The sequence below is a fragment of the Hoeflea sp. CAU 1731 genome (assembly GCF_039888615.1).
In the GTDB taxonomy this organism is placed as follows: domain Bacteria; phylum Pseudomonadota; class Alphaproteobacteria; order Rhizobiales; family Rhizobiaceae; genus Flavimaribacter.
Window position 1 is genome coordinate 1 of the sequence record NZ_JBDQQS010000006.1, and the last position, 57671, is coordinate 57671.

The following is a 57671-nucleotide window of genomic DNA, read 5'->3' on the forward strand; positions in this document are numbered from 1 at the left end:
TTCCACCTCGCCGCAACAGCCCAAAATCTTCGCAAGCTCGCAAAGCTGATCCCGCAGCCAGCGTGACAACCGAACCCGATGCTGTTCGGCAAGCCACCAGAAGCTAAATCAACTAAGCCTTTTCCATCAAAATCGGCCGGAAGAGGCGATACACCTCTCGAAGATGCCAAACTGAGCAATAATGCTGAAAGCCTGATCAAGCAGCTTCAGACAAAGTAATCTGGCGTTTTCCGATTTGTTGTGGCGTCACCCAGAAAGACAGACTCGGTGGATTCCTGTCATGCACAAGACAGGAATCCACGAGAATGAGCGTTTTCAATCCCTTCGTTTTTTTGCGCGCCGCAACAGTTCTTCCATCAGAGCGCCTGTCTCAATTGCAGAAAGAGTCTCCTGATCACCGCCTGGTGGCGAGGAAAATTTCGTACCGAACTCTGTGAGAATACGACGTCTCTTTTCCAGGTCCATGGTGGAGTAACCCTCCGTCGTTTTGACGTTCCCGTGGCCGAGGTTGAGGCTCAAGGCCTTGGTCACTGCCATGCTGGACTGTTCGTCATACGCCAGTTTTCCGTGGACATGCCGGAACACATGTGGCGTATACGGCGGCAATCCCACGCGCTCAAAGCACTTGGGTACGAGTCTGGTAACGATCTGGGCATCGGCAAGAAACTCTTTCAAGACCTCGCGTTCTCCGAACGCGGCACCCTCGCCAGCCACGAAATGTGTTCGCGGAAACAGGGGGTCCCGGTTACTGAAGCCCAGATCGCGAAGCTCCTGCACATAGTCACTCAGGTATCCGATCCATTTCGAGTTAAGCGGCAGGATGATACTGGTGATGGACTTCGAGAACTTGGTGTCGACTTCTGCTCCCGGCTGGTAAACCGACGATTCTTCCAGATCGACATGCTCAAGCCTCAATGTCGCGAGGGCACCGACCCTGATGGCCGTGAGCGCCAGCAGTGCCATCATGGCCCGGTTTCGCCGTTCCGTCAGGGACGAGTGAGGCATGGCCGCAAGGGCGCGATCGATTTCCTCAAGGGCCGGTGTCTTGATGAACCGTTCCACCGGCCTGGCCATGCGACACTGCTTTTCCGTCAGATTGAAGTAGGTGGTGTCCTTCCGGCAGACCAACTTCGCATACTCGTCATGATCCGAGAGCCATTCATTCAATCGTCGAACGATCGAGAGATTGGCCTTGATTACGGGCAAGGAAAGTCCGGATCCGAGAAGATATCGTTTGTAGGCAATGGCGATGTCTTTGGTCAAACATCCAAGATTTCGAAACTTCGTGAAGTTCTCGAACAGCAGGATTGCAATTTCGTATTTGCGGATTGAACGTTCAGATTGTCGATGTGCCTCAACCAGATCTTCGAAGAAATCCCGTTTCAACCTTTCATTGAAGGGATTACGCGGAAGGATTGGCTTCCTGACGATGCGCTTTCCGGGCTGGTTTTCTAGCCGGTTTGCAGACTCCTGTGGCGCATCCGATTCGTCGTCATTACTGCTCGAACTACAAGATTCAATGAATCCATGTTTCTTGGACAGGAAGGCGTCCAAACGCTTCGAGAAGTTTCCAGCGTCCTCAGCCGGCAGGGTACGGTTGACAGCCGTTCCGCAGACCGCGCAGCGCGCCTTTGCGTTGAATGTGCCTTCTTTACGGCTTTCAACCAGGAGTGATGCCAGTTCGGGCAACTGCGGTTTCTGGCATCCGCAGCAATAGAACTCGAACGGGCCGCATTTTTGTCTTCTTCCTTCCCACTTTTCGCGAAGGATTTTTTTAAGTTCGTGGCCAAGAATCATGGGTGGCTCCTTGTCGTCCATCAGTGGAAGGCCGGCCGCGATCCACTCTCGGATCGTGTCTTCGGTTCGGTCGAGAGCCTGCGCCGCTTCCGGGATCGTGTAGCTCTTCGTCACTCTGATGCGCCGGTAGTCAAACCGGCGCTTGTTTTTCCTGGTCATCAAAGGACCCTCATTTCTGGATTTCATTTGTATTCGGATGTCGATTGAAAACGATTGGCCGCTAGCCACTCGTCGAGGTCCGGATCCGTGTAGCCGACCCGGCGGCCGAGTTTCACGAAGGGCGGTCCCCGCCCGTAGACACGCATCTTGGCCAATGTGCTCACGCTCAGACCGAGATAATCGGCGGCCTGTCTTGGGCTTCTGATCGAGAGACTGGGTACGTTGCTGGGCCGCTGAGTATTCACTGATACATTCCCTTTCTTTCACCGGACGATTCCGGCAACGGGGGGAATGGTGAGGAATCAACTTGCGAAAGTCGCGGTGAGTATTGGGGTAAAGTTCTGACCTGAAAAAACAGTTGAAAAATATAATTAAAATCAGAGCTTTGTTTGAAAGGCGCGTATGTTCAGCCGTATTGTTTCGAGTGAAGTCCCCTTGATTATTGCCCCCAGAAATTCGATTCGATGCAGGTCGTATTCATCTGCCAGATTGGAGAGCTCGCTGGGGCTGATGGACATAGTATAGCCTTCCGTGTTCTGGTCGCTGTCGTATTTTCCGGCCAGCCGGCAGTAGGTCAGATCTTCGGAGATCTCTGTGTCTTTGCGTAGCTTCTTCTCCCAAGTTTTGAGAGTTTCATCGCTTTTCAGATGCAGCGCATCCGCCACCTCCTCTAGCGCTTCGTATTTTTTCATCCCATTGCCGACCCGGAAAACAACCTGGCGTACTGCCTGGAGTTTCCATTCCTTGAGTGAATACGGCTGTCCCCAGCGACCTTTCCTCTCGGGTTGAAAGATCGGATCAATCTCGCCGTCTTCGAATTTTCTGAGTGCTTGCTGCAATTCATGGCGCCAGAAATTTCTGCTGCCCTGACGCTGACCTAGCATGCTGTTTACCAGAGCACGAAAAGCAACAGTGCTGACGAGATCCGGCTTCTCGACGACGCCTTTCCGTGTCTTCTTAACATGACGTGCTGTATAGGCGTTCAGCGCCTGCTGGTATGAATCGAGCAATTCCAATCCCTTGTCCGCCTTCAATTCTGGGTCATCGCCCGACGAGAACCGGTGTGTGTCCCCGGAATGATACAGTTCAGGTTCCCACTGAAATAGATTGCCGATGTGTTCCAGCGCATGTGAATCCGGTCCGAATTTGATCTTCATCCTCTTTTCGAGAAATTTTGCCAGTTCAGGCATCGTGAAGACCATTGAGTGACCAGTGAGGTGAGCCTCGGCCCAGCCGGTTAACTGATCGGCTAGGGTCCACAGTAGATCAATGGCTTCTCCCGCTTTCTCCAGCTTGCCAGCTTCGGTCTCCGAACCACCATCCGGCCTCGAAGTTTCAAGGAGCTCGATTAATCGTTCGATGATTGGTCGTACATTTTCGCTGAGTTGTTCGTGTGGCATTTTTGTGCACCTATTTTGGAAATTGCCAGACGAGAGTTCTTTGACAACGCTGAAATATTGTTGTCGGTATCCGCAATCAAACACCAGCTTCCATGTTGAGGCATATAGGTGTTGTTCTTCGCGAGTAAGGGTCAATCGTTGGGAGACTGTGGCTGGTCCACGTGTGCCAAGATTGACCTCAAAGTGAGATAGCTTATTCAAGGTAAATCGAGAGATAGAGCATCATTGAGCGAGTATAATTCAATCTTCTAGGAGGGTAAAAACCGGGTCTGAAGTAACTATTTTGAATCTCTGTTTGGCCCGTTTGCTGCCAGCGACGTTATGCTCCGGTTCCGTTCTCTTGTGGACAATGCGTCTCGTGTTCGTGAACACCGGCCAAGATAGCAACTGATGCACTGTTTCATACGGCGGCGTCTCTTTTGGTGCATGCTCGCGCAATTTCGCCTGTTTGCCGGTGGAGCTGTCCCATAAACAGAGGATGCCAGAGCTAAAAGTGAGCAGCAGGTAGGCCGCAATTTCTCCGAACCTCTGTTGCTTACACCGTGGAAAAAAGGCCAAACGCGACTGAAACAGATTGGAAAGGACTGCCTCAAGGCAATCCGATGTTGCCGGCCCCGAGAATTCTCTTGAAGTTTCACTGAATGCACCGTCGGCGGGAGTATAGATTTCGGTGGCACATCACCGTCGAGACGAACAAATTCTGCATTCATGGTTAGCGGCAGAACAAACTCTCGGTTTCCTGAGGGAGCTGGAGACGAGGTAAAGACCGCTGATTTCCGCTGAAAGCGGGGGATCTCGGAAACGTCCTTCTCTACAAGGTCAGTCTGTCGGCAGTGACAGATTGTTGTAATAAAACGATCAATCAGATTTTCAAGAACCGGCGCGCGTTTTCCCCCATCCACAGTTTGCGGATGTCCTCACTCATGGTGAGTTCCGAGAACTCGTCAATTGAGCGCTCAATCGGCATCATCGGATAAGAAGTGCCGACCATGATCTGTTGTTTCAGAACACTCCTGCCGTATCGCAGAATAGACTCGTATCCGTTGTCTGGGACTTTCAGGTATTTGGGCCGAAGAGCAACGATTCCAATCATGACGTTCTTGTGTCGCCAAGCGACAGCCAGCAGTTCCTGCACCCAGGGCCAGCCGACGGGTGAGGCGCAGACCTTCAGTTCGGGGAAATCCACCATCACTTCGTCCAGGAGTGCGGGCCGACCGTATTCCATAAGCGATTTGATTGAAAAATTGGTGCCGGTATGAATGTTGACCGGGATATCGAGCTCGATGCACTTCGCATAAAGAGGGTACATCTTCTTGTCATTGATAGGGAGCCGATGTTCGAAACACTGCAGGTTCAGGCCGATAAGCCCCAGTTCCTTGACTGCATGCTCCAGCTCCCTGAGGGCTGACATTCCCTTGTGTGGGTCCACTCCTGCGAATCCGACAAACCTCGGCCCATGTTGCTGACAGAACGCAGCGACTACCTCATTACTGAGCTTGAAGCCGAATGTCGTTTCGACGTCCCGCGCCTTGATGACGACGCGGTCGATCCCCAGCCGGTCATATGCCGCGAGATAATCGGCCAGGGCATCGTCTCCCTTTTCGCTGGAAACTTGCTTCTCGCTTGCGGAATAGACGCGGCGATAATTGTCGAGATGGCCCAAATTCGGGTTCATCTCGGGTATCGGCGGGCGGCTGGAATAGTCGATCCTCATTGCTCGTTCTCCAATTGTCCCCAGCCGCCACCGCCGCAGGTTTCAATGCCGTATACGTCGCCCGGGATCGCTTCGCGGGTATTGTGTGCGCCGAGATTGACGGTCGATCCCTCGCGTTCCAGCGTGACCGAGGCGGCACGACCGGGGCCGCCACCGTTCATTCCTTGTGGGGGATATGTGCAACGATCTCCGGTAGAGGAAAAGCTGACGCCTTCTCCCGTGACCTCGAAGACCTTCCTGATTCCCATCCCGCCCCGATACAGTCCTTCACCTCCGGAATCCGTTATGAGTTCGTAGGATCGAATTCGCAGAAAGTCGGTTTCGTTCTCGGTGACTTCCACCGGCGTGTTGCCAGTGTTGGAAAGCGGCTGAGCGATCCCGTCGCATCCGTTTCCTTTGACGGAAGCACCGAGACCTCCGCCGATCACTTCCTGAAAAACGTGTCGCTTTCCGCGATGGTTCTGGGTGAATACAACGGAAGTCGTCGCATCATGACCGGCTGCAGCGACCCGGTCGGGGACCACCTCGGCCAGAGCTTTCCGACTGGCGCTGTAGATGCGGTAAGACGTCGTCATGCGGTTGCGAACGGCAATGGGGTATTCGGGATCGCAGACCGAGCCTCGCCGGGTCGTGACCTCTATCGGCCGGTAGCTTCCGTCATTGACCATCGCCTCGACGTCTACCAGGGAAACGAAGAGCGTATAGACCGCCGAGTGAGTTGAAGCAATGGGCGAGTTTATCGGTCCGGCGATCTGGTCGCTGCTGCCGCTGAGATCGATCTCTGCCGCGTCGCCGGCGATAGTGATCCTGACATGGATCCTCGGAGGCGCTGCATTCGGTAAAAGGGGATCGCAGAAGTCCTCGGCATCGTAGACGCCATCCGGGATGTTGCGAATTGCGCTTCTCATGGTCCGTTCCGCGTAATCCTGAAGGTCGGCCATCCACTGGATGACCGTATCGACGCCATAGCGTCCGGTCATGCCCTGGAGCAGGGTCCTGCCACGCCGGCATGCAAAGAACTGGGCCCGGAAATCCCCGATAACCAGAGACGGGACGCGGACATTCGCGGCGATTATCTTCTCGATCGGACCGCCGTCGAAGACCATATCCTGTTTGACGCGCAGCGGCGGCAGTATGAGCCCCTCTTGGTAAAGCTGCGAGGCATGAGCGTTCATCACAGCGCCACCGCCTATGTCGACATGATGCGATATGCTTCCCGAGAAGCCGCAAAGCCGCCCCTCGTGGAAGATCGGCATCAAAAGGATAATGTCATTGAGATGCTGTCCGTAATGGTACGGATGATTCATGACGTAGATGTCGTCTTCAGCACTGTCGGCAAAATCAAAAGATTCCTGCCATCCCCGTACGGCCATTGCCAGAGAGTTCATGTGCATCGGGATCATGATCGATTGAGAGACTACCCGTCCCTGGGGATCGAGGATGCACGTCGACGTATCCTTGGCTTCGCGGGCGATCGACGAGTAGGCGGAGAGGAGCATCACCGTACCCATCTCGTTCGCGACGGATTCAAAAAGGTTGTTGGCAATCGCCAGGGTCGTGCTGTCAGTTGTCATTGCTCATGTCTTCCCGGTTCTGACCGCGTCAGTTCCAACACACCATTCTCGTCGGCAAAAACTTGCCAGTCGGCCGGCACGAATATCGCCGATGCCGGTTCGTGAATGAGCGCCGGTCCCGCCAAACGCACCCCCGAGGGAACGGATGCGCGCTCGTAGGTAGTGAGAACCGGGCCACCTGGAACCGGGGGTTCAGAGGACCTCGATAAAAATTCACCGTGCGTGGTGTATGTTTGCTGCCGCGACCGCTTGATATTCAGGATCGCATCGACGCGGTAGTTTACAAGTTCGATGGCCTGGCTTCTAAACGCGTGTCCGTATCGGTCGGTATGCACTGCGTGGAAGTTTTCGGTCAGGGTTTCCAAAAGATCCGGCGAGGGCGGCAGTTCCACAGTCAGTTCGAACCCTTGGCCGACATAGCGTGCATCGCCAAACCGGGTGAAACTGACATTGGTCAGGTCGATCCCCATCTCATTGTACCGGTGGGACAACTCCTCCTCAAGCACTTCGAATTCCCGGTTCAGTGTTGCGTGATCGAGTGTCTTGAGAGCAGTACCGGGAACGGCTTTGATCGCATCGAGCCGCATGGGTGCCACTGTAAGACCGAAGCTGGAGAAAATCCCCGGCAAACGCGGTATGATGACACGGTTCGTACCGATTTCTTGCGCAACCGGTGCTGCAAACAGGGAGCCCCCGCCTCCATAAGGCATGATTGCGTACTGCATCGGGTCGCGGCCTCTTTCAACCGTGATGCGCCTGATTTGCTGCGCAATATTGGAGACGGTGATCGTGTACACGCTCTGGGCCAGCTGGAGCGGTGTCATCTCGAGCTGGCGGCACAACGGGGCTGCCGCTTCCATCGCCAGATCGGGGTTGATGACCACCTGGCCGCCGCCGAAGCGTTCCGGATCGATGAGACCGTACAGCAAGAGTGCGTCGGTCACAGTAAAATGGTCTCCGCCGCGTCCGTAACAGGCCGGACCCGGATCGGAACCGGCGCTCTGCGGCCCGACACGTAGCATCCGGCCAGCGTCGACGTGAACAATCGATCCGCCGCCTGCGCCGATAGTGGATATGTCGAGCATCCGGATATTGATCGGATTTCCATCGATACGGTATTCGGAGAGCCCCTTCGAGACCATCTCGGGGGATGCTTCGGTAATGATCGATGCATCGCAGGACGTGCCGCCGACGTCCATGGTGATGACGCTCGAGCTGTCGCGTCCGTCTACGACTGAAATCGCCCCCGTAACGCCTGCAGCCGGGCCTGAAAGGATCATCCTTACAGGCTGCAACGCTGCTGCCTCGGCAGGAAGGATGCCGCCATTTGATTGCATGATCATGAGCCGGTGCCGAAATCCGAGGATGCGCAGCTGCTCGACGAGATTGATGATATATCTCCGTACCAGCGGACGGACATAGGCATTAACGACTGTTGTCGCAGTGCGCTCGAACTCGCGAAATTCAGGTGCAGTATCTGAGGAAATGGAAATATCGAGGTCCGGATAGGTCTCGGCGATGATATCGCGCGCGCGGCGCTCGTGTTCTGGACTGCGATAGGAATGAAGGAAAGCAATTGCCAGGGAGGTGATCGCTGCACCGTCCACCAGATCGGCAGTCTTGGCCAGTAGATCGTTTTCGCACAGGGCGATCAATTCCCTGCCGGTCGCGTCGACCCGCTCCTGAACGCCGCGAATGCTATCGCGCGGTACCAGGGACTCCGGTCGCCGGTAGAACGGGTCGTAGATATTGGTTTTGTCCTGCCTCGCGATAAGCAGGACATCCTCGAAGCCGGCGGTGGTGATGAGACCGGTCCGGGCGCCCTTGCGCTCGATAAGGGCATTGGTGGCAACGGTCGATCCGTGGAGTATCTCGGTGACGTCCTCCATCCGGCGATCGGCTTTTTCGAGCAATTGTCTGACGCCGTCGATCGCTCCGACGGAGGGGTCATCGCGCGTCGAGGGCACCTTGATTTCGACGGCATCGCGGCCCGCTTCCGCAAGAATCAAATCAGTAAAGGTGCCGCCGATTTCGATTCCAATCTTCATCAGGTGACCCTTCCAGCCTTATCTCCAGCGACCGTATCGTGAAACGATGCCCGTTCGGCATCGCTCCAAGTTCCCGTCTCGCAGTCATAGGAGGGAATGTTCGAGATCCAATCTGCATCCTTCAGCATCTGCTTTGCTACCTTGCCAGAGGGTGTCAGGGGAAACTCGTCGATAATGGAAATGAATCTGGGCCTCTTGAAGACGGCCAGATTCCGGGAGGTGTGATCGATGATCTTGTCAGCCATCACGTCGCGATCCGACGCTCCCGTCACGGGTACTACACAGATTTTCAGTTCTTCGCCGCGATCCCCCGAAGGCACCGGTATCGCTGCGACTTCGTAGACACAGTCGAGTTCCCGCACGACGGCTTCCACCTCGCGGGCGGATATGTTTTCACCCGACCGCCTGATGGAATCCTTTATCCGGCCAACGATGTAGTAAAAACCATCTTCGTCGCGCCAAAATAAGTCTCCCGTGCGGAACCATTCGTCGTCGAATGCTTCGCGGGTCGCCTCGGGATCTCCGAAATATCCGCGCAGAATGCCCTGGCCACTGATCTGAAGTTCACCGACCTCTCCGGTACCGACCTCCAGACCATCCTTGTCCACGATCCGGGCGCGCCGGAAGGGTGCGGGGCGACCGCAGCTCCCGGCATCGGCCTTGTCGGTCGCCTCAATTGGAAGAAACAATCCGCTGCCAATCTCAGTCATGCCGAACGCTTCGCGCGCCGTTACATTGAACCGCTTCTCGATCTGCTGTCGATTGTAGGGGGTCACGCCGTAGACATTGGCGCGGATCAAGGCGTTGTCCGCATCATGCGGATTTGGCGGCTGCTTGAGTGTGAGCGCAGGAAGGATACAAAACTCAATTCCATATTCGCGGATCCAGCCCATGAACCGGCTCGCGCTCTGTTGCTGAGCAACGAACAGCGTGCCGCAACGGTAGATCGCCATCAGAAGCAACCAGTGCGGATCCATGTACGTAAAGGGCGTCGATGCCCAGATCTTGCGGTACACTCTGCCGTCCCGAGCGGCGTTGACCTTGCCGCTGATCAGCCAGTACCGGTGAGTGAGTTCACATCCCTTAGGGAATCCGGTCGTTCCGGACGTGAACTGTATATTGACGAGATCGTCGGCGGTGACATGGACTGCCGGAGGGTGTTTGCCGCGGCCTGTGTCATAGATGTCGTCCAGTGATTTGAAATCGGCAGAGGACGGTTTTCCGCCCGCAACCGCGACGCCGTTTTTTGGAAGAAGCGCCTGTGTTTCTCCGGTAAGCACCTTTGCGCAGTTGTCATGAACGACAAACCGGCAGGCCTTGCTCTTTCGGATGACGAACGCCACCTCCCGCTGCTCGTATCGAATGTTGACGGGTACGATCGCGGCGCCCAGACGGGCTAGGGCCAACCACAAAACCGGATAGTCGACTGAGTTGGGCAGCATGACCGCAACGGCATCGCCCTTGCGAACGCCCCAGTTATGGAGTGCGGTCGCCATCTGCATGACCATCCTGCGCGCCTCAGCATATGTGTGCGTGACTCCGTCATCCACAAAATTCCAGATCGTCGCGTCAGGGGCTTCTGCAGATGCTCGGTCGAGCAGGTCGTTGAGCGAGGCAGGCAGGGGCTCTGCTTCGATTGTTCGACAGCGTTCTGCTGCCGTCAGCCCGTCGGGGCCCGTCGTTTCGGCTTGTCTGATCATATCACCTTCTTGATCCGGTCGTGGTTACCCAGAGCGAAAGTATGAGCGAATTTACTGTTGATGAATTATCAAATTTAGATAACTTCATAATCTGGATGCATAAACGCTCGCACATTACCATCAGGCAACTGGAGACATTGGCTGCCGTCGTGCACTACGGCACCCTGAGCAAGGCTGCGGAGTCGCTGAACATCTCCCAACCTGCCCTTAGCCGGACGCTGTCCAATCTCGAGGACCAGCTTGGCATCAGCCTGTTCTTGCGGGAGAAAAAGAGGTTGGTGCTGACGGGCGAGGGCCGCATCCTCGCGGATAGGACCCGCAACCTGCTCGAAGGCGTTACCGATCTGGAGAGGCTTGCCGTCGACCTGAAGTCGCTCCGGCGGGGTCGGCTTTGTGTTGTGTCGATCTCGGCATTCTCCAACGGCATCCTGTCCGATTGTGTCGCAGGCCTGCTGGAGCACAGTCCGCAACTCGAGATCGCGGTGCGGGCTCAGAGCGAAGCGATGATCCTCGAGTGGGTTGCCACCCGAGAAGCGGATCTGGGCGTCACAATGCTCGATGTCACGCATTCGCGCGTAGCCTCCGATCTGCTTTTCGACGTCGATGCGGTCTGCGTGCTGCACAGAAGCCATCCGATGGCGGCACAGGACGTCATCCGACCAGAGCATCTCGAAGGATCGCGGTTTATCCGGTTCTGCAGCGATACGCAGACCAGCGGTCGCTTCGAAAGGCAACTTGGCGGTACGACAGGGATCGGCAGTTCTACCCTGGAGGTCTACTCGTCTATGAGCGCGTGTGAGCTCGTTCGGCGCAATCTCGGTGTCGCGTTGACGGATCCCTTCACGGCCATAGCCTACGCCGAATGGAGCGAGATCGTCATGCGTCCTTTTTCGATCCCCATCCCCTACAACTTCTATCTTCTGAGACCGCTGCACCGGCCGCAGTCCGAACTGGCAACCACCATGATCGGCCTGATCCGCGAGAGAGCCGTGCAGATTGCCAATTCAAACTCTCTGAAACTGCGTCTTGCCATATTCTAGTGGCGCAAGATTTTGGTTCTTCATATAACGAACCGCTATCAAAACATCGGAAAATGATAATTTTCGACGACACGTACGCGGCACTACTCTGTTTTCTGGAAAAGCAAAGGGCGTCGACCCGAAATCAAGACAGAGGAGAGCTTTATGAGACGTTTTATCATGACACTGGCGGCAGTGTTCGGATTCAGCATGCTGCATTCAGCCAACGCACAGAGCCAGTCACTGACGATGGGCACCTGCGGTACCGGAGGAGGCTGGTACCAGGCTGGTACCCTCATGTCCAATGTCATCAGCAAGAATGTTGAAGGTCTCGATATCAACGCGGTTCCGACCGAGTGTGCCGCATTCAATCTTGTCGCCCTCAGCCAGGGAAGGCTCGACTTCGCCTTTACCACCAGCAACCTTTCGCGGTCCGCGCTGATGGGAGAGGGAAATTTCTCCGCTGCAGGTACCAAAGACAAGGTACGCGCGTTGTTCAGCTACAGCGTCAGTTATCTTCATATTTTTACGCTCGATCCGGACATCAAGTCGATCAAGGACCTGAAAGGCAAACGCATCGCCGTGGGATCTCCGGCCAGCAGTTCGTACCAACAGGCCGTTGCGATCCTGAAGGCGGCCGGTATCGATCCAGAAACCGACGTGGAACTCGTCCAGGTCAACCTTGCCACCGGAACCGAACAGTTGCGCGGTGGACAGGTGGATGCGGAATTCTGGTCTATGGCTTTGGATGTCCCGGGCATGCTGGAACTGGTGAACAGCCGTGACACGTATTTCATTCCTGTGCCGAATGATCTGTACGACAAAATACCGTCTGAACTGGGGCTAACCCAGGTGGAAATGCCTGCCAATGCCTACCCGACGGTGGAAGACGCATTCCCGACGCTCGGCATCTATTCGATCATCGTCACGACGACCGACCTCGACGACGAGGCGGCCGAAAAGATCGTCGGCGGATATTTCGAGAATCTTGAGGAGTTCAAATCCGGCATGCCGGCGTCGGCCGTGGTCGCGACGAAAGAGACTGCGTTGGACGGCCTCCCGGTGCCATTGCACGACGGCGCTCGTGCATATTACACGGAGAAAGATTTTCCCGGTCTTTCCGACTTTGACGCACGCTTGAAGGCGAGCGGGGTTGCCGACTGACCGGTCTTCTCGGATCATGCAAATATCGGCGACAGGCACACCCGGTGTGCCTGTCAGTTGCCGGACTTCCGGCGCATTATCGCAATCTCTCGCCATGAGTGTCTGTTCTTCCGTAACGCTGACCCCACAATGCCGACCAGTTCTTTTGCAGGCTGCGCCATCCTTTTAGGATAATCTCGCCATGGATTTGACCGTTCCCGTTATACGCAAAGCCTTGGTTGCCGCGCTGGGAACGATCCTGCTCGCGATGATGACCTACACAGTGTTTGCTGGGATATTCGAAATCATCCAGCAAATTTCTATGGTGATCATGCTGCTGTTGCCCTGCGCCTTCCTGCAGAAGCCGGTCTTTGAACTTGCATCCGGAGCCGGCAGCCGCCTTGCATTAGCGATTGATGTCGTAATCGCGTTCGCGGTCATCGTGGCGGCAGGACATATCTTCTTCGGCTTCGAAGCCTATTTCCAGAGAACGCAGTTTTTTCTCGCAAATGGCTACGATATTCTGGCGGGCCTTATAATCGGAGCCGCTTTTCTGGAGGCTGCTCGCCGCCACATCGGCATTCCGATGGTCGTACTCTGCCTGATTGCCCTGGCTTACGCTGCCTTTGGCCAACTCCTGACCGGTACTGTTCAGGGAACGCCGTTCGATGTCAGTTCCTTCACCCAGCTCGTACTGCTCGGAAGCAACGGGGTCTTCGGGCCGGCCCTGCAGGTCACATCTACCACTATCTATGCCTTCATGCTCTATGGCGCTGCACTCGAGGCGCTGGGCGCCGGAACGATATTCATGCAGATCGCCAATGCGCTCACCCGGCGTAGCTACGGAGGACCTGCCAAGGCTGCCGTTGTCGGCAGCTCACTCTTCGGCACCATCAGCGGCAGTTCGATGGCCAATGTTGTGATGACTGGCTCGATCACCATTCCCATGATGAAACGGACCGGTTTCAAGCCGCATGTCGCGGCATCGATCGAAGCCGCAGCGTCTTCCGGCGGCCAGATCGTGCCACCCATCATGGGCGCGACAGTATTCGTCATTGCCGCTTACACCGGCACGACCTACGGCCAGATCGCCTGGCATGCCCTGATACCCGCTTTCCTGTTCTACACCGCCATATTCGCAAACGTTCACCTGACAGCTTTGAAAGAAAATATCCGTCCGCTGGACACCGCAGAAAGGTGGACTAGGCAGGACGGGTACAAGGTGGCGGTCGTCCTGTTACCCACCATTCTTCTAGTCTACCTGCTCGTAACGCATTTTCCGACAATGCTGACCGGGTTCTACGCCACTGCAGCTCTCCTCATCATAACACTCCCTTTCAGAACCCTTCGCATAACGCCGTCACGTTTTCTCCACGGCGTCCTGTCTTTGACACGTGCGATCGTCATCGTCGTGGTCGCCTGTGGGGCAGCGGGCATCATCATGGGAGTCGTGCTGCAGAGCGGACTGGGAGCTGAACTGTCCACCCTCATGCTCGATATTGCGGGAGGCAACATCTACCTTCTTGCCGTTCTTACGGCGCTTGTCAGCATTGTACTTGGGATGGGACTTCCCACCATCGTGGTCTACATCATACTTGCCACATTGATCGCACCGGCGCTTGTCAATGCCGGCTTGTCGGTCATCGGCGCTCATCTTTTCGTTTTCTATTATGGCCTGGCTGCGCTGCTCACCCCGCCGCTTGCGGTGGTGTCCTATACGGCGGCTGGCATAGCCGGGAGTGATCCGAACTACACGGGTTTCTACGCCGCTTGGTTCGCTTTGGCTAAATATGTTGTGCCCTTCATGTTTCTGTTCAATCCGGAATTGGTTGGCGAAGGTCCTTGGATGTTGGTTGCCGCAAAATTCGTGTGCGGAATAGCCGCACTATTCTGCGTTTCACTCGGAACGATAGGATTTTGGCACAACAGGCTTAGTAAGTGGCAACGAGTTTTGTATTTTGTGACTGCGATTCTTCTCGGTGTCGTGCCCTTGTCGGTTAACATGGTAGGAGTCGTACTATTTGCCATTCTCTGTACGATTCACTTCCGAAGTTCGCTTTCGTTTAGCCGAGAACAAGCGAAGGATCCTCCGTAAAATGATAGATACGTCATGGGCTGTCGATTCAAGGCAGTCGTCCAATCAGTTCTGAAATTAACTCGTAATATGCATCAGAGTCAGCTTCGGTAACGTAGAAAGCATTTCGTTCGCGGTCGGTGATTTGCCAATAGTCGACGACTGTCATGCCAAGTGTAAGTTCGCTGCCTGTTTCGACTGTCACGTTTACTTGGCGTCCGCTGAAAATCTCGGGCCGTATCAAATAGGCAGGTACGGTCGGACCGTGTAAAGGTGCGCCTTCCCATCCATATTTGTTCAGATCGAAATCTTCGGAAAATGACAGCATGCCGGCAACGGTTCGGCCGGCCCTGTTTCCGAGTTTTGCGATGCGGTCCAGGCGTTCGGGCGTCGAGAGCAGCTTGTGAGTGACGTCGAGCGGCAACATCACCATTTGGATCCCGGATCGCAGCACAATGTCGGCTGCTTTTGGGTCAACATAGATATTGAACTCCGCGCTCGGCGTAATATTACCCACTTCGAAATAGGCCCCGGCCATCATCACGATCTCGGAAATCTTTTCGGCAATGTCTGGCGCCTTGATGAGGGCCATAGCGAGATTCGTGAGTGGTGATTCCGAAAAGATCGTAACGGAGCCGCCAGGCAATTGACGAAGTGTCCTGATGATGAAATCCACTCCGTGCTCCTCCTGCAGAGGAACAGTCGGTTCCGGAAGGTCCGATCCGTCCAATCCGGTGGGGCCATGTACGTGTTCGGCCGTAACCAGCTTTCGGTGAATCGGACGCGGGCACCCGGCAAAAACCGGGACATCCGTCCTGCCGGCGAGCTCAACCAGTTTCCGGGCATTTTTCTGAGTGAAGTCCAGGCTGATATTACCTGCGGAAGTGACTATCCCCAAAATCTCGAAATGCTCCGGCGCTGCGAGCGCCATTAATATGGCGACCGCCTGATCCTGTCCGGGATCTGTGATGATGATGACCTTGCGTGGCATTGCGTCAGATCCTGTAAGCTTTTTCTGCATTTCGCGAGAACAATGCCTGCCGTTCCTGCGGTGAGAGGCGTTGCGTCAGGTCCAGGAAGGCGAACCACACGGTGGCATAGGACGAATAGAGGCTGTCTACCGGAAAATTGCTGGCAAACATCGTTTTCCCGGTTCCGAATATTTCCAGAATATCGCCGACAATCGGCGCGATGCTGTCCGTCGTCCAATGATGATCGACCATTCCAAGTCCTGAAATCTTGATCCAGACATCGTCTAGCTCTGCAAGCTTGCGCAGTCCTGATCGCCAAAGCTGCAAACCCTCCGGCGTTCTGTCCACCGGCATGCCGCCATGGTTGATAATTAATCTTACCTCGGGGATGGCTTTTCTGAGTTCGATCGCATCATCAAACTGATGCGGATAAATTTGCAGATCAAAAGACAGATTGCGATCTGCAAGTGCCGCAAAACCGCTGCGCCAGGAAGAAGACTGCATAAGATCCCTTGGTGCACCGAAACTCAACACGTCATCGGAGTGCCAGTTAAGGATCTGACGTATGCCGCGAAGCCGGTCGGAAGCTTCCATATGGGCATCGAGTAACTCCGCAGCATTGTCATTTTCAAGGGACACATGGGCGATGATTGCGGACGGCAATCCCGCGGTTTCAGCCTGTCCTTCAAGCCAGACTGTTTCTCCCACGATGTCGTCAGGGTTCCATCCAGTCTCGATGTGAACTGTTTTCGTGACGGGCAAACCGGCGAAATCGCTTTTCAGATGCCTGGGCAGATAGGTATAACGGATCGGACCAATGTCTCCGCATACAAGCGTGGGAGGCGGCTCCTGCTGAAGCCAGGGGTAGCTGTTCTGTTCGAGATCCCAGAAATGATGGTGCGGATCGACGATCTCCAGGTCTTTCGGCCAGGACCTGTTCGGTTCTACCTGATCGGGCATCGCTCAATCCTTGTGACTTCTGATGTCGGTGAAACTGTATCCGAAAAGAGGCACTTCGAACCCCTGTAAGGCCGCTTCGTCGAACCTTACTCCGTGACCAGGTAAACCGTTCGGTGTCGCAATCCCTTTTTCAATCGTAACTGGCTTTTCGGCCACGCCGAGTTCAAACAGCGACCCTCCTGTGACATTCTCCAGCACCAGACCGTTGTCGACGGCGCAAAGGGCGTGCACGGATAACTCCGCAAAAAAGTGGGGTGCGACCGGCCGGTTCCAGGCAGCCGCCAGATCGGCGATCCTGAACCATGGCGTCAATCCGCCCACCCTGACAATGTCCGCCTGGATGATGTCCACGGCTTCAGCGGCGATATATGCTTTGAAACTCTCGATCTCATACAGGCTCTCGCCAACGGCGACAGGAATGATTGTCTTCTGACGGAGCGTCGCGTGACCTTCGATATCTTCGGGTGCCAGCGGTTCCTCGATCCATCGCACGTCGTATTTCTCGAAGGCGCGGCAGCGTCGCATCGCCTCGGCCAGATCCCAACCCTGATTGGCGTCGAGCACAAGCTGGGCATCGCTTCCGATCGCCTCTCTCGCCGCGGCGACCCTTGCGAGGTCATCGGAAAGACGGGGAAGGCCCACTTTTATCTTGAACCAACTGTAACCTTCGTCGTGCTTCTGCTTCTGGACGTTGTGAAGTTCTTCCGGAGACAAATGCAGGTCGATCCCACTCGAATAGGCTGGGATCCCCTGGCAGCCGCCTCCCGCTTCCAGATAGAGCGGGCGTCCTGAGGCAAGAGCGCGAACTTCCCACAAGGCCACGTCAATCGTGGCGAGGGCAAGCGTGGTGATGGCTCCCATTCCGGTCCGGTGAAGATGCTGATGGAAACTTTTCCAGGCTCCAACGACAAAACGAGCATCGCGTCCAATGAGTTCGGATCTGCAGTAGTCTGTGAGCAGTGCGCGAACGGCGGTTCCACCGACACCGACCGTATAGCTGAAGCCGCGTGCTAGTTGACCGTTGACTGTCAATTCGAGAAGAATGATCTCGATTGCCGGAACGCGGTGTGTCGCATCCTCCCATCGAACTCCAGGCGGCATTCGAAGCAATCTGACTTCAGCATTTTCGATGATCAGCGGCTGGTCATCGCGCAGTACAAGGGTAGGGATTGTCATTGCGCGACGTATCCTCCATCGACCATCAGCACATGTCCGTTGACGAAAGACGCGTCATCGCTGGCGAGATAGGCGATGGCCTTTGCGACTTCCTCCGGTTCGGCCCATCGATTCATCGGATGAGCCGCCTTCACGGCTGCCGCAGTGGCGGAAGGATCCGGCTGTGCATCAATGTAGCGATCGAGAAAGGGTGTAGCGATAGCACCGGGACCGACCGCATTGACGCGAATGTTCTGCGCCGCGTATTCGACGGCGAGTTGCTTTACCAATTGGACGATCGCACCCTTTGCTGCGCAATAGGCCGCCTGAGAGGCAAGCCCAACCATTCCTGATATCGAAGCCGTGGCGACGATTGCTCCCGATCCCTTTTCGAGCATTCCGGGAATGACCAGTCTGGAAAGCATGAACAGGGCTTTCGCATTGATCCCCATGACCCGGTCCCACTCCTCGTTCGAGGTCTCGAGAATTGGTTTGGGTACGATGAAGCCCGCATTGCTGATCAGGATGTCCGGGTTGCCGAAATGATCCACCGCTGCAGCAAAGAGTTTTTGAGTCCCCTCGGGATTCGACACGTCTGATACGACTCCCAACGCACCTGCCGCTGAAGATATTTCGACAACGGAAGGCTCGATATCTCCGACGACGACACGTCCACCTTCCTCGATCAGCATTTTCATCAGCACATTTCCGACGCCTGTCGCGCCACCCGTGAGCAATACCTTTCGACCGTCAAAACGCTTTGTCGCCATTATTCAATCCTTTCCGCTACTTCTCGAGCTAGTTGGCTGCACACATGTCGTGGATGTGCCGACGAAATGCCCTGTTATCGATGGACTTGATCACCGTTACGTTGGGTTCGTGTCCGGCAAGTCCGACCCAGTCGAGAAGGGTAACGCCGCGACTGTATTCGCCACCGAGTTCGACACACATGTACATGTCCGCCTGATCCAGGATCTCGTCCGGAAACAGAGGCACGGTAACTCCGATGATGTCAGAGTGTATCGCCCCATCGATGCCTTCCGTTCCCTGGGTATATGAGTAGAGAGTTTCGGTGATGCGGTGGAAAAACGAGCCGACAGGAGTTCCCATCCTGCCGATTTCCTCACGCTCGGCATGCGAACAGATCGCATCCTGCTTGGCTGTCTCCCACGGTGTTATGGTAAGCGGCACGCCGGCGCGCATGACGATGTCGGCGGCTTCCGGATCGACCCAGACGTTGTATTCGGCCCCCATGGTGATGTTACCAACGGCATGAAGAGTGGCGCCCATAAACCAAATGGACTTGATAAACGGTACGATCTCGGGCGCCTTTGTAAGAGCCAGCGCAATATTTGTGAGTGGAGCCAGCGCAATGATCTCCAGTTCGCCCGGCATCGCCCGGGCAGCCTCTATGATGGCATCGACAGCATGCTTGTCGGATGGTTTGGCCTTTGGAGGCGGAAAGTGCGCGTCACTGAAACCATCGGACCCGAAGACTTCCGGCACGGAACGGAATCGCCGCTGCAATGGCATTCTGCATCCGGGGTAAACGGGAACGTCGGTTCGTCCTACCAATTCAAGCGTATAGAGTGCGTTGCGGACCTGCTGATCGAAATCAATGTTGCCGCAATTTACGGTAATGCCGTGAACAGTTGAATCTTTGTGCTGCAGAACCATTATGATGGCGAGCGCATCGTCGGCGGCAACATCGGTATCGATGATGAAGTGTCGCATTGATAGTTCTCCCTTAGCGTGAGCGTCTGGTGGTGCGAAGGTGACCGCGCAATGCAACGAGTATGAGAGCCAAAAGGGTAACGGCATACGGTAGCATTTGCGGAAACTGTGCCGGAACATCAGCCTGTTGCAGCTTTATCCCTATGCCGTCGGTTATTCCGAAGGCGAATGCCGCGAGAACAAGCATCCAAGGCCTTTGACCGACAAGAATGACGATCGCCAGAGCCACGAAACCGCGACCCGCCGACATGCCGGCACTGAAGAGTGTCAAGGCGCCAAGAGCCAGTTGCGCACCGGCAATCCCGCAGAGCATTCCACAGACAATCTGGACTCCCAGGCGCATTCTATCGACGTTCAGTCCCGCGCTCCGTACGGCATCCTGGTTATCTCCGAGAGCACGAATGCGAAGGCCGAGCGGTGTTGAGTGAAGCACATAGCTCCACAGGACAACCACGGGTATCAGAAGCCAGGCGACATAGGTCTGGGAAGAAAAAGCCGATCCCAGAAACGGTATATTCGCAAGGGTGCCGAGCGGAAGTTTCGGTATACCCATCAGTTCAGGGCTGCTGAAGGAACCCCGCACCCCAAATATCATTCCAAGCAGTAGGACCGTCAGGGCTGCCAGCAGGAAATTGTAGGTAATGCCGACGAGAAAGACGTTACCCTTGAGACTTACGATAAGGATGCCGAATAGAAGCCCGAGGGCGGCGCCGACGATGACAGCACAAAGTATGCCAAGCCACGGCGAACCGAGAAAATAAGTAGCCGCAACAGCAACAAAGGCGCCGAACAGCATCTCTCCTTCCAGGGCAATGTTCAGATCGCCTGAAGCCAAGCTGATCTGTCCGCCGATTCCGGCATAGACGATGGGTATCGCATATGCCAGCGCAGCACTTGTAATGAAGACGATCAGATCCATCATCGGCCCTCCCTGTTTGCGCTGAACATGCGCATCGCAGGTAAGGACCCGGTGCCGGAAGACTTGAACCATCTCTGGCGCCAACCGCGCACCCACTGGAGCAATCCAAGTCGAACAGCGACTCCCAGAATAACAATGGCTATGACAACCTGTGCAAATTCGGACGGTATACCGACCTCCTGTTCGATGCCGTCGGCGGCGAGCAGCATCCAGGAGTAGGCAAGTGCCCAGAAGACCACTGCCGGTATTCGGTATCTTGCAATCATACCGATGAGGATGCCGTCGAAACCCAGGCCCAACGCCAGATTAGCGAAGTACCGATGCTGGGTTGCGCTGATCATAAATGCCCCTGCAAGTCCCGCCAGAAATCCGCTCGACGTCATGATCATCATCCCGAATTTTTTGACATCGATACCGGCGCTTCGTGCAACCGTCACACTTCGACCCATCAGCGCCCAATCCTGGCCGAGTTTGGAACGGTGAAAAATCCAGAAGAGAACAAGACTGACAGCAACGACAAAAAGCACGCCCCACGTAAGTTCGGTCCCGGAAATCATCGTAGGCATTCGCGCACTTGGCAGGATGCGATGCATGGCACCGTTGAAGCGGCTCTCGTCGCGGAAGGGATAGGTAGCCAGAAAGATTGCAAACAGAATGACGATGTAGTTCGAAAGCAGACTGCTGACGACCTCATCGACATTGAGATGAACGCGCAACCAGGCAATGACTGCAGCCACAACCGCCCCGGCTAGACCTCCACAGACAAGGACTAGCGTGATGTGAAAGGGCGACCAGAGCGGGCCGGCGTAATATCCAGCAATGGAGCCTGCAGCCGCACCGAGAATCAACTGGCTTTCCAGTCCGAGGTTGTAATATCCACCCTTGAAGCAAATTGAGGCTCCAAAGCCCACGATGATCAGCGGAAGACTGAGTGCGACTACACCGGCAATTTCGTAGGTCCCGTCTAGTGTTCCATGAAACGCCGCCAGGCCGGCCGCCACAGGACTGGCGCCCATGATCGAGAGCGTTATGGCGCCGATCACGGCAATGATACCGAAAGTGGCCAGAACTTCGACCAAACCTGCGGGAAGGCGAAAGGGCACCGGCTTAAAGGACGGCATGGGCTGCTCCCGTCATAAAGCCACTGGCGTCGCGTGGTGCCGCCGATTGCGGATCAAGTTCGCTTACGATACGACCATCGAACATGACGACGATCCGATCAGCCACAGAGAAGAGCTCATCCAGATCAGCTGAAAGGAACAATACGCCGGCGCCCTTGTCACGTGATCGCCAGATACGCTCGAATAGGGCACGGCTGGCGCCAATATCGATGCCGCGGGTCGGCTGCCCGAGAAGGATGCAGTCTGCATTGTCTGCGAGTTCTCGGGCGAATACGAGCTTCTGCTGGTTGCCGCCAGACATTGACCTGCAGAGCACGTCGGGATCGGCTGGCCGTACATCAAAATCCTGCATGAGATCAGCAATTCTTGCCTTGTCAGCTGCCGACATGGCAGGCCGCAACCAGTCGATCCAGTTCTGCGGCCGACGTGTCGAAAGAAAAGTCTCGGCGGCTGTCGAATCAAGTGCAATCGCATCCCGGTGTCGATCTTCGGGGACATAGGCCAGACCGAGAGCACGACGTTGACCGACATGGAGTCTGGTAACATCGTTGCCCCTAAAGAATACTTGGCCTGCCGACGGACTTGCTACTCCGGCAGCGATTTCCATAAGGTCGGATTGCCCATTTCCCTCGATAGCGGCGATTCCAACGATTTCCCCGCTTCTGATGTCGAGATCGAGGTCTTTCAAACCAGAGTTGCCAGGGCGGGTGGGGGATCGAACCGACTGTAGTCGCAGCACGGATTCCCGCACACGCGAGGCAGGGACAGGCCTGGGCTTCCCGTCGGAGGAAACCGAGGAGCCAACCATGAGATCTGCAAGCTGGTTCTGATCGGTTTGGCTTGTCGTCAGCGTCTCGACAGTTTTCCCGCGCCGCATCACGGTGACCCTGTCAGACAAGGCCATGACCTCCCGCAGCTTGTGCGAAATGAAGATAATGGTGATGCCGGATGAGCGCAGGTTGCGAAGTCTGGAAAACAGCGTTTCCACTTCTTCCGGAGACAAGACGGCGGTCGGCTCATCGAGAATGAGGATACGTGCACCGCGATGCAGAGCCTTGAGTATCTCCACACGCTGTTGGGCGCCGATTGCAAGTTCCCTCACCGGCGTGTCTGGCGGGACCTGAAGATCGAATCTATCAAAAAGTTCACGAACGAGAGCAGTTGCATCTCGAGTGTTCGATTTCAGGGGCGTACCGGGTTCATAGCCGAGTACAATGTTCTCTGCCGATGTGAGCGAGGGCGCCAGCATGAAGTGCTGATGCACCATTCCAATACCGAGCGCGATGGCGTCCCTTGCCGAGTGAAATATACGTTCTTTCCCGTCGATCAGAATGTGGCCGGAATCCGGCGGCTGCATTCCGTGCAGAATGCTCATGAGCGTAGATTTGCCCGCCCCGTTCTCACCGACTATGGCGTGGATTTCACCCGATCGGACATCAAGGGATACGTCCTCGTTTGCGACGACTGCGCCAAATCGCTTGGTAATTCCTTTGAGTTCGACACAAATTTCGGTGGAGTTCGGGGCGGAGGTCATCGTCTTAGGGTCTTTTTAAAGTGACACTCAGCGATCGGATTCGACCTTGATCTTACCTTCCGCTATGCCGGTTGCGAGTTCGTCAACCTGATTCTGGATATCTTTGGAAACGAGTTCATCATCGTAAACAACGACAAGTCCGCCTTCCGATACACCTTCCGATTCTGTAAAACCCTTTTCAAGCTTGCCGTCGAGCAGCGATTTCGTGACCCGATTGATTGTCTCGTCAACACGCTTCAGCATGCTTCCCGGGACATAACCGGGAGCCAGATTGGACTGATCGAAGCCCGCGCCTAGAGCGTAGCCCGACGCCCCTGATCTTACGCTGTCGAAGCCCCCTTCACCTGAAAGTCCGGCGTATTGATAGTTAATGTCGGAACCATCCTGGTTCAGGGACTGATTGATGACCTTACCCTTTGCCGGATCGACCCAGGACCCGACATATCCGCTTACAACCTTCGTGTCCGGATCGATGGCAGCCGCTCCCTGCTTGTACCCCGATTCGCAATCGCGAATGACGGGCGAGTCAACACCGCCGACAAATCCGATCGTCTTCTCGGGATTGATCATCGGTAGATCGGTAGTGGTTAACTGTGCAGCGAGGGCGCCAATCAGATAGCATCCTTCGGAATCCCGGTATCCTACAGAGCTGACGACAGGACTATCGAGTTTGGCGTCTATAAAAATGAAGTGGGCATCTTCATTGGCTTCCGCAGCCCGCATCATCGCATCGATGGCTTCAAATCCCAGCACAAACACCATGTCATTGTTGCGGCCCGCATCGGACAGCTGGCGGAAAAACTTGTCTGCCTGCAATCGGCCTTCATAGGTGTTGACCGTCGCTTCGTAGTTATCTTCGACAAGATCCTTTCCGCCGAGTGCAATATCAAAGAATGCGCGGTCACCGAAGGAATCGGCGACGAAGATGCCTACTTTCGGGCCCTCGGCATATGCGGAGTTTACCCCGGACAGAGAGGCAACGCCTAGAATAAGTGATGCAGTTAGGTTTCTGATGACGCGGTGCATGTTGATCTCCTGTGGTGCGAAGTAAGAAACAAGAATGACATCGATGTCATTCACGGTATTGACGAATGTTATCGATGTCAATAGTTAGGATGAGCATCCTCTGGAGTAGAATGCTATGGCGTCGAAACCACCTGTCAGCCTGAAGGATATTGCCGAAGCCGCAGGGGTTTCGACGATAACCGTTTCGCGCGCCTTGCGTGGACTTCCTCTGGTGACGCCGGATACGCGTAAACAGATAACCGACATTGCGCATCGTCTGGGCTATGTTCCGAACCAGGTGGCTAGCAGCTTACGTTCGCGGAAGACCGGACTCATCGCTGTTGTCATGCCCACAGTCGCAGGTTCAATATTTTCCGACACCGTAAACAGCATTTCGAACGAACTTGGCAAAGCCGGCTACCAGATCATCATAGGTGAATCTTCCTACGATATCGAACAGGAGCAGACCGTTCTCGAGGCGCTCGTGCAGCGCCGTCCGGATGGTGTCATCATCGCCGGTGTAAATCACACCCGAACGTCCCGTGAGCTTTTGTCCGCCATGAATGTTCCGGTAGTGGAAATCTGGGATATGACGGAGGACCCGGTCGATTCCCTGGTGGGTTTTTCCAACCGACATGCGGCCTACGAGTTTACACTGACGCTGATCGACAAGGGATACGGAAGATTTGCGATTGCCTCCGGACCGATGGAAAGACTGAATCGAGCTCAACAGCGCGCCGAAGGACATGGCGAAGCGTTGAAGTTCAAAGGGCTGCGCTCTTTCGGATCGATCGTCATCCCTCACTTCATGGGAATGCTCTCTAGCGGCGAGACCCTGCTAAAGTTCGTGAGGGACAATCCGGAACTCGATTGCCTCTTTTGTACCAACGAGCTGATCGCGATCGGTGCTACGGTGCAGTGTCGGCGAGCCGGCATCAAGATCCCGGATGACATGGCGATCGTTGGATTCGGTGATGTTGAAGCAGCATCAATCATTGATCCGCCATTGACGACTATTTGCATCCACGGGGCCGCAATGGGGCAGGAGGCTGCACGCATCATACGGGATCGGCTCGCCGGTAATACAGAAGAACGAAAGATCTTGGATGTAGGTTACGATATTGCCTGGCGCGGTACCGCATGACCGTTGAGGATGACCTCATCTATAGAATGCTCGAAGCGGCAAGATCGGCACATCGCAACGCGTATGTACCGTATTGCCGATTTCCGGTAAGCGCTTGCGTCAAGGGCGAGGGGGCAGGTCTCTATGTCGGCGTCAACATCGATAACAAAGTTCCCGGCCAGACAGTTTGCGCCGAGTCAGTCGCGCTCGGTTCAATGATTGCAGCGGGAGAATGTCGGCTCACCCAAGTATTGGTTCTTGGCGGACATCCGGGCACAACGCAGTATTGTATGCCGTGCGGTGGCTGTCGCCAACGGCTCTATGAGTTCGCCGACGATAAGACTTTGGTTCATTCATGCCTTCATGACGGCCGTGTAGCTTCCTATTCTTTGCTTGATCTGCTGCCTTCGTAATCAGAAACGTGCAATCATCTCGGCTCAACGCAGACGAATTGCTGATCAGTCCTAAAGATTCCGAAATATGTAAATCGGGCTAGACCAAGCCTGGTTTCCATCCTGCTCTGTAACGCGCAAGTAGAAAGCATGGCAGCCATCCTCCTTAATTTCGATGGTCTTTTCCTGTTCGAGTTCGTAGTGGGAGTTCTTGTCCGGTAATCGACAATGCTTAGTCAGTTGCCGATCCAGTCCACATAAAAGCCCAGCCGGCCAATTTTCTATCTGGCTATTACACAGATTTTTCTTTTTTCTTTATTATCTTGGGTTGAGGTGGAAGCTGTATGGAAATACGCCCTGTTGCACGAGAGATACAGCTGATAAACGAAGTTTGGCGTTCATCATCGGAAAGTACTCTGTCCCGGTGTATTGCTGCACCGCCAAGCAAGTCGATCCGGCATTCACCGCATATGCCTCCTTCACATGACGATGGTATGGAGTAGCCCGCGGAGCGGAGTACTTCTAGGGCGCTTTGGTCAGCTCCCACAGGTAACGTTTCGCCTGTGTCGGCGACTTCCATTTCAAACGGTTCTCCGCGCCTTTCGTTCGCGGCGAGTGCTGCAAACTGTTCAGTATGGATTTGTTGGCATGGTACGCCAACATCGTTGGCGGCGGACCGAAGCGCAGCAAGCATCGGCGCTGGTCCACAGATATACACATGACTGCGAGCACCCAAACCATTTAGAATTTTTTGAAAATCTGGCCGTTGGGCTGTTGGCTGATCCTCAGAATAAACATGAAGCCCATTGGCCGGACAAAGCGCTTCGAGAGTATCTAGAAAACCCAATTCAGTTCGGCTTCGAGCTCCATAATGTACTTCATACGATGCGCGTTCAGAGGAGAGTTTAAACAACATGGATAAGATCGGTGTCACGCCAATACCGCCAGCCAAAAACACGTGATGCTCTGCATCTGAACAAAGAGCAAAGGAGTTTGCCGGATAGCTGACAAATACTGTGTCTCCCGGGCGCAATGCGTGCATCGCGCGCGAGCCTCCGCGGCTCAGATCTTCTAAAAGTACCCCTAGACAGTAGTGAGATTGATCTTTTGGATCCCCACACAGGGAGTACTGCCGCCTGATGTTATCGGGCAGAGCCACAGTGATATGAGCACCAGGATCAAATGGCTGTAGAGTTTTGCGAAGCGCGTGTTCAAGAACAATTTTGCGAACGCGTGGTGTTTCAATGCAGGCCGAAACAACTCGAGCCTTCTGAAATAGTTTCATTGCCATGCGGATACCTAATCAACGGGTACGATGGAATCGCCCAGGTGAATACGACCAGAGTTTAATATTCGGCAGTTTAGTCCCGATCTGTTGATCAGGGGCTCAAAGACTTTACGATCCACTAGCCGCTCAAGGTACATGCAAGGGACATTCAGACGCCCACCGTACAGCTCTACATTGCCAACGCGAAATCGACGACCGACCAGATGATTCAAGGGAACATTTCGGGTAAGTAAGTTTCGTCGCGTTTCTTCAGGCAAGAGGGTAATTCCATGATCTCTTTTCAGAGCGTCTAAAGTCTCCTCCTCAATCAGCGTAACCTGACGATCAGCGTGAGGTTTCTCAGAGTAATAGCCTTGGGCGGTTGCATAGCGATCTCCCTGAAGCCCTACACCAGCTTCCATCATGACCTCTTGGAGACTTTCCATTTCCACCCCGCCCATTTCGGCAGTGAAGATACCCCTCAGTGATCCGCGCCAGAGCCCTGTTGCTCCCCCCTGTCCAGCAAGCATTTCGGAAAGTTGTCCAAGACGATCCTGTCCCCAAAAGATTTCGTCATCGATAACATAGCTCGGCGCGCCAAAGACACCGACCGAGACTGCTCTGTCCCTGTTGCGATCTAGTATATGTGACGCTTCTGAACTGTTTATCAGAGTATTGGTATTTTCGGCATCAAGTCCAACGGAACTGGCGACATCGATCAAAGTTTGTACAGCAGAGATATCTTCGTTCTCCACCCAGAGCGCATGCATTAATGCTTCTGCGAGCGGGCCAATGTCATGGCCCTCAGCATCAGCAATTGCAAGAAGCTGCAATGCCATCTCTTCATCAGGCGGATTTTGTTGGAGTTTAGCGTTGACTGGGATGTTAAGTCTCGTTGTCCAGCGGTTTAACTCAGTCGCGTGATAGGATCGGCGGGTTGACAAGAGCTGTGTCAAACTGATCCCTTCCGACGAGCCAATCAAATCGGTCATTCTCACCGGACGATAGTGGATTCTTACTCCGTTCTGCGCTGCTAGATCCAAGAACCGTCTATGACCGAGGAATGCCCAGACGCATGAAACGAAAAAGAAGTAATCGATTGTCCTAGTTTGCATTTCATACCTCACGGGCTGTGTATGCAGCCAACTTGCGGAAAAAGTCTTTCAAGATGGCGTCGCGTTCGACTTGGTAAACATATCGCAGGAGGTGGCGGGAACGATCGAAACTCCAGGACGGAACTTCGGTAAGAACTGGGGTCGGGGCGAGAACGGATGGACAAAACGACGGATCAATGAGCCATGCAACTGCTGCCATGTCCCAGATCTCCTTTGACCAGCCATCGTGATCTTGTGAGTAATTCTTATATCTCTCGGCGAGAAAACTGCCGATTTCGCCACATGGCTCAACATGTTTTTCAATCTCAGGAACGGTACTTATTAAGTGAGATACAACGCCTCTGCAGGGCAAGAGAACCATTGGTGCGCCGCTGTCCAAAACAACTTGTGCGGCGCCAACATCCTGCCTCAGGTTAAATTCACGGTTGTCTGGCCATTCAAAGGAATGTCCACCAAGCCAGATTACAACAACTCGATCGATGATCTCAGGTGCGACTAGAAGCGCGGATGCAACATTTGTAATGGCTCCGATGGCAACGATGTAGAGCGGAGCTTCAGGACTGGCAGTCTTTGCGCGCTCTACCATATCGGTAACGGCGTTTGAAGGTACGATCTCTTTCTCGCGCTCCATGAACCGGTTCGCGCCTCGATGGACTAAGCCATCGGGCGTGCGGTCCATCCGTTCCAACAGACGTAGGATTTCATCATAGCTTAGTTCCATTCCATGCCCAGCATTTTCAGACCTTGCATTGTGAAATGGCGCTGCGTAGATCGCTTCAAGTTCAATCCGATCTGGCGAAAGAAGCAATTGGACGATTGCGAACTGGTCATCAATCTCATTATAAGTGTCAGTATCGAGCACTGCTCGAACCTTTCCCGTAGGAGGCGCGAGGAGACCAACCCGTTCAGCAGTATCCAAATGTATCATTGAGTTTTCCTTGGTGAGATATAGCTGGGTTGCAGAACGATGCGTGCTTGACCAGCTGTCGTCGGGGGGTGTCAATCAGTCCACATTCGAGCGGGGAGCGCGTACTTGTTCAACGAACTTTTGATCAAGTGCTGCAATACTCTAACTCGTAAACCAGAGAGGCTTTGGATAGCATTTGCCGGACTTTCTGTTGATCGACGATGTACGAAATGTGGTCGCCGCTGTTGATAAGAGCGGCAGGTTTATTGACACATTGAATGGAGCGCACACACCGGCAGTGGGCGGACGGCGCCATGTTTTTGTGACTCTTTGGAGATGTGTCGCCAGGATTGCTATCCAGCCGCCAAAACGATCTTTAGCGATCTCTCGCACCATTATCATTGTTGACAACCTCTTGCCGTCATTACCAGAAAGTAACATGAGCAACTTAAATCTGCACACGGTTGCACAATATGATAAATCTCTCTCAAGTCAAGTTGGTTGGACATAATGGGAAAAACAAAACTGGAATTTGTTCGCTCGCGCGACGTCGCCCAACTTGCTGGTGTCAGCAGATCGGCCGTGTCACGAACCTACACTCCTGGCGCCTATGTGTCCGATGCGACTCGCAAGAAGGTGCTGGCGGCGGCTGAGATGCTTGGTTACGCCCCAAATGCAATGGCGCGGAGCTTAAAAACCAAGCGGACCGGTATTATCGGGATCGTATCGAGTGATCTACACAATCCATTCCAGGCTGAATTGTTAGAGCGTCTGACCACAGCGTTACAGAATGAGGGGTTTGCCCCACTTCTGCTATTTGCTGACGACGCAGATTCTGATCAGCAATTGGAGCAGATGATATCTTACCAAGTAGAAGCTCTTGCTGTGACAAGTGCTACTGTGTCGTCACGGATGGCTGCGAGGTTTCTCGGTTCCAACAAGCCCATTGTGGCAATAAACAGATTCTTGGCACAGGGTGAGATAACATCCATTACGAGCGATAATGCTGGAAGCGCTGCAAAAATTGTCGATCATCTAGTGGAAATCGGGTGTCGTAAAATAGCATTTGTTTCTGGAGATCCAATTGCGTCCAGCAGCCAAGAACGTGAAGATGGCTTCCTTCGGCGAATGGCCCATTACAATCTTGTGCCTTTCTCAATCACAGGCGGTAACTATACCTACGAAGGTGGTGTCGAGGCAGGACGCCGCATCCTTGAGGGAGATGCCATACCTGATGCGATTGCTTGCGCGAACGACTTGATGTCCTTTGGAGTAATTGACATTGGACGTGACGCCTTTGGCATCGATGTGCCAAAGGACGTGAAGGTAACCGGATTTGATAATTCACTCATTGCGGATTGGCAGTCTTACGCCCTCACGTCCATAGATCCAGATGTCGAGAGGATGGTCCAACTGGGTCTTAAAAACATCATGTCTGGTATCACGGGCCAACCGCAATCTCCGCCGTCCCACCTCAAAGTTCCCGGTCAACTGGTAGTTCGCGCCTCTACGATCCGATAGTTGCTGGATACCTCCTTATCCGTTCCTAGTTGACAGGCGTCTCCCTTGTGTGCACACATGTGCAGAAACGGGGTGCCAGTTCTGATTTTGGAACGAGACGGGAAGTCCATGAATCACAGTCATTCCTCAATGCCACCTCCGGCAACACCGCGATCGTTGGACGTATTGGCGAACGCTATGGCGGCGAGTGCGGGAGTTGTTTTGGCCTTTATGGCCCTGCACATCGTGGCTGACGTCGGCATGAAGTATGTGTTCCACGCACCGATAGTCGGTACGCTCGAAGTAGTCTCTCACTACTACATGATCTTTGTGACATTCATGCCGTTGGCAATGATCGAGTGGAAACGCGAGTCGATAGTAGTCGACGTATTTTACAAAACATTTCCTCGATGGCTTCGAATGGCGTCTACCGCAATTACATTCGCTCTTGTCATCGGTGTCTATTGTGCATTGACCTACAGCAGTCTTCTTGCAGCTCTTCATGCTACGGAAATCGGTGAAATTGCTATGGGTTCAGCAATGACCGTTATCTGGCCGTCTCGATGGGCACTGCCTATCGGTTTTTCCTGCGCCTGCATCGTCATGATTTGGTATCTAATTGTATTTCTTACCAGAAATGAAGAATGGGAGTCGCTATTTGACGAGCGCGCCGGTTCTGGCGAATTTCCGGGGGCATAGATTATGGATCGTCTCGATATAGGTCTGATTTCCATTGTCGCCTGTATGGCATTGATGGCCATTCGCGTTCCGATAGGTGTCGCGCTCATTTCAATGTCGTTCATTGGAATCGCTTGGGTCATAAATTTGAACGCCGCATGGGGCATTCTAAGCTCCATCCCCTATTCGTTCATTGCTACTTGGGAACTGAGCGCAATCCCGATGTTTCTGCTCATGGGGTATGTGGCGGCTTGGAGCGGGATGACCAAAGGCCTATTTACCGCAATGCGTTTGCTATTTAACTGGATCCCAGGCAATCTTGCTGTGGCATCTGTTGGAGCGGCCGCCCTGTTCTCTGCGGCATCTGGTTCATCACCCGCCACCTCGGCCGCTCTCGCACGCATAGCCGTTCCCGAAATGTTGAAGTCAAAGTACGACCCCGCACTGGCAACCGGGACCATTGCGGCAGCAGGTACGCTCGGCTCATTGATCCCGCCATCAATAATCATGATTATTTATGGTGTCTTCACAAATACCGAGATTGGACCCCTATTCGTTGCCGGCTTTTTGCCGGGTTTGCTAACTGCGGTGTGCTTCAGCGCAATGATTATCATTCGTGTGAAGGCTAAACCCGCGCTCGCGCCCTCTTCTAAATTGACTCTGGCACCTGAGGAGCGGGCTGCGGCCTATCGTGATCTCTGGCCATTGCCAACTTTGATAATCGGTGTGCTGGGCGGGATAATGACAGGTGTTTTCAGCCCCACTGAGGCCGGAGCCGTTGGCGCATTGCTGGCAGTTCTGATAGCCGCTACCCGCCGCAGCCTCAGCGCGACCGTTTTATGGCAGTCGTTGCGCGATGCTGCCATCTCGACTGCGGTGATCTTCTTCATCGCTATTGGAGCAGCAATGTTCCAGAGGTTGATGGGAATAAGTCAGATCCCTGCCTTCTTCTCAGGTCTTATTCTTGATTTTAGTGATAACAAGTACATTGTTATCTTACTAATTTCCCTGATTTATTTGGTTCTTGGCTGCTTTCTTGAGCCAATTGGCATTATGCTTCTGACGCTGCCGATCGTATTACCGTTGCTGATTGACTTGGAAATTGATCTGATCTGGTTCGGTATTCTCAGCGTCAAATTGCTTGAGATTGGCTTGGTTACACCCCCCTTGGGATTGAATGTCTACGTCGTCAATACGTCGTTAGGTGGCCGTGTGCCTCTCACCACGATTTTCCGAGGTGTGACGTGGTTCGTAGTTACCGATCTGTTTGTTCTGCTGATGCTTGTTTCCTTCCCGCAGATATCACTTTGGCTGCCTGGCATCACGGCCAAATAAATTTTTCCAATCAACCAGGAGAAGACAATGAAGATGAAGCACAATACATTTGCTGCCGTACTGTTGAGTGGACTCTCGTTTATGACCGGATCTGCTCAAGCAGAAAACTATAGCTACTCGGTGTATCTGACGCCAACAGAACCGCTACCGGCGTCAGGCTACATACCGTGGGCAGAAGCAATTACCGAACGCACGAACGGCGATGTAACAATCGAGATCTACTTTGCCGGATCGCTTCTGCCTGCACGCGATAATCTCACCGGTACGCGTGATGGCGTTGCAGACATCGCCATGCATCCAATCAGTTATACGCCCTCAGAATTGCCTATCTGGAACATCATCCCAGATATTTCATTCAAATTTCCCGACCCGTTTGTAACCGCGTTTGCGAGTACAGAATACGGCTTATTAGACAAGGAGGGAAACAGCGAGTTTCGTGATGCAGGCGTGGTGTATTTGGGCGGATATTCAACGCCAAGCTACCAGCTAATATGTCGCGATCTTGATATTTCGAGTGTTGCAGATCTGAAGGGCAAGCGAGTGCGAACGCCAGGCGGGCCGTGGTCGCGGTTTGTACGCTCTATCGGTATGGTGGATGTCAACATTCCGTCACCCGAAACGTACACTGCCTTTGAGCGGGGCGCAGTGGAGTGCACGACGGCTGATTTAAGCCACTTCATAGCCGGTAACAAGCTGATGCGTGTTGCCAAAGCCGCTAACAACATGAAATTGGGACCATATTTTGCAGGCGCGTCCTGGGTTATCAACCCTCAATCGTGGAACGGCATCAGCCCTGAACACAAAGAAATAATTTTCGAAGAAAGTGCCAAAGCACTTGCGTCTGCGATCGCCGGGTATGTTCGATTGAGCGAAGAATCCATTGCAGCCGCGAAAGCCGAAGGCATAGCATTCGTCGATCCCTCCGAGGATCTCTCGGCCGCGCTAAATTCCTTCAACGCAGAACTTGGCGCCGAAATGGTCAAAGCAGGCGAAGAGGCTGGCGTTATGAACATTGAGCAGGAGGTAGCTGATATCACGGGTTTGATGGAGAAGTGGACCAAATTGCTGGATGGAGTCGATCGTACGGACACGGATGCCTTGTCCAAACTTGTATGGGATGAGATCTATTCCAAACTCGATCCTGAGACCTATGGCCAGTAGTTCGATTAGCTTTGGGCTGTTTTAGTCAAACGCAAGCCTAACCAGATCACAGCCAACAATACAACGCGTGCCGGAGTAAAATACTCCGGCACGCGAGAGTGTGGCTTGGTGATTTCTCTGCATGCATCGCAGGTTTTATCCTAGAGCCTTCGACACTTCCGCGCTGATGAAATCAATGAAAAGGATGAAAGAATCAAGAGATGACTTATGTACCCGCTGATAACCGCTATTCGAAAATGAAGTACCGCCGCTGTGGGGTTTCGGGGTTAAAGATACCGGCAGTTTCGCTGGGACTCTGGCATAATTTCGGGCACGACTATCCACATCAGACTAAGCGCGAGATCTGTCGCACTGCTTTCGATCACGGTATTACTCATTTCGACCTCGCTAACAATTATGGGCCACCTCCTGGCTCGGCAGAGGAGGCGTTCGGTGAAATTTTGAAAACGGATTTCTCTGGATATCGCGACGAGTTGATAATTGCATCTAAGGCTGGATACGATATGTGGCCTGGTCCGTACGGGGAGTGGGGATCGCGCAAGTATCTCATTGCTTCCTGCGATCAATCATTAAAGCGAATGGGCTTAGACTACGTCGACATCTTCTATTCCCACCGCTTTGATCCTGACACTCCGCTTGAGGAAACAATGGGTGCGCTAGATACAATTGTGCGGTCAGGCAAAGCGCTCTACGCCGGAATCTCGTCCTACAATTCCGAACGCACACGCGAGGCTGTGGCGATACTGAAAGATCTCGGTACGCCCTGTTTGATTCACCAACCCAGCTACAACATGCTGAACCGTTGGGTAGAAAGGGATGGACTGAAAGATACGCTAACTGAACTCGGTATAGGTTCCATAGCATTCACACCCTTGGCGCAGGGTATCCTTACCAACAAATATTTGGGTGGCATTCCCGACGGCAGCCGTGCGACACAGGGCAAGGGGCTGAAGGATGGCATGATTAATCAGAAAGTCATTGAGAGTATCCGGACACTTAACGCAATTGCAGAGGAACGCGGGCAGACGCTTGCCCAAATGGCGCTCGCTTGGGTCCTGCGTGATGGGGGCATCACTTCAGCTCTAATTGGAGCCAGCAAGCCTTCTCAAGTTATCGACTGTGTCGGTGCTGTAGGCAATCTGGAGTTTAGCTCGGAGGAACTTGCCAAGATTGACGCCGTAGCACAGGATGAAAATATAAATCTCTGGGCTGCGTCGAGCGAAAAGGTGTAGATATTAGATGCGGTGGTTGCCGCCCTCTCAAGACGGCATTGTGATCTTTCAATGTTGTACCACTGAAAGCAACGCACCGGAGAGGACGGCCCACTGTAACGAAGCAAATAAACAGCCCGGCTATAATGGAATTGAGCATGCCTCGTCGTCGCGCTCTAGAAACGATTGGATTGCGGAAATGTAAGGCTGCGGCGTCTCGAGGCATCCCATATGTGACGCGTCCGGCATGATCACCAATTCAGAATCTGGCATGGTGTCAACGGCGGAGCAAAAGTCGGCCATTGCCAATTATCTCTGGCCAATCCTCGTGGCAATGTCACTGTCAAGTCCTTAACAGACGCTTGGGTTTCTGTATCTGTAGGCAGTGCAGGTATGGAACCTGCAATATTATCTAGCAGGTGCTGAAAGGGAAGATGTCATGCTGAAAGTTACTTCTGCCCAGCTTGTTGAAGAAGCGCGCCGCGAGATTGAAGAGATATCGACAGATGACGCGGTGAAGTGGTTGGACGACGACAAAGTTCAGTTCATAGATATTCGCGATGTGCGTGAGCGACAGAGATCTGGATACATTCCGGGCAGTTTTCATGCCCCGCGCGGAATGGTCGAGTTTTGGGTCGATCCTGAAAGCCCCTATGCAAAGGATATCTTCCAGGAAGACAGAAAGTTCGTCTTCTACTGTGCCTCCGGATGGCGTTCCGCCCTGACTGTCAGCACGTTGACCAAAATGGGGTTTGATGCGGCGCATTTGAAAGATGGCTTTTCCGCCTGGAAAGATTCTGGTGCGCCGGTTGAAGAGGAATCTGGACGCTGAACGTCTGAATCCGATTGCTACGTAAACCGAATGACCAGCTTTCCGACAGCCGTCCTTTTGCTGAAGGTGTGCAGCATTTCGACCGCTTCGTCCAGGGTGCCGATGCGAGCGATTTTTGGGTCGAGTTTGCCATCAAGAATTAGCCCAGCGAGCTTCGCGCCGAGCACCGGACGCGCACCGTGATTGCGGTTGGCGTAATCCGCCCAGTAAACGCCCATCAGATTGCGTTCGCCAAGCAGGGCGAGGTTGACAGGCAGATTGGGAATGGCTCCACCTGCAAATCCAATCACGAGGTGACGTCCGCCATAGCCGAGCGAACGGAACGCAGCCTCGAAATGATCGCCCCCGACGGGGTCACAGACGATATCAAGACCGGCGCGGCCGAACTGCTCTTTCAGGACACTCCGCAGGTCTTGTTCGGCGTAGTTGATCAGGTGTTGGGCACCGTAGTCTGCACAGACCTTCAGCTTGTCGAAGCTGGAAGCCGCGGCAATGGCCTGTGCTGCGATATGGCGGCAGATATCGAGTGCGGCGAGGCCGACGCCGCCCGAAGCGCCCAGCACCAGCACCCTGTCGCCTGCGGACATTCCCGCACGGTTCATTAATCCGTGCCAGGCGGTCATGTAGGCCAAGGGAAAGGCAGCGGCGATGTTCCAGTCCAGTGCTTCGGGAATTTTAAAGGCACGTTCGGCCTCTACGACTGCTTCTTCCGCGAAGGCCCCCCAAGTGACGACCGCAGAAACCCGGTCGCCCACGGCAAACCCCTCGACCGCATTTCCGACCTCCACCACTTCGCCGGATAGTTCCATTCCGGGCGTGAAGGGCAGTTCCGGTTTCACCTGGTACCGGCCGGCGACGATCAAGCTGTCGGGAAAGTTAATGCCTGCGGCATGCACCTTCACGCGGAGGTGGTTGTCTAACAATTTGTCAGGCGCGACATCCTCGATCGAAAGCGCATCAATCCCGGAAAATTCATTACATCGTATGGCTTTCATCTGCGTGCCCCGCGGATACCAGGCACCAGTGCTTCGGCTATTACATCGAGCTGCTCCAGTTCGTCGAAGACAGGATTGAGTACAACGTAATCAGGCTTGCTTTCCAGAAAAGAACCAAGCTGATCAAGACAGTCCTCCGGCCTGCCGGATACAGCCAACACATCCACCGCGGACGGATCACGTCCGGGATAGGTCGTACCGAACCACTCCCTAAGCCGGAACTGCGCTCGCGCCGTGTCGGAATCGACCGCGATATACACCCTCTTGCCGACCTTGAAGGCACCCGGTGCGTGACCGGCTTCAGCGGCGAGTTCGCGCATCATCGTCATCTCGGAAAGATAGCGAGCGTTCGGGGCGGCACCGGCGCCCATCCAGCCGGTGCCTAGGCGCGCGGCGCGTTTCAACGCGATCCTGCTTGATCCACCGAACCAGATGGGTGGATGCGGCTTTTGAACTGGTTTCGGATTGATCGAGGCGTCTAGGATTTCAAGACGCCCGTCATCGTGGCTCACGCCGTCTTCGGTCCAGAACCGCCTAAGGAGTTCGACGGCCTGTTCGAGCTGCGCTCCGGTCCTCTCGGACGACAGTCCGCAAGCGCGGTAGGAGGCGGGATCGCTTCCCGCAGCGACGCCCATGATGAGCCGTCCGCCGGACAGATGATCGAGCGTCGAGGTGGTTTTAGCCAGCAGAGCCGGACTGCGCAGTGCTATTTGCAGGATTCCGGTTCCTAGTTTTGCGCGGCTTGTCAGAGCGGCGGCAAAGCTCAGAAGCGCCACCGGAGCCAGTCTTGGACCTGGCCCGAAGAGCTGTTCGGTGACCCAGAGACTGTCGAAACCGAGAGCGTCAGACTTCATCAGATAGTTTCGTAGACGGGCCATATCGAGGGCCTGCATCGAGGATTGTGGGATCGGCAGGCCGATTTCTATTGTCATGGATTGGCCCTTGTAAATGCAGGTGTCATCGCAGTATCAGCGTCGGCAGGGACGGAAACGCGAAGAGGATCGCAGTGAGGCAGAAGAGCGCAAGCACGAAGGGCACGACGCCGCGAAAGATCGTCTGTATCGGAACATCAGGCGCCATGCCTGCAATGACGAAGACGTTGATCCCGACAGGGGGTGTAATCATGCCAAGTTGCACGGTTACCACGATCATTACACCAAACCAGATCGGATCGATGCCCAGAGCGGTAATCAGCGGAAAGAAAATCGGAACCGTGAGCAGGAGCATGGAAATTTCATCCATGACCGCTCCCAACGCCAGGTAGATCACGAATATGATCATCAGCACGGTCGTGGCTGACAAGTCGGCGGCTGTAAACCAGGCGGCGACCGTCATCGGCATCTGGGTCAGCGCCACGAAAAACGAGAACATGTCGGCGCCGATCACGATGAAGAAGATCATCCCCGACGTCACGACTGTCTGGGTGATGGCGTCCCGAAACGCGATCCACGACAGTTTTCGACGCAGAACCCCTATCGTGATTGCGCCGATGGCGCCGAATGCTGCGGATTCTGTCGGCGTTGCGAGGCCTGTATAGATGGATCCGACCACGACAGTAAAAAGCAAGACGATCGGCCACATGTCCCGCAAGCTGGACAGGCGGTCATCCCGATCGCTCTCTTCGCCCGGTGGCGCAATGTCGGGATCGATGCGCACCCATATGGCGATTGCAAGCATGAACAGCGCCATGCCGATGATGCCAGGCACGATGCCGGCCAGCAGAAGATTACCTGGAGAGGTTTCGGTAACGATGGCGTAGAGGACAAAGATAATTGAGGGAGGGATCATGATCCCTAGCGTGCCGCCCGCCGCGATCGATCCCGTAGCCAGCGCATCGGAATAGCGGTAGCGCTTCATCTCAGGCAGCACTACGCCAGATACGGCGGCCGCCGTGGCGATTGACGAACCACATATCGCACCGAAGGCAGCGCTTGAAAATACGGTCGCCATGGCGAGTCCGCCACGCAGTCGCCCTAACCAGGCATTGGCCGCACGGAAGAGGCTCTGGCTCAGACCTGACTGCGACGACACAAACCCCATCAGAAGAAATAGCGGAATGATGAGGAAGGTGTAGGAACTGGCACGCTCGAAAGGAGCGTTGCGCAAGATGTAGATTGCAGATTGGGCAGACGAGACATAGGCTGTTCCGGCCAGACCCGTGATCGCCATTGCCAGAGCGATCGGGATCCTCAACGAGATCAGGCCGAGGAGTGCGGCAAAACCGCTTAGTGCAACCGCGAGTCCGTCCATTCAGTCTTGGTCTCCGGGACCAGTTTCGGTATCATGCAACATCCGAAAAAGTGCCGCGCCGGCCGCAGCCAGTGCACCGATTGCCGCACAGGCCATGAACGGCGCCAAAGGAAGGCGGGCCGTCAGTGTCGTCGTGCGCCCGAGATAGGCATCAAGGGCGAGTTGGCCGAGATAATATGCGACCGACACAAGAAATACCGACCCGGTGACAGCGGCAATCAGAAAGAGTGTCCGTTGCACCGTCGTCGGCAGCCGGCTGGTCAGCAGATCTACAGAAACATTCGCGTCGCGCAGGAAGGTCAGCGGAAGTGACAGAAAGATTGCGGCGGCAAGAAGCTGTTCGGAGAGCTCTACCATACCTGAATATCCACCGCCGAACAGTTTGCGAGCAATGGTGTTCAGCACAATTGCCAGCGCCAATCCGACAAAAATTGAGCCTGACAGATATGCCAGGAGGCGCGAAATACGGGCGCCTCCTTTTCGGACTCCAGTGGGAATGCTCAGTTGCTTTCCCCGTGCTGTTCGGCGAGTGCACGTGCCTCTTCGAGCAGAGCGCGGGCATTCGATACGCCATTCGCCTCGGCGTTTGAGACCCAGGTCTCGTCCATTCCCTCGACCATTTTCCGCCATTCTGCCCGTTCTTCCGGCGAAAGCGTGATGATTTCATGGCCATCACCGCTCAGCGCATTGCGGGCATTTTGGTCGTTCCCGTCCCAGATCGCTCCAATGTCTGCCCAGTATCCGGATCCTGGCGCTGTACTCTCGATTACAAGCTTCTGCAGGTCATCCGGAAGTTTCGCGAGAGACTGTTTGTTCATGAAGGTTGCGAACACAGTCGAGTACATGGACAATTCGGTGTGGTACTTTGTAACTTCGTTGAGCTTGAAGGCCAGGACGCCTTCATGGTTGAGAACGAATCCATCAATTGTGCCCTGAGACATGGCCTGGTAGATTTCCGATGACGGCAATCCGACCTTCGAGCCACCGAGACCTTCTATAATATCTCCGGTGACGGCGGTAGGTGCGCGGATTCTCAGCCCCTTGAGGTCATCAATGTTGCGCACCGGTGTCTCGCTGGTATGGATATGGCCAGAAGGATGCACATTCATGGCCAGAATTTGCACATCCGGATAATCTTCCGAGATGTATTCACCCCACAACTCCTCAAGCATTTGCGATCCGGTTTCGGCGGTTTTGAAAAGGAACGGCAGTTCGAGAACGGAGGTGCGCGGGAACTTGTTCGGCGACCAGCCCGGAATGCCGTAGCTGATGTCGGCCAATCCCGCTTCCACGCAATTATATTGCTCAGTGGGTTTGCAAAGCGAGGAGCCGGGAAAGATTGTTACTTTAAGGCGCCCATCAGATTTTTCTTCGAGCATTTCTGCCCATGGCACCAGTACCTTATTGTGATGCGTAGTGACCGGCGGCAGCATGCTGGACACCTTGAGTTCGTATTCCTGCGCTACGACTGCCGTCGTTAAGCCTGACAAGAGCGCCGAGACGCCAAAGATGGTCTTAATACCTGTCCACATGGTGTTCTCCGTATTCGATTTGATACTGCGTTATTGAGCGGTGTTGGCAATTACCGCTTCTGCTTCGATTTCAATTAGACTACCTGGACGCACGAGCTTGCCGCATTGCACGAGCGTACTGGCTGGAAACTTGTCGTGATCGAAGAAGCGGCCGCGAACCTCGTGCAGAACCCGGAGAGTATCTTCGTTCAGCTCTGTGACGAAAATCAGTGTCCTTACAATATCATTCAGGGTCGCACCCTGCTGCGAGAGGTCATCGCGCAGTTTCTCCAGTATTTTCTCGCACTGACCTTCCATCGTGTTGCTGACGATGTTGCCATCCTCGTCTGTGCCCAGTTTCCCGGAGATGTAAATAATCGTATGCGTCGGCAAATCGACCCGGACGGCATCGCAAAAGGCGGCCGGTATACCTGTGTCTTTAATACCGGGGATATTGCGCGTCGGATTTTTGATTGTTGTAATTGATTGTCGGATCAAAGTCGTTCTCCCAGCTCTTGGGCCAAGTGGGCCGCAGTAACCCTATAAATAGTGCTCGGCGTTAGCCTATCTGTCAGTTACTTGACATTGGGATGTCAAATTTGCTTGCTGGTCTTGGCCGAGTCCCCAGGAGTTGGGACTGCAAGGCAAGAACCGGATGTCACTGAACTCAAACGCGCACATTGTTAAAATCCTCACCGAACTGGCGGAGATTGGCGGTATCGACTCACAGCGACTGATACAGAAACAGGAGTTTGGCCCAAGAGAGAGTATCTTTCACCTCGGCGACAAACGAAAATGCTTCTTTATTGTGCGCAAGGGGCGGACCCGGACCTACATGGTCTCGGCCTCTGGTCACGAAATCACTACCGGTATCTGGACCGAGGGTGCCACCTTGGGACTGATCAGCAGTATTGCAAGTATTCCGCGCGTCTTGTCGTGTGAAGCTATCGATAGATGTACGGTCGACATGGTGGACATAGTTCGGTTCGAGACTTTGATGGAGGCGCATCCGACCCTTGCCATCGCCATGTCCAAAACCATGGCTGAAACCGCGGCCTCTGCGATAACGCGGGCCAGCTATTTTGCGCTGCATTCCGCCATGGGTCGGCTGATCAAGGTATTGCTTACGCTAGGTCGGCATGAAGCCTATGGCCCGGACAATGATCAGGCGATGATTCGCGACCTCAGCAAGGAAGACATAGCCAGAATTGCTAACGCCTCTCGCCCGTGGATATCACAGTCAATATCTCACCTGCAAAGCGAGGGGCTCTTGGAATCAAGACGAATGGAGATTCACATTCCAAGTCTGTCGAGGCTCGAGAAATACTGCGACCTGGTTTGCGACTGACCCGCGAGTGAGAATGTTAACTACCTGACAGAATAGCGGTCGTTCAATCGCTAAGCGTTGACGAACACCAGCATCAAACGAGGGTGAATTTGGCTCAGATAAATGTGAAGCGGAATAGTGGATGGGCAGAAATCCGGCTGGATCGGCCGGACAAGCGAAATGCTCTGGGCGAGGAGATACTAACCCAGCTTAACGACGCTATCGCAAGCTTTGTCGATGATGAAGACACACGGGTAATAGTACTCTCGGCCACCGCCCCCATCTTCAGTGCGGGCGCGGAGTCAAAAATAAAATCTGACTCGTCGGCGGAGGAAAAGCGTACGGCCTTCAAAGGAGCGAAATCACAGTTTCGTCGCCTTTTCGAACGGGCAACGAGCAGCTTTGAACAGCTCGAACAGATCACTGTCGCAAAGATCAACGGTCATGCGATAGGTGCCGGCTGGGGGCTGACCCTGGCTTGCGACTTTCGATATGCTGCCAGGCAGGCGCAGTTCTGGATCCCCGAGGTCGATCTCGGTGTTCTGTTGGGGGTAGGAACGACAACGCGAATGGTACGCCTGATAGGAGCCGCCCGTACGAAGGAGATTGTCCTTGGTGGCCGGCGGTATGATGCAACCGCACTCAAAGATATTGGATTGCTGACCGAGGTCGTCGACAGCGGCGAACTCGACGAAGAGGTCCACAAGTATGTCGAGTTTCTTCTTGCAAAGCCGTTCCTGCCGCTGGCGCAAATGAAATCCCGCATCGACCATATTGCCCGCACAGCCGTACCGGAGGCAGCTTCGGTAATCGAAACGATCTTGCCGAGAAAGGACAGCTAGATGTTTCTAGAGGGGATCCGGGTTCTTGATCTGTCGCGTATACTGGCCGGGCCACTTGTAGCTGCGACGCTGGGTGACATGGGAGCCGATGTGATCAAAGTCGAACGGCCGGGCCGCGGCGACGATCTGCGCTGGCTCCGCGGCAAGACCGGCATGACAGCCTCGTTTGCTGCTCTCAACCGCAACAAACGCGGAATTGCCATTGATATTAAGACTGAAGAGGGCTGCAAGCTGGTGCTGAGTCTCGCAGCTCAATCGGATGTGGTTATTGAAAATTTCCTTCCCGGCACGGCGGAGCGACTTGGTATCGGCTACGAGCAGGTTAAAGCGGTAAAAAACGACATTGTGTACCTGTCGATTACCGGGTTTGGGCAGGACGGACCACTTTCCTGGCGCGGCGGATACAACTCTGTAGCCCTCGGCCAGGCGGGATTCATGGCTCTTACCGGCATGCCGGGTGATCCTCCAACCCGCCCCGCCGGATCACTCGCGGATGTTGCCGCCGCAAACGTGGCCATCGGCGCGGTGAATGCAGCGCTGGTACGACGCGAACGGAAGGGCGAAGGTGCGTATATCGATGTAAACCTGCTCGCATCCACATTGGGACTGCTACCCGATCCGGTGGCAAACTACTTTGAATCAGGTATTGCACCAAAGCGCCTCGGCAACCGCTCGCCCAGCGTGACGCCGGGCGAGGTTTACCCGACATCAGACGGTCTTGTAACCATTGTTCTGACCAGCCCTAAACAGTGGCGGGCGCTCTGCGAAGAACTCGATGATATGCAAATGTTCAACGACCCGCGCTTCAAGACGAATGCCGACCGACTTGAGAATTTCGACGCCTTCCGAGCACGGATGGAAGCACACATTGCAAAGGCAACAACCGACGAGTGGGTTCAACGCCTTACTCGTCATTCCATCGCAGCCGGTCCGGTCTACGAGTTTCCGGAAGTGTTCGAAGATCCGCAAATCAAACATTTGTCGCTGGTGAAGGAGATCGATCAGCCGGGGCTTGGGCCGACAAAAATGCTGGGACCGACCTTTCGTACCAGGGATGATGATCACGGCATACGCCGCCCGGCGCCACGCGTCGGCGAGGATACTCGGACAGTCCTCCAAGACGTTCTCAATCTGTCCGCAGATGAAATCGCCGTACTCGAGAGATCCAAAGTCGTCGAACAGTTTGTACCTGCTGAATGAAACACCTACGCAGGGTCTGAAAGGAGAAAACATGGAACCGAAGCCGATCACGAAGACACCCGCCTGTTACGTCGAAAAAGATAGCTTTCCGCAACTCTCCGGGCTGAACCATATTGCCTATCGTTGCCGTGACAGCGAAGAGACACGGCACTTTTACGAAGACATACTCAATATGCCTCTTATCGGTATTGTCTGGCACGATCACGTACCGTCGACAGGAGAATACTGCCCGTATTTTCATCTGTTTTTCGAGATGGCCGACGGCAGTTCTATTGCTTTCTTCGATCTGTTCGACGGCAAAGCAAACACACCGGCACCAGACACGCCTCGCTGGGTAAACCACCTGGCTCTGACCGTCGAAAGCGAGCAGGCGTTGCACGACGCAAAGGCACGTCTCGAGGAGCATGGTGTGGAGGTCATCGGACCGACGACCCACTCCAGCTCCAAGTCGATCTATTTCTTTGATCCGAACGGAATACGGCTTGAACTGGCCTATATGACAGCCAGCAGGGAAGCGCTCCTGAAGCGGGCGGATGAAGCGCGCGATATACTGAAAAAACGCGAAGAAATCTGGAAAGGCGTTCAGCAACGGCGCGAAGAAGGCATCTATCACGAATGACGCCAGCGAATACGCCGGAAGCGAAGCGTTACAAAATTGGCATCGATGTAGGCGGAACCTTTACTGATCTCTCGATCGTCGAGGATACCGAGAGCGGCCCGTCGCTGTCATTTCACAAGGCGCTGTCAACGCCGGATGATCCATCTGTGGGTGTGTTCGATGCCTTGAATGTCGCTGCCCAGGAACGTGGTATATCGCGCGAGGCGTTGTTGTCCCAAACGCGGTTTTTGGGGCTTGGGACGACCGTCGCGACAAATATCATGGTTCAGCGGGAGGGTGCGGATGTAGCGCTCGTTGCCACAAGGGGATTTCGGGACGCGTTGTCAATCCGTCGGGGTATTCGAGAGGATGTGTGGGATATCCGACGCCCGCATCCAAAGGAACTCGTGCCACGCTGGAATCGGTTTACCATCGAAGAACGAGTGGATTCAAAGGGAAATGTTCTGCTCACCCCACGAGCGAATGAACTTGATCGGCTGGCGGAGGAGATCAGGGCGTCTGATGTCGAGGCCATTGCCATTTGCCTGTTCAATTCGTTTCTCAACCACGAAAATGAAACCATCGTCGCCAACTATCTGCGCAGGGCGTTTCCAAATCACTTCATTTCTGTGTCTACAGAGCTGATCCCGCGGATCGGGGAGTATGAACGTACCTCGACCACTGTGATCAACGCATTCGTGGGACCGAAAACCGCACGTTATCTGACCCAGCTGGTCACTGCCCTGCGTGAGGCCGGTCTGCAACAAGAACCTCTGATAATGCAGTCGAACGGCGGTTTGGTCGGCGTTGCGCCACTGTTGACGGCACCGGTACGCGCCGTCCTGTCAGGGCCCGCAGCGGGTGGATCTGCGGCAGCCTCATGGGCTGAAATCAGCGGCGCGGACGATGTCGTTTTCTTCGATATGGGCGGCACGAGCATCGACATCCTGGTCACCGAACAAAAGAATGCTAACCACAAGGATGTTACCGCGATCGAGGGCTACCACATGGTGGTGCCATCGATCGATATTCGCACCGTTGGCACTGGCGGAGGCACCATCGCGCGTGTGGATCCAGGTGGGTTGCTGCGCGTCGGACCCGACAGTGCCGGATCGGTGCCAGGTCCGTCCAGTTATGGCCGGGGCGGTATTCTGCCAACAGTAACGGACGCCAATCTGGTCCTCGGCCGGTTGAGCGGCGATCAGTTCATGGCCGGGAAGATGCCGCTCGATATGCATCTGGCGCGCCAGGCGATTGACGTTGGAATTGCAAAAAAACAGGGCGTTTCGGTTGAACAGAGCGCCCTCGATATCATCCGTATTGCAAACGAAAACATGGCCGCATCGCTGAGGATCGTCGCGGCCGAAGGAGGACTGGATCTGCGAAAATACATGCTTGTCTCGGCCGGAGGAGCCGCAGGCATGCATGTTAGCGCAATCCGCCGCATGCTCGACATGGCCGGAGTCTACATTCCGCTACAGGCTTCTGTTGCATGTTCCGTTGGCATGCTCCTATCCGATATCCAGCGCGATCAGGTGATCAGCATCGTCCGGCCCATCAGTGAGATCGAGCCGGGAGAATTGCAGGAGCGACTTGATACCGAAGCAGGTCAGGCATCTGCTGAACTGTTGGAAAGTGGCTGCACCACGGACAAGATAAGCCATCGTTGTTCAGTGGAGCTGCGCTATGTGGGACAGGTCTGGAACATTTCCGTACCGCTGGATCTGCCGGTGACGCAATTCGCACTGGATGCTGCTACAGTTCGGTTTCACGACCGCCACAAAAAACTCTATCACCACGATCATCGCGATCAGTCCGTGGAACTGATCAATATCCAGTTTGTTACAGTCGGCAACACCGACAAAATCGAATGGCGCGAAGCCACACCTGTCAAGGATATCAAGCCTGCCCCCGGCAAGCGTCCGGTCTGGTTCGCATGGTCGGATACTCCAGTGGACACGAAAGTCTTCGACGGCATGACCCTGCAGCCCGGCGACAGTATCGAAGGCCCGGCGGTGATCGAGGAAAGGACCACCTCTGTACTTCTTGATAGGGGCGATCTCGCAAGAGTCGATTCCTTCGGAAATTATGTCGTGACTGTGAAGGAGAATTGAGGGCATGGAAGGGATTGATCCAACCGACATCTCGGTCTTCGAGAGCAAGCTCAATTTCGTCTCTCGCGAGATGGGAATTGTTATGCAGCGCGCCTCGCGCAGTCCGATCCTTAATCAGAGCCACGATTTCTCCTGCTATGTCTGCGATGGTGTCGGCAATCTGATATCGCAAGCCGATGGTGTGCCCATTCATACCGGGGGTGGGGGCTTTGCCGTCGAACGACTTATTGAGTATTGGCGAGACGAGATCGCCGACGGCGACGTATTTCTCCTGAACGATCCCTATGTAGCAGGTGGGAACCATCTGCCGGATTTTACGGTCATTCAGCCGGTGTTTGACCATGGCCGGATCTTGTCATTTGTCTGCGGTCGCGCCCATCAGGTCGATATCGGCGGCGGCATGGCCGGCACCTACAACCCTAATGCGCGCGAAATCTATCATGAAGGAATACGCATTCCACCGGTAAAGATAGTCAAGGCAGGTACGCAATGTCGAGACGTGATCTACCTGGTAGCTCTCAACACGCGCTTCCCGGAAATGGTTTCCGCCGATATTCAGGCAATGATCGGCGCTGTGGGAGTCGGATCGCGGCGTATCAACGAACTTGTCGAAGAGTTCGGCTACGATATGTTCGAGCCGCTATGTGGTGCAGTACTCGACTATGCCGAAGCGGTGGTGCGCAAGCGGATCGAGGAAATTCCTGACGGCAGCTATACCGGAAGGGACCTCATGCTGAACGACGGGTTCAGCGACACGGAGGTCACGATAGCCGTAACGATCACCGTCGATGGAAGCGACCTACACGTAGATTTCACCGAAACGGGCCCACAGATAGATTCCTACAAGAACAGCTCTTACACCAATACGTGCTCTGCGGTTTATCTTGCAGTGGCAACGTTGTTGGGCGGGCGGATTCCGCTGAATGGCGGCAGTTACCGGATGATCAGGATTTCTGCGCCCGAGGGTAGTCTGGTCAATCCCAAAGAACCGGCACCGCTTACGTTCTGTACACACCATCCTACATACGAGATCGTTCATGCCTGCTGGCGTGCATTTGAAGCTGCGGTTCCGGAGATGGTTTCCGCCGGATGGGGCAAGCCCTGTCACCCGGTGTCCTCCGGTCAGCGTCCTGATGGATCCGGTCTTTTCGTGCTGTTTCATATGTCCGCTCAGCCGGGTGCGGGCGCGATGTCGTGTCGTGACGGGTTCGATCAGATTGGTCAGTTGCAAAGCCTCGGGGCCATAACAATGCCAAACCTCGAGGCTTATGAACAAATCTATCCCGTACGGTTTCTCAGCCATCAGTTCCGTATTGACAGCGCCGGTGCAGGACAGTTCCGCGGTGGCAGCGGTGTTGAATATTCTGTCGAGTTCCTTACGGCTTCGCGCCACAATCTCCGTGGCGAAGGGGTGGGCGCACCAACTGGCTTCGGTGTTGTCAAAGGCACCGCCGGGCAGGCTGGACTGGTCACCGCCGGATCCACGAGGGAGGCTTCCGAAGATCTTGCAAGCTATGGCGAGGCCAGCATGGAAGCAGGTATTCTGACTGTTGTTTCACCGGGTGGCGGTGGGTGGGGCGACCCAAAGGACCGTGACAGACAGTCGGTTCTGGATGATCTCCGCTCAGGAATGATTTCGCATGAGTGTGCACGCGACGTCTACGGCGTCTCCGAATGATGGCGTAGTTGAGGGGGCGACATGAGCATTTACCGGCAGGTCTACTCGACCTGGAAAGCCGATCCGGCTGCGTTTTGGGAAGAAGTTGCCAAGGGTATAGACTGGATAAAAACAGCCGACCGTGTCTTCAACCCTGATTCCGGAATATATGGCCGCTGGTTCGATGGAGCGAGCTGCAACACCTGCTGGAACTGCGTCGACCGGCATGTGAAGGCGGGCAACGGCAATCGGGTCGCCATTGTTTATGACAGCCCGGTGACCGGTGAGGTTAATAGCCTGACCTATGCCGAGTTACTCGAACACGTGAATGCTTTGGCACATGTGTTACGGGGCATGGGCGTCGAAAGGGGCGACCGTGTAATCATCTACATGCCGATGGTGACAGAGGCTCTCGTAGCAATGCTGGCCACCGCGCGACTGGGTGCTATACATTCAGTTGTCTTTGGTGGCTTTGCGGCTGCGGAACTGGCCACGAGAATCGTCGATGCGGAACCCAAGGTCATCGTTTCCGCTTCTTGCGGAATCGAACCGACACATCTTGTCGACTACAAGAAGCTTCTGGACGAGGCCATCGAAATTGCGGGTGGCGAGACACCGAAATGCCTTATATTGCAGCGTGAACGACAAAGGTGCAGTCTGATACCACTCCGAGATTTCGACTATCTTGATGAGGTCGGTGCTGCGCTCGATGTCAAGGCGTATGTTGCCTGTGTGCCTGTCGCCGCTACTGATCCGCTCTACATTCTCTATACTTCAGGTACGACCGGCCAGCCGAAAGGTGTTGTGCGCGACAATGGCGGTCACATGGTTGCGCTCAAATGGTCGATGGAGAATCACTACGGCGTTGCTCCCGGTGATGTGTTCTGGGCAGCTTCCGATGTGGGTTGGGTCGTCGGGCATTCATACATTTGTTACGGGCCTCTTCTGCATGGCTGCACTACTGTCCTGTATGAAGGCAAACCTGTAGGGACTCCCGATGCCGGGGCCTTCTGGCGCGTTATTGCCGACCACAGAGTGAATGCACTTTTTACCGCTCCGACAGCCTTCCGCGCAATCCGGAAGCAGGATCCCGACGGCAAGCTGATCGGCAGCCATGACCTCAGCACCTTTCGTGCTCTGTTTCTCGCCGGTGAACGCTCGGACGCGTCAACGATCCGGTGGGCCGAAGAAAAACTGGGCTGTCCGGTCATTGACCATTGGTGGCAGACCGAGACGGGTTGGGCGATGTCCGGCAATCCGGTGGGGCTCGGTGCGCTTCCGGTGAAATATGGATCTCCCGGCTTACCGATGCCTGGTTATGATATTCAGGTGCTGGATGACGACGGCCGCACCGTTCCGCCGGGCGATCTGGGCAACATCGTCGTCAAATTGCCATTGCCTCCAAGCGGGACACCAACGCTATGGAATGCGGAGGCCCGGTTTCGAAAGGCATATCTGGAAGAGTTTCCCGGTTACTACGCGACTTCAGATGCAGGTTTCATGGATGAAGATGGCTACATTTTCATCATGGCGCGAACAGACGACGTAATCAATGTGGCCGGCCACCGTCTGTCGACCGGTCAGATGGAAGAGATAATCACTGCGCATCCTGACATTGCCGAGGCTGCCGTAGTCGGACGCGCCGATGAGACCAAGGGTCAATTGCCGCTCGGCTTCTATGTGATGAACGACAACGCCACGAGTGACCCCGAGGAAATCGAGCGAGAGCTTGTAAAATCAGTCCGCGAAACGATCGGCGCCGTAGCCTCGTTTCGTACGGTAGTGCCGGTCTCCCGACTACCAAAAACGCGCTCAGGCAAGATCCTGCGCGCCACAATGCAAAAGATCGCTGAAGATGCCGACTACAAGCTGCCGGCTGCAATTGAAGATCCGGCAGTTCTGGATGAAATCAAGACTGCCCTGAAAGCTCGCGGCCTTCTGCAAAGTAAGGTTTAGCAACTGCAACTTCCATTTTCAGGCCGGTTTTGCATGAAGGAACATAGAAGCTGCGATCTCTGCACCGATCTTTTCGCTGGCTGCTTTCACGGGGTCGTCATGCAAATGCGCATAGCGTTGCGTGGTGGCGTTATCCTTGTGGCCAAGAAGGGATCCAATAAGTGGCAGGCTGGCACCGCCTGATACGGCGATACTTGCAAAGCTGTGGCGCAAGTCGTGAAGTCGGACATCATCGATTTCGGCCATTTTCCTGATTTTCTTCCAGACCTTCGGGGTGCCCTCGTAGAAGCCGTCGCCTCGAAAAGCGGGGAATACGTAAGGGTTTCCTGCCATTCTCGGGATCTCGGCGATTACCTGCCTTGCTGGTGCATTTAGTGGAACTGATTTCTGGCCCGTTTTCGAGTCTTCCAGCCTCAAGTATCCGCGATCGAAATCGACCTCGCTCCACCGTAGCATTTCGATCTCGCGCTTTCGCATTCCTGTGAACACAAGCAATTTTAGGGTAGCGATTGCCTGGGGATTGAGACCTGACGCCAATCCATCCTGCAAAGCCAGCCCGAGCCGCACTAGCTCTTGCGGGCTCAGGTAACGCTCTCCCATTTTGTCCGGAAAGCGTTTGACGCCGTGTACGGGGTTTTTCTCGATCAATCCGCAATCGAGGGCGTAACTGAAAATCCCGCCGAGCAGACCGACAGTTCGCGTCGCCGCACCTTTCCCGCCTCGAACGATTGCGCGGCCACGCAAACCGGTCTTAATGTCTGCCGAGGTCTTGCCGTTCGCCACATCATGCAGAAAGCGTTTAACGTCGGCGCGGTTGATGTCCCGCACCTTCTTTTTGCCAAGCAGTGGCTTGATATGTCGGATGATACGGCCGCGATCTGTGGCTACAGTGCTAACCTTTTTCGTGCCGGTACCGTGTTCCAGATAAAGATCGCAAAGTTGCGCAACGGTGATCTGTTTCTTCTCGTCCTGCTTTTCTTGAGCGGGATCTTCGCCAATTGCTGCTCTGCCAAGAATACGCCGCGCCTCGGCTCTTGCTTGATCCACAGTCCAGGGAGATCCATGTGCGCCAATCGTGTAGCGTCTTGTTGGAGCAGATCGTCCAGCTCCGACCCGATATTTGCAGACATAAGTTTTACGGCCGCCCTTTGAGATCTTGATGCCGAAACCCTTCAGGTCGCTGTCCCACAGGAAGTAGTCACGGTCTCCAGGATGAGCACGATCGACGACTGATTTCGCCAGTTTGTAAGGCATACGAAAGGATCCAGATCGGTGGTTACTTTTTTGAAAAAGTAACCACATAGTAACCACCGACGCGGAAACGTCAAGGAACGTTAGGGTATCTAGGGAGACAAAAATTAAATAAATTCAGTATATTAAAGAATGTGGAGGAACGTTGGGAAATCTCCAAAAATCCACTTCTTTAGCCCTCCGAAGGCAGAGGTCACAGGTTCAAATCCTGTCGGGTGCGCCAGAATTATTAATAATATCAATGAATTAATATGATTTCACTTTTCGTGTCAATGGCCGCCGTTCTTTTGGTCATCACTTGGTCACCACGGGAAATCAAATTTCAGCCATTTACGGCAACTGACAGCTGCCAGTTTTTCAACAGCTTTTTTGAAAGATTGTATATTCTAATTCAGTGTTGCTCGAGTACGAAAATACCGCAAAGTTCGCAGGTTCAAACCATGTCCCGCTATCTGTGAATTGTCGTAACGCATTTGTATAGGTCGCCTATGGAGAGGTAACACGCGACAATTCATATTTGAGTGCACGTAAAAACGCATCGAGTGATGATCGAATTACTTGATTTGGGCTGATCAAGAGTTGAACATCGAATCGTACCTTCTCCGAGAGTGGAAGCAATTCCAGTTCGTGTCCGGAAAACAGGCTTGAGGCGAAGTTGTCGGAAATCGCGCAACAGTTCAATGTAGTTACCAAACCGGTCGCGATCGCAGGCGACACTGCGGTTACAAAGTATCTTGGCTCCACACCAAGTTGATGGAGTTTCTCGAAAAACAATCGGCCTACAGGCCCTCTTCTTGAAGGCAAGACGCAGTCAATATTTGCCAAATCCTTTAACGGAAACTCCGAGGCGCCAGCAAGAGAGTGCTCCCGGGGGACTATAGCGATGACCTCGCCTTCTCCAATCTTCTCAATAACCAAGTCTCCCGTATCGCTGACACCCGCAGCGAGCCCAACATGCGCTGTTCCTTCGCGCAATGCACGAGTTTGCATGGCGCCTCCTCCGATATCAACCTCGATATGAACATCGGGATTGTATTTCTTGACGGCCGCAATTGCATTCGGAAGCACCTGATATGCCAGCAGACTAGGCACCGTCATTATTCGTATTGTCTCTCCCTTTCCCGTTTTCAATTGATGCAGGGATGCCTCGATTTGGGCAACCTTCTCAAACGTACCTTCGGATTCGAAGTAAAGCACATCCGCTTCGCGTGTAGCTTTCAGGCGGCCCTTCTCGTTAATGAAGAGGGCCAAACCCACCTCATCCTCGAAGATGCGAAGATGACGGCTGACTGTCGGTTGCGCCAAGTGCATGTTTCTCGCCGTTTGGCTCAGGCTCAAGGTCTCATACACCGAGCGAAATATGCTTAGCCGTTGAAGGTTCATTTTTCCTCGCAATGTGAGTGACATATCCTATAGAGAATAGCTATAGACAGGTCAAACATTGCATGTTGCGCTATTGATAGAAACGCTCCTACATAACTGCGGGAGATAAGAATGCTGAATATTACGTTCCTGTTTCTGATATGTGCGTTGTTCGCCGGGACTGCGATCGCTTACCTGATCGGCGCCAGTTCGGTAATTGGATTCTGGGTAACCGGAAAAGACGGCTTCCTGGCAGCCCTGCCACAGCGTGTTTTTAGTCAACTTGACGTCTTCGCATTCCTTGCAATGCCGCTGTTCATTTTCGTCGGCGAACTGATGAACAGAGGGGGAATTGCGGATGCCCTCATCCGCTTTTCCATGTCGATCATGGGCAGATTCAAGGGCGGGCTGGGTCATGTAAATATCCTGACCAGCGTCTTTTTTGCCGGGGTTTCCGGTTCTGCAACGGCCGATGCGGCTGCTTTGGGCAACACACTCGTTCCGGCTATGGAGCGAGAGGGTTATACAAGAGACTACGCGGCAGCCGTGACCGCTGCATCGTCAATCATCGGCCCCATCATTCCGCCCAGCATCATTCTCATCTTCTATGGCGCTTTGATGAATACATCGGTTGTCGCGCTCTTCGCTGCCGGAATCGTCCCTGGCCTGTTGCTCGCGATTGTCCTGATGATGATAAATGCCATCTTTGCGATGAGGCAGGGGCATCCGGGAGGCAAAGATGCAGAGGTTCCTCCTTTCCTGAAATCCCTTGCTGTCGCACTGCCTGCGCTTACGCTTCCAGTAATAATACTGAGCGGGATTCTATTTGGAATCATGACGCCGGCCGAAGCGGCGGGCATGGCGGTAGTAGCGGCGGGAGCGGTCGGGGCAGTGTACGGCAAGCTCAATATGGGCGAGGTCGTCGGCGCCATCCAAAGGACAGTTATCCTAACAGGCGCAATATTTGTAATTCTCATCGCAATTGCGACGTTTGGTTATCTCTCGTCCCTTCTTCAAATCCCGCAGAAGCTGGGATCGTCGGTCGAAGCAATGGGACTTGGGAAAACGGGATATCTTCTGGTTCTGAACGTGGTTTTTCTCGGAGCCGGAATGATCATGGACGTCAAGGCTGCTGTTGCGTTGTTGGGTCCGCTGCTCATCCCGCCCGCTATCGCTCTGGGTGTTGATCCGACTCATATGGGTATTGTTGTCGGATTCAATCTGACTGTCGGTCTTCTTACTCCACCTCTCGGTGGAGTGCTGCTTATACTCTCGACGGTTGTGGGTATGAACTATTGGCGGCTGGTCCGTGCCGTTATTCCCTTCCTCATAGCGGAGATTGCTCTCCTGCTTCTACTTATCCTCGTACCGGATATCACTCTTGCACTACCGAGAGCGCTCGGTTTTGTCGACTAGATTGCGAAACTACTCACTCGTAACAAGGAGAAGAAGATGTTGAAATCAATAGTGATTGCATTGGCGGTTTTGTTCGTCCCGGTATCAAGCTACGCCGACGATGTGTTGATTGCGCTGTCGGGAACCGAAGATATCGAAAAGAACGGCGAGTATGTGTTCATCAAGGCATTTGCGGATCACCTGAAAGAGAACAGCATGAGTTCTGTTGTGCATCCTTCAAATACGCTTGGAAAGGAAAATGAACGATTCGACCAGGTATCTCAGGGGCTTATTCAAGTGAACATGGCGAATCCCGCAGTTGTTTTCAGCCTCTCACCAATCACCAAAGGACTGTATCTTCCCTTCTTCTTCAGCAATGACGCGCAGTTTGACAGCGCGCTTGGCAGCGGCCTTCTGGACGACATTAATTCAGAACTCACACCGCATGGTGTTCGTTTGGTCGGCTTCGCCATGCGTGGCGGACAAGCGGGCCTTTTCAACTCAAAACTCGATGTCGAAGAGCTTTCAGACGTCAAGAAACTTCGCCTGCGCGGCAAGGATGGCGAACAGGTTAAGATGTTCGAAGCCTGGGGAGCTTCGGGTACGATCGTCAATTGGGGTGAAATCGCAAACGCCCTGCAAACCGGTGTCGCGGACGGGTATTTCAATCCGCCTGCTTCTGCCTTGCTTTTTGGACATACGGATATCCTAAAGCACTACACGCCGCTGAATGCTGGTGTTTCGGCACGGATGATATTGGCATCGCAGGATTGGTACGAAGGCCTGACAGACGAAGAACGTGGCGTTGTGGACGACGCCGTCGCTAAGGGTATAGCTGCGAACCGCGAGTGGGCTGCCGACTGGTCCGCATCCGCGATCAATCAACTGAGTGACAAAGGTGTGACCATTGCTGACTTGGCGCCCGGTGAACGAGAGAAGTTCGTAGAAGCAAGCAAGGCTGTTTGGACGGATGTCGTTTCGCAGGACGACCTCGACAAGCTGCTCAGCGCCCGCGGCGAGCAGTAGCTCCTCCCCTCTGTCGCACGGAAATGGTTGCGATGCGCGTACTCGTCAAAATCATGAATCGGCTAAGTAACGGACTCGACCTCGTGATCCGTGTGGCAGCCGGAGTGTTCCTGCTAACCATGGTTGCATCCATCGGCCTGCAAGTCATTGCGCGTTATGTTTTCAGTTCTCCCCCTCCCTGGACTGAAGAAGCTGCGCGATTTGCGATGGTTTGGGTTGGGCTTCTGGGAGCAACTGTTTCATTCAAGGCCGGATTCGATCCCTCGCTGGTCAAACTGTCCGAGAATGTTCCAGGCTGGATCAGTTCAAGCGCGAAATGCTTGCGTGGATTATCAGTGATCCTGTTTCTTTCACCAATTCTTTGGTTTTCGATTTGGGGGCCGAACATCAACTTCGCGCGCGGCTTCTTGTCCCGTCACTATTACCTCAAGGCTGAGACGTTCGACATGTCGACGCTGCTTGTCGCGATCGGAGTGCCGCTTTTCGTCATTGTCATATTCATTCACGGTATTTCAAAAGCCATGACGGACGCGTTCGAAGCAGAAGAAAAGGTCAAGTAGATGGTTCTTGTCGAAGACGTTCGCGGCTTGAAATCCTTGGTCGATATCGCTGTTGATCTCCGCAGAGACATTCACATGCATCCCGAAACTGCATTTGAGGAGAAAAGGACGGCCGGTCTTGTCGCAGACCGCCTCCGCGAACTCGGAATAACGGTGCATACAGGTTTGGCCGGAACCGGAGTCGTGGGAGTTCTCGAAGGCCTGAAACCGGGAACTCGGACAATAGGCCTGAGGGCGGACATGGATGCCCTTTTCATCCAGGAAGACACTGGGCTGCCCTACCAGTCGATCATCGACGGCAAAATGCATGCCTGCGGCCACGATGGTCATACCGCGATGCTACTCGGTGCTGCGGAATACTTGGCGAAGCGGAACGATTTTTCTGGAGTGGTCGTCTTTATCTTTCAGCCTGCCGAGGAAAGCGAAGGCGGAGCGAGAGAAATGATCAAGGAAGGTTTGTTCCAGCGGTTCCCCTGCGATGCAATCTACGGAATGCATAATATGCCCGGCATGCCTGCAGGGCATTTTGCCATCAAACATGGCCCCCTGTTCGCCGCTGGCGATACTTGGCAGGTGGTGTTCGAGGGAACCGGTGGGCATGGTGCGTTTCCAGACCGGAGCACAGACCCATCAGCTGCGCTCGGGGCATTTCTAAGTTCTTACCAGCATATCATATCAAGACGTATTCCCGCCCGCGAGGCGGCGATTCTAAGAATCGGCTTTATCGAGGGGGGCAATTTTTCTTCGCCAAACATCATCCCATCCGAAATCCTAGTAAGGGGAACGGCGCGTAGCTACACAGCGCAAATCAGAGACCGTCTCGAGAAGAACCTGGATGATGTGGCAAGATCCTGCGCGGCGGTCTTTGGTTGCACAGCGCGCTCAAAATATCAGCGCAGGTACCCCCCATTGATCAATCACGCAATACAAACTGAGATTGCAATCCAAGCTGCCAGAAGTGTTGCCGGATCAACTGTAGTGGATGCCGACACGTCGATTCAGGGAGGTTCGGAGGACTTTGCATTCATGCTGGAAGAAAGACCTGGCGCCTACATCCTTATGGGGAATGGCGATGGACCAGATGCTCCATTCGTTCACACGCCGAAATATGACTTCAACGACGATGTCATTCCTCACGGAATCGCCTACTGGGTTAACCTGGTCGCCGAAGAACTGGATGAGTCCGTATGAACCAGATGGTTTCCAGCGAACTGGCTTCCTTCGCGGCAAGCGTACATCGAGATTCGATCTCCAAGATTGGATATGAAAGGGCGAGGACCGCCACGCTGGATTGCCTTGCTTGCATTCTTGCAGGCAGCAATTCTGAGCCGGCGAAATCCGTTCAGGGCGGCATAAGAATTAGCGGTGGCAGCGGAGACGTTCCGGTATTGGGTACGGGATTACGTTTTTCGGCTCCATTGGCTGCTTTGGCAAACGGTACTGCTGCTCATGCTCTGGATTTCGATGACAATTTCTTGCCCGGTATAACACATGCCTCTGCAGTGATAGTCCCCGCACTGATCTCGGCGTCACAACTAAAAGAAGTCTCCGTTGGAGACTATCTAGCGGCGTATTGCGTCGGTCTGGAAATGCAGGCACGAATAGGCCGCCTCGTGCAACCTCAACACTATGCCAGCGGATGGCATTCTACGTCAACGATTGGAACGATCGGGGCTGCTGCAGCCGTGGCAAAGCTAATGGAACTTCCATCCGAAAAAATACTTTCGTCGATGAGCATCGCCAGTAGCATGGCCGCGGGATCCAAGCTCCAGTTCGGCAAGACCTTGAAACCGGCGCATGCAGGAATTGCTGCGCATAACTCCGTGATCGCCGCCTGTTTGGCTGCACAAGGGCTCGAGGGGCAATCGGAATTCATCAATGGCAAATGGGGGTTTTCCGAACTCTACAACGGAAATGGCGGCCGCCTCGGTGCCGTTCCGAGGCGGTGTGACGGGGAAAACCAGTGGGCAATTGTAACCGATGGCCTTTGGATGAAGAGGTTTCCATGTTGTGCTGCATCGCACAAAGCGCTCGACTGCATACTGGATCTGAAAGAGCAAACGTCGTTTGGGCTGGATG

The 57671-nt window shown here is 54.3% G+C and carries 51 protein-coding genes and 1 tRNA gene (1 of these 52 running past the window's edge); 25 read left to right on the forward strand and 27 right to left on the reverse strand.

Translation table 11 applies throughout. The features are described 5' to 3' along the window. Nucleotides 1-315: 315 nt before the first annotated feature. The 7 genes from AAFN47_RS11110 to AAFN47_RS11140 all read right to left on the reverse strand — a co-directional run bounded on the left by AAFN47_RS11110 (nucleotide 316) and on the right by AAFN47_RS11140 (nucleotide 10392). Nucleotides 316-1911: a tyrosine-type recombinase/integrase gene (locus AAFN47_RS11110; protein WP_499809296.1), complete on the reverse strand. Its 1596-nt coding sequence runs from the start codon at nucleotides 1909-1911 to the stop codon at nucleotides 316-318. A 68-nt stretch (nucleotides 1912-1979) separates the two neighbouring features. Continuing rightward, on the reverse strand, nucleotides 1980-2201 hold the full coding sequence (locus AAFN47_RS11115; RefSeq protein WP_499809297.1) for a helix-turn-helix transcriptional regulator: 222 nt from the start codon (nucleotides 2199-2201) through the stop codon (nucleotides 1980-1982). 132 nt (nucleotides 2202-2333) lie between these two features. Next, on the reverse strand, nucleotides 2334-3356 hold the full coding sequence (locus AAFN47_RS11120; protein WP_499809298.1) for a hypothetical protein: 1023 nt from the start codon (nucleotides 3354-3356) through the stop codon (nucleotides 2334-2336). An 862-nt stretch (nucleotides 3357-4218) separates the two neighbouring features. Further along, nucleotides 4219-5070, reverse strand: coding sequence for an amidohydrolase family protein (locus tag AAFN47_RS11125; protein ID WP_499809299.1), 852 nt, complete (start codon nucleotides 5068-5070; stop codon nucleotides 4219-4221). Continuing rightward, the gene (locus AAFN47_RS11130; protein WP_499809300.1) at nucleotides 5067-6644 is read right to left on the reverse strand and encodes a hydantoinase B/oxoprolinase family protein; all 1578 of its coding nucleotides are present in this window, start codon (nucleotides 6642-6644) and stop codon (nucleotides 5067-5069) included. Before AAFN47_RS11130 ends, AAFN47_RS11125 begins: the two co-directional genes overlap by 4 nt. After that, complete coding sequence (locus tag AAFN47_RS11135) at nucleotides 6641-8692, reverse strand: hydantoinase/oxoprolinase family protein (RefSeq protein ID WP_499809301.1); 2052 nt, start codon at nucleotides 8690-8692, stop codon at nucleotides 6641-6643. The genes AAFN47_RS11130 and AAFN47_RS11135 overlap by 4 nt, the downstream gene beginning before the upstream one ends. Next, nucleotides 8692-10392 (reverse strand): class I adenylate-forming enzyme family protein, encoded by a 1701-nt coding sequence (locus tag AAFN47_RS11140; protein ID WP_499809302.1) that lies wholly within the window; start codon nucleotides 10390-10392, stop codon nucleotides 8692-8694. The genes AAFN47_RS11135 and AAFN47_RS11140 overlap by 1 nt, the downstream gene beginning before the upstream one ends. A 41-nt stretch (nucleotides 10393-10433) precedes the next feature. Here AAFN47_RS11140 and AAFN47_RS11145 point away from each other — a divergent pair, with 41 nt between their 5' ends. From AAFN47_RS11145 to AAFN47_RS11155, 3 genes are all read left to right on the forward strand, one after another. Continuing rightward, nucleotides 10434-11432: a LysR family transcriptional regulator gene (locus tag AAFN47_RS11145; protein ID WP_499809303.1), complete on the forward strand. Its 999-nt coding sequence runs from the start codon at nucleotides 10434-10436 to the stop codon at nucleotides 11430-11432. A gap of 144 nt (nucleotides 11433-11576) precedes the next feature. After that, nucleotides 11577-12575: a TAXI family TRAP transporter solute-binding subunit gene (locus tag AAFN47_RS11150; protein WP_499809304.1), complete on the forward strand. Its 999-nt coding sequence runs from the start codon at nucleotides 11577-11579 to the stop codon at nucleotides 12573-12575. 181 nt (nucleotides 12576-12756) lie between these two features. Continuing rightward, the gene (locus AAFN47_RS11155) at nucleotides 12757-14649 is read left to right on the forward strand and encodes a TRAP transporter permease (RefSeq protein ID WP_499809305.1); all 1893 of its coding nucleotides are present in this window, start codon (nucleotides 12757-12759) and stop codon (nucleotides 14647-14649) included. Nucleotides 14650-14677: 28 nt separating this feature from the next. On the opposite strand, the gene AAFN47_RS11160 is transcribed toward AAFN47_RS11155, so the two are convergent. The 9 genes from AAFN47_RS11160 to AAFN47_RS11200 are packed head-to-tail and all read right to left on the reverse strand — an operon-like array spanning nucleotide 14678 to nucleotide 24102. Then, nucleotides 14678-15619: a nucleoside hydrolase gene (locus AAFN47_RS11160; protein WP_499809306.1), complete on the reverse strand. Its 942-nt coding sequence runs from the start codon at nucleotides 15617-15619 to the stop codon at nucleotides 14678-14680. Between the two features lie 4 nt (nucleotides 15620-15623). Then, nucleotides 15624-16559, reverse strand: coding sequence for an amidohydrolase family protein (locus AAFN47_RS11165; protein ID WP_499809307.1), 936 nt, complete (start codon nucleotides 16557-16559; stop codon nucleotides 15624-15626). Nucleotides 16560-16562: 3 nt separating this feature from the next. Next, a complete protein-coding gene (locus tag AAFN47_RS11170) occupies nucleotides 16563-17735 on the reverse strand; it encodes a mandelate racemase/muconate lactonizing enzyme family protein (RefSeq protein WP_499809308.1) in 1173 nt (390 codons plus the stop codon). Further along, nucleotides 17732-18484, reverse strand: coding sequence for an SDR family NAD(P)-dependent oxidoreductase (locus AAFN47_RS11175; protein ID WP_499809309.1), 753 nt, complete (start codon nucleotides 18482-18484; stop codon nucleotides 17732-17734). The genes AAFN47_RS11170 and AAFN47_RS11175 overlap by 4 nt, the downstream gene beginning before the upstream one ends. A gap of 28 nt (nucleotides 18485-18512) precedes the next feature. Next, the gene (locus tag AAFN47_RS11180; protein WP_499809310.1) at nucleotides 18513-19448 is read right to left on the reverse strand and encodes a nucleoside hydrolase; all 936 of its coding nucleotides are present in this window, start codon (nucleotides 19446-19448) and stop codon (nucleotides 18513-18515) included. Between the two features lie 13 nt (nucleotides 19449-19461). After that, entirely contained in the window at nucleotides 19462-20367 is a 906-nt protein-coding gene (locus AAFN47_RS11185) for an ABC transporter permease (protein WP_499809311.1), read from the reverse strand. After that, nucleotides 20367-21488 carry an ABC transporter permease gene (locus tag AAFN47_RS11190; protein WP_499809312.1) on the reverse strand — a complete coding sequence of 374 codons (1122 nt, stop codon included), beginning with the start codon at nucleotides 21486-21488 and terminating at the stop codon, nucleotides 20367-20369. Before AAFN47_RS11190 ends, AAFN47_RS11185 begins: the two co-directional genes overlap by 1 nt. Further along, nucleotides 21475-23022, reverse strand: a complete 1548-nt coding sequence (locus AAFN47_RS11195) for an ABC transporter ATP-binding protein (RefSeq protein WP_499809313.1) — start codon at nucleotides 23020-23022, stop codon at nucleotides 21475-21477. Before AAFN47_RS11195 ends, AAFN47_RS11190 begins: the two co-directional genes overlap by 14 nt. 27 nt (nucleotides 23023-23049) lie before the next feature. Then, nucleotides 23050-24102: a BMP family lipoprotein gene (locus tag AAFN47_RS11200; RefSeq protein WP_499809314.1), complete on the reverse strand. Its 1053-nt coding sequence runs from the start codon at nucleotides 24100-24102 to the stop codon at nucleotides 23050-23052. A 61-nt stretch (nucleotides 24103-24163) separates the two neighbouring features. Here AAFN47_RS11200 and AAFN47_RS11205 point away from each other — a divergent pair, with 61 nt between their 5' ends. Then, the gene (locus AAFN47_RS11205) at nucleotides 24164-25171 is read left to right on the forward strand and encodes a LacI family DNA-binding transcriptional regulator (protein ID WP_499809315.1); all 1008 of its coding nucleotides are present in this window, start codon (nucleotides 24164-24166) and stop codon (nucleotides 25169-25171) included. After that, on the forward strand, nucleotides 25168-25563 hold the full coding sequence (locus tag AAFN47_RS11210; protein WP_499809316.1) for a cytidine deaminase: 396 nt from the start codon (nucleotides 25168-25170) through the stop codon (nucleotides 25561-25563). Before AAFN47_RS11205 ends, AAFN47_RS11210 begins: the two co-directional genes overlap by 4 nt. A 271-nt stretch (nucleotides 25564-25834) precedes the next feature. Here the strand turns inward: AAFN47_RS11210 and AAFN47_RS11215 are convergent, their stop codons facing one another. The 3 genes from AAFN47_RS11215 to AAFN47_RS11225 are packed head-to-tail and all read right to left on the reverse strand — an operon-like array spanning nucleotide 25835 to nucleotide 28786. After that, nucleotides 25835-26833, reverse strand: coding sequence for a PDR/VanB family oxidoreductase (locus tag AAFN47_RS11215; protein ID WP_499809317.1), 999 nt, complete (start codon nucleotides 26831-26833; stop codon nucleotides 25835-25837). An 8-nt stretch (nucleotides 26834-26841) separates the two neighbouring features. Beyond that, complete coding sequence (locus tag AAFN47_RS11220; protein ID WP_499809318.1) at nucleotides 26842-27924, reverse strand: DsbA family protein; 1083 nt, start codon at nucleotides 27922-27924, stop codon at nucleotides 26842-26844. A 1-nt stretch (nucleotide 27925) separates the two neighbouring features. Next, nucleotides 27926-28786, reverse strand: coding sequence for a nucleoside hydrolase (locus AAFN47_RS11225; RefSeq protein WP_499809319.1), 861 nt, complete (start codon nucleotides 28784-28786; stop codon nucleotides 27926-27928). A 256-nt stretch (nucleotides 28787-29042) separates the two neighbouring features. Between AAFN47_RS11225 and AAFN47_RS11230 the strand changes: the two genes are divergently transcribed. The 7 genes from AAFN47_RS11230 (at nucleotide 29043) to AAFN47_RS11260 (ending at nucleotide 35548) form a co-directional block, all read left to right on the forward strand. Further along, nucleotides 29043-29342 (forward strand): hypothetical protein, encoded by a 300-nt coding sequence (locus tag AAFN47_RS11230; RefSeq protein WP_499809320.1) that lies wholly within the window; start codon nucleotides 29043-29045, stop codon nucleotides 29340-29342. Then, the gene (locus AAFN47_RS11235) at nucleotides 29342-30352 is read left to right on the forward strand and encodes a LacI family DNA-binding transcriptional regulator (protein WP_499809321.1); all 1011 of its coding nucleotides are present in this window, start codon (nucleotides 29342-29344) and stop codon (nucleotides 30350-30352) included. The genes AAFN47_RS11230 and AAFN47_RS11235 overlap by 1 nt, the downstream gene beginning before the upstream one ends. A 177-nt stretch (nucleotides 30353-30529) precedes the next feature. Continuing rightward, nucleotides 30530-31030: a TRAP transporter small permease gene (locus AAFN47_RS11240; protein WP_499809322.1), complete on the forward strand. Its 501-nt coding sequence runs from the start codon at nucleotides 30530-30532 to the stop codon at nucleotides 31028-31030. Nucleotides 31031-31033: 3 nt separating this feature from the next. Then, nucleotides 31034-32344, forward strand: a complete 1311-nt coding sequence (locus AAFN47_RS11245; protein ID WP_499809323.1) for a TRAP transporter large permease — start codon at nucleotides 31034-31036, stop codon at nucleotides 32342-32344. Nucleotides 32345-32371: 27 nt separating this feature from the next. Continuing rightward, on the forward strand, nucleotides 32372-33505 hold the full coding sequence (locus tag AAFN47_RS11250; RefSeq protein WP_499809324.1) for a C4-dicarboxylate TRAP transporter substrate-binding protein: 1134 nt from the start codon (nucleotides 32372-32374) through the stop codon (nucleotides 33503-33505). A 200-nt stretch (nucleotides 33506-33705) separates the two neighbouring features. Further along, the gene (mgrA, locus tag AAFN47_RS11255) at nucleotides 33706-34737 is read left to right on the forward strand and encodes an L-glyceraldehyde 3-phosphate reductase (protein WP_499809325.1); all 1032 of its coding nucleotides are present in this window, start codon (nucleotides 33706-33708) and stop codon (nucleotides 34735-34737) included. A 418-nt stretch (nucleotides 34738-35155) separates the two neighbouring features. Continuing rightward, nucleotides 35156-35548 carry a rhodanese-like domain-containing protein gene (locus tag AAFN47_RS11260; RefSeq protein WP_499809326.1) on the forward strand — a complete coding sequence of 131 codons (393 nt, stop codon included), beginning with the start codon at nucleotides 35156-35158 and terminating at the stop codon, nucleotides 35546-35548. Nucleotides 35549-35565: 17 nt separating this feature from the next. Here the strand turns inward: AAFN47_RS11260 and AAFN47_RS11265 are convergent, their stop codons facing one another. From AAFN47_RS11265 to AAFN47_RS11290, 6 genes are all read right to left on the reverse strand, one after another. Continuing rightward, nucleotides 35566-36543: an NADPH:quinone oxidoreductase family protein gene (locus tag AAFN47_RS11265; protein WP_499809327.1), complete on the reverse strand. Its 978-nt coding sequence runs from the start codon at nucleotides 36541-36543 to the stop codon at nucleotides 35566-35568. Further along, nucleotides 36540-37475 (reverse strand): LLM class flavin-dependent oxidoreductase, encoded by a 936-nt coding sequence (locus AAFN47_RS11270; RefSeq protein WP_499809328.1) that lies wholly within the window; start codon nucleotides 37473-37475, stop codon nucleotides 36540-36542. The genes AAFN47_RS11265 and AAFN47_RS11270 overlap by 4 nt, the downstream gene beginning before the upstream one ends. A gap of 25 nt (nucleotides 37476-37500) precedes the next feature. Beyond that, on the reverse strand, nucleotides 37501-38793 hold the full coding sequence (locus AAFN47_RS11275) for a TRAP transporter large permease (RefSeq protein WP_499809329.1): 1293 nt from the start codon (nucleotides 38791-38793) through the stop codon (nucleotides 37501-37503). After that, on the reverse strand, nucleotides 38794-39213 hold the full coding sequence (locus AAFN47_RS11280) for a TRAP transporter small permease (RefSeq protein ID WP_499809330.1): 420 nt from the start codon (nucleotides 39211-39213) through the stop codon (nucleotides 38794-38796). 80 nt (nucleotides 39214-39293) lie between these two features. Then, the gene (locus tag AAFN47_RS11285) at nucleotides 39294-40226 is read right to left on the reverse strand and encodes a TRAP transporter substrate-binding protein (protein WP_499809331.1); all 933 of its coding nucleotides are present in this window, start codon (nucleotides 40224-40226) and stop codon (nucleotides 39294-39296) included. A 129-nt stretch (nucleotides 40227-40355) separates the two neighbouring features. Continuing rightward, nucleotides 40356-40802, reverse strand: a complete 447-nt coding sequence (locus AAFN47_RS11290) for a Rid family hydrolase (RefSeq protein ID WP_499809332.1) — start codon at nucleotides 40800-40802, stop codon at nucleotides 40356-40358. A gap of 157 nt (nucleotides 40803-40959) precedes the next feature. On the opposite strand from AAFN47_RS11290, the gene AAFN47_RS11295 reads away from it, so the two are divergent. From AAFN47_RS11295 to AAFN47_RS11325, 7 genes are all read left to right on the forward strand, one after another. Next, nucleotides 40960-41652: a Crp/Fnr family transcriptional regulator gene (locus AAFN47_RS11295; RefSeq protein ID WP_499809333.1), complete on the forward strand. Its 693-nt coding sequence runs from the start codon at nucleotides 40960-40962 to the stop codon at nucleotides 41650-41652. 89 nt (nucleotides 41653-41741) lie between these two features. Next, nucleotides 41742-42473 (forward strand): enoyl-CoA hydratase/isomerase family protein, encoded by a 732-nt coding sequence (locus AAFN47_RS11300; protein WP_499809334.1) that lies wholly within the window; start codon nucleotides 41742-41744, stop codon nucleotides 42471-42473. Beyond that, complete coding sequence (locus AAFN47_RS11305) at nucleotides 42474-43673, forward strand: CaiB/BaiF CoA transferase family protein (RefSeq protein WP_499809335.1); 1200 nt, start codon at nucleotides 42474-42476, stop codon at nucleotides 43671-43673. It begins immediately after the preceding gene. 31 nt (nucleotides 43674-43704) lie between these two features. Further along, nucleotides 43705-44292, forward strand: coding sequence for a VOC family protein (locus AAFN47_RS11310; RefSeq protein WP_499809336.1), 588 nt, complete (start codon nucleotides 43705-43707; stop codon nucleotides 44290-44292). Next, a complete protein-coding gene (locus AAFN47_RS11315) occupies nucleotides 44289-46385 on the forward strand; it encodes a hydantoinase/oxoprolinase family protein (RefSeq protein ID WP_499809337.1) in 2097 nt (698 codons plus the stop codon). The genes AAFN47_RS11310 and AAFN47_RS11315 overlap by 4 nt, the downstream gene beginning before the upstream one ends. A 4-nt stretch (nucleotides 46386-46389) precedes the next feature. After that, nucleotides 46390-48063, forward strand: a complete 1674-nt coding sequence (locus tag AAFN47_RS11320; RefSeq protein WP_499809338.1) for a hydantoinase B/oxoprolinase family protein — start codon at nucleotides 46390-46392, stop codon at nucleotides 48061-48063. A gap of 21 nt (nucleotides 48064-48084) precedes the next feature. Continuing rightward, nucleotides 48085-49998: a propionyl-CoA synthetase gene (locus tag AAFN47_RS11325; RefSeq protein WP_499809339.1), complete on the forward strand. Its 1914-nt coding sequence runs from the start codon at nucleotides 48085-48087 to the stop codon at nucleotides 49996-49998. An 18-nt stretch (nucleotides 49999-50016) separates the two neighbouring features. On the opposite strand, the gene AAFN47_RS11330 is transcribed toward AAFN47_RS11325, so the two are convergent. Then, nucleotides 50017-51252, reverse strand: coding sequence for a tyrosine-type recombinase/integrase (locus AAFN47_RS11330; RefSeq protein WP_499809340.1), 1236 nt, complete (start codon nucleotides 51250-51252; stop codon nucleotides 50017-50019). Nucleotides 51253-51383: 131 nt separating this feature from the next. Here AAFN47_RS11330 and AAFN47_RS11335 point away from each other — a divergent pair. Beyond that, nucleotides 51384-51472, forward strand: a tRNA-OTHER gene (locus AAFN47_RS11335). Nucleotides 51473-51735: 263 nt separating this feature from the next. Here AAFN47_RS11335 and AAFN47_RS11340 read toward each other — a convergent pair. Continuing rightward, a complete protein-coding gene (locus AAFN47_RS11340) occupies nucleotides 51736-52656 on the reverse strand; it encodes a LysR family transcriptional regulator (protein WP_499809341.1) in 921 nt (306 codons plus the stop codon). Between the two features lie 87 nt (nucleotides 52657-52743). Here AAFN47_RS11340 and AAFN47_RS11345 point away from each other — a divergent pair, with 87 nt between their 5' ends. The 5 genes in view from AAFN47_RS11345 to AAFN47_RS11365 are tightly spaced (at most 36 nt apart) and all read left to right on the forward strand, a layout consistent with a single transcriptional unit that may run on beyond the window. Then, on the forward strand, nucleotides 52744-54027 hold the full coding sequence (locus tag AAFN47_RS11345; RefSeq protein ID WP_499809342.1) for a TRAP transporter large permease: 1284 nt from the start codon (nucleotides 52744-52746) through the stop codon (nucleotides 54025-54027). Nucleotides 54028-54063: 36 nt separating this feature from the next. Beyond that, nucleotides 54064-55032 (forward strand): TRAP transporter substrate-binding protein, encoded by a 969-nt coding sequence (locus tag AAFN47_RS11350; protein ID WP_499809343.1) that lies wholly within the window; start codon nucleotides 54064-54066, stop codon nucleotides 55030-55032. Nucleotides 55033-55064: 32 nt separating this feature from the next. Then, a complete protein-coding gene (locus tag AAFN47_RS11355) occupies nucleotides 55065-55592 on the forward strand; it encodes a TRAP transporter small permease (protein WP_499809344.1) in 528 nt (175 codons plus the stop codon). After that, complete coding sequence (locus AAFN47_RS11360) at nucleotides 55593-56783, forward strand: M20 aminoacylase family protein (protein ID WP_499809345.1); 1191 nt, start codon at nucleotides 55593-55595, stop codon at nucleotides 56781-56783. It abuts the gene before it with no gap. After that, a protein-coding gene (locus tag AAFN47_RS11365) for an MmgE/PrpD family protein (protein ID WP_499809346.1) crosses the window boundary here: on the forward strand, nucleotides 56780-57671 show its 5' portion. The gene runs 485 nt beyond the window's last position; the window shows 892 of its 1377 coding nt (coding positions 1-892); it begins with the start codon at nucleotides 56780-56782; its stop codon lies off the right edge, out of view. Before AAFN47_RS11360 ends, AAFN47_RS11365 begins: the two co-directional genes overlap by 4 nt.

Coding starts and splice junctions, on each gene's coding strand:
- AAFN47_RS11175 (WP_499809309.1), bottom strand. CDS start 18,484: ATGGCGACAAAGCGTTTTGACGGTCGAAAGGTATTGCTCACGGGTGGC.
- AAFN47_RS11295 (WP_499809333.1), top strand. CDS start 40,960: ATGTCACTGAACTCAAACGCGCACATTGTTAAAATCCTCACCGAACTG.
- AAFN47_RS11205 (WP_499809315.1), top strand. CDS start 24,164: ATGGCGTCGAAACCACCTGTCAGCCTGAAGGATATTGCCGAAGCCGCA.
- AAFN47_RS11180 (WP_499809310.1), bottom strand. CDS start 19,448: ATGCGACACTTCATCATCGATACCGATGTTGCCGCCGACGATGCGCTC.
- AAFN47_RS11360 (WP_499809345.1), top strand. CDS start 55,593: ATGGTTCTTGTCGAAGACGTTCGCGGCTTGAAATCCTTGGTCGATATC.
- AAFN47_RS11315 (WP_499809337.1), top strand. CDS start 44,289: ATGACGCCAGCGAATACGCCGGAAGCGAAGCGTTACAAAATTGGCATC.
- AAFN47_RS11260 (WP_499809326.1), top strand. CDS start 35,156: ATGCTGAAAGTTACTTCTGCCCAGCTTGTTGAAGAAGCGCGCCGCGAG.
- mgrA (WP_499809325.1), top strand. CDS start 33,706: ATGACTTATGTACCCGCTGATAACCGCTATTCGAAAATGAAGTACCGC.
- AAFN47_RS11275 (WP_499809329.1), bottom strand. CDS start 38,793: ATGGACGGACTCGCGGTTGCACTAAGCGGTTTTGCCGCACTCCTCGGC.
- AAFN47_RS11195 (WP_499809313.1), bottom strand. CDS start 23,022: ATGACCTCCGCCCCGAACTCCACCGAAATTTGTGTCGAACTCAAAGGA.
- AAFN47_RS11160 (WP_499809306.1), bottom strand. CDS start 15,619: ATGCCACGCAAGGTCATCATCATCACAGATCCCGGACAGGATCAGGCG.
- AAFN47_RS11285 (WP_499809331.1), bottom strand. CDS start 40,226: ATGCTGCCGCCGGTCACTACGCATCACAATAAGGTACTGGTGCCATGG.
- AAFN47_RS11320 (WP_499809338.1), top strand. CDS start 46,390: ATGGAAGGGATTGATCCAACCGACATCTCGGTCTTCGAGAGCAAGCTC.
- AAFN47_RS11305 (WP_499809335.1), top strand. CDS start 42,474: ATGTTTCTAGAGGGGATCCGGGTTCTTGATCTGTCGCGTATACTGGCC.
- AAFN47_RS11130 (WP_499809300.1), bottom strand. CDS start 6,644: ATGACAACTGACAGCACGACCCTGGCGATTGCCAACAACCTTTTTGAA.
- AAFN47_RS11220 (WP_499809318.1), bottom strand. CDS start 27,924: ATGCAAACTAGGACAATCGATTACTTCTTTTTCGTTTCATGCGTCTGG.
- AAFN47_RS11330 (WP_499809340.1), bottom strand. CDS start 51,252: ATGCCTTACAAACTGGCGAAATCAGTCGTCGATCGTGCTCATCCTGGA.
- AAFN47_RS11310 (WP_499809336.1), top strand. CDS start 43,705: ATGGAACCGAAGCCGATCACGAAGACACCCGCCTGTTACGTCGAAAAA.
- AAFN47_RS11350 (WP_499809343.1), top strand. CDS start 54,064: ATGTTGAAATCAATAGTGATTGCATTGGCGGTTTTGTTCGTCCCGGTA.
- AAFN47_RS11140 (WP_499809302.1), bottom strand. CDS start 10,392: ATGATCAGACAAGCCGAAACGACGGGCCCCGACGGGCTGACGGCAGCA.
- AAFN47_RS11135 (WP_499809301.1), bottom strand. CDS start 8,692: ATGAAGATTGGAATCGAAATCGGCGGCACCTTTACTGATTTGATTCTT.
- AAFN47_RS11215 (WP_499809317.1), bottom strand. CDS start 26,833: ATGGCAATGAAACTATTTCAGAAGGCTCGAGTTGTTTCGGCCTGCATT.
- AAFN47_RS11325 (WP_499809339.1), top strand. CDS start 48,085: ATGAGCATTTACCGGCAGGTCTACTCGACCTGGAAAGCCGATCCGGCT.
- AAFN47_RS11235 (WP_499809321.1), top strand. CDS start 29,342: ATGGGAAAAACAAAACTGGAATTTGTTCGCTCGCGCGACGTCGCCCAA.
- AAFN47_RS11185 (WP_499809311.1), bottom strand. CDS start 20,367: ATGGATCTGATCGTCTTCATTACAAGTGCTGCGCTGGCATATGCGATA.
- AAFN47_RS11210 (WP_499809316.1), top strand. CDS start 25,168: ATGACCGTTGAGGATGACCTCATCTATAGAATGCTCGAAGCGGCAAGA.
- AAFN47_RS11340 (WP_499809341.1), bottom strand. CDS start 52,656: ATGTCACTCACATTGCGAGGAAAAATGAACCTTCAACGGCTAAGCATA.
- AAFN47_RS11120 (WP_499809298.1), bottom strand. CDS start 3,356: ATGCCACACGAACAACTCAGCGAAAATGTACGACCAATCATCGAACGA.
- AAFN47_RS11265 (WP_499809327.1), bottom strand. CDS start 36,543: ATGAAAGCCATACGATGTAATGAATTTTCCGGGATTGATGCGCTTTCG.
- AAFN47_RS11240 (WP_499809322.1), top strand. CDS start 30,530: ATGGCGGCGAGTGCGGGAGTTGTTTTGGCCTTTATGGCCCTGCACATC.
- AAFN47_RS11355 (WP_499809344.1), top strand. CDS start 55,065: ATGCGCGTACTCGTCAAAATCATGAATCGGCTAAGTAACGGACTCGAC.
- AAFN47_RS11170 (WP_499809308.1), bottom strand. CDS start 17,735: ATGACAATCCCTACCCTTGTACTGCGCGATGACCAGCCGCTGATCATC.
- AAFN47_RS11250 (WP_499809324.1), top strand. CDS start 32,372: ATGAAGATGAAGCACAATACATTTGCTGCCGTACTGTTGAGTGGACTC.
- AAFN47_RS11190 (WP_499809312.1), bottom strand. CDS start 21,488: ATGCCGTCCTTTAAGCCGGTGCCCTTTCGCCTTCCCGCAGGTTTGGTC.
- AAFN47_RS11345 (WP_499809342.1), top strand. CDS start 52,744: ATGCTGAATATTACGTTCCTGTTTCTGATATGTGCGTTGTTCGCCGGG.
- AAFN47_RS11245 (WP_499809323.1), top strand. CDS start 31,034: ATGGATCGTCTCGATATAGGTCTGATTTCCATTGTCGCCTGTATGGCA.
- AAFN47_RS11150 (WP_499809304.1), top strand. CDS start 11,577: ATGAGACGTTTTATCATGACACTGGCGGCAGTGTTCGGATTCAGCATG.
- AAFN47_RS11125 (WP_499809299.1), bottom strand. CDS start 5,070: ATGAGGATCGACTATTCCAGCCGCCCGCCGATACCCGAGATGAACCCG.
- AAFN47_RS11165 (WP_499809307.1), bottom strand. CDS start 16,559: ATGCCCGATCAGGTAGAACCGAACAGGTCCTGGCCGAAAGACCTGGAG.
- AAFN47_RS11145 (WP_499809303.1), top strand. CDS start 10,434: ATGAGCGAATTTACTGTTGATGAATTATCAAATTTAGATAACTTCATA.
- AAFN47_RS11270 (WP_499809328.1), bottom strand. CDS start 37,475: ATGACAATAGAAATCGGCCTGCCGATCCCACAATCCTCGATGCAGGCC.
- AAFN47_RS11155 (WP_499809305.1), top strand. CDS start 12,757: ATGGATTTGACCGTTCCCGTTATACGCAAAGCCTTGGTTGCCGCGCTG.